Source organism: Rheinheimera mesophila (assembly GCF_000986865.1).
Classification (GTDB): Bacteria; Pseudomonadota; Gammaproteobacteria; order Enterobacterales; family Alteromonadaceae; genus Pararheinheimera; species Pararheinheimera mesophila.
Genome location: NZ_LAVS01000012.1, coordinates 1 through 57671, shown reverse-complemented (window position 1 = coordinate 57671; position 57671 = coordinate 1). Strand labels below are relative to the sequence as shown.

General features: G+C 48.0%; 51 protein-coding genes, 2 tRNA genes and 2 rRNA genes. 21 read left to right on the top strand and 34 right to left on the bottom strand.

The window, feature by feature from the left end; genetic code table 11:
- The first annotated feature begins 13 nt into the window (after positions 1 to 13).
- A complete protein-coding gene (locus SD53_RS06845; RefSeq protein WP_082101807.1) occupies positions 14 to 760 on the top strand; it encodes a substrate-binding periplasmic protein in 747 nt (248 codons plus the stop codon).
- Here SD53_RS06845 and SD53_RS06840 read toward each other — a convergent pair.
- The gene (locus tag SD53_RS06840) at positions 732 to 1376 is read right to left on the bottom strand and encodes a DUF2959 domain-containing protein (RefSeq protein WP_046519490.1); all 645 of its coding nucleotides are present in this window, start codon (positions 1374 to 1376) and stop codon (positions 732 to 734) included. The genes SD53_RS06845 and SD53_RS06840 overlap by 29 nt on opposite strands.
- A 341-nt stretch (positions 1377 to 1717) precedes the next feature.
- On the opposite strand from SD53_RS06840, the gene SD53_RS06835 reads away from it, so the two are divergent.
- Positions 1718 to 2380, top strand: coding sequence for an EF-hand domain-containing protein (locus SD53_RS06835; RefSeq protein WP_046519489.1), 663 nt, complete (start codon positions 1718 to 1720; stop codon positions 2378 to 2380).
- 164 nt (positions 2381 to 2544) lie between these two features.
- On the top strand, positions 2545 to 2814 hold the full coding sequence (locus SD53_RS06830) for a hypothetical protein (protein WP_046519488.1): 270 nt from the start codon (positions 2545 to 2547) through the stop codon (positions 2812 to 2814).
- On the opposite strand, the gene yjjG is transcribed toward SD53_RS06830, so the two are convergent.
- The 3 genes from yjjG to SD53_RS06815 form a co-directional block, all read right to left on the bottom strand.
- The gene (gene yjjG / locus SD53_RS06825) at positions 2811 to 3500 is read right to left on the bottom strand and encodes a pyrimidine 5'-nucleotidase (RefSeq protein ID WP_046519487.1); all 690 of its coding nucleotides are present in this window, start codon (positions 3498 to 3500) and stop codon (positions 2811 to 2813) included. The genes SD53_RS06830 and yjjG overlap by 4 nt on opposite strands.
- Positions 3501 to 3575: 75 nt before the next feature.
- Complete coding sequence (locus SD53_RS06820) at positions 3576 to 5966, bottom strand: Lon protease family protein (RefSeq protein WP_046519486.1); 2391 nt, start codon at positions 5964 to 5966, stop codon at positions 3576 to 3578.
- 77 nt (positions 5967 to 6043) lie between these two features.
- Complete coding sequence (locus SD53_RS06815) at positions 6044 to 6499, bottom strand: zinc ribbon-containing protein (RefSeq protein ID WP_046519485.1); 456 nt, start codon at positions 6497 to 6499, stop codon at positions 6044 to 6046.
- A 135-nt stretch (positions 6500 to 6634) separates the two neighbouring features.
- Here SD53_RS06815 and SD53_RS06810 point away from each other — a divergent pair, with 135 nt between their 5' ends.
- Complete coding sequence (locus SD53_RS06810) at positions 6635 to 7792, top strand: serine hydrolase domain-containing protein (protein ID WP_046519484.1); 1158 nt, start codon at positions 6635 to 6637, stop codon at positions 7790 to 7792.
- A gap of 150 nt (positions 7793 to 7942) precedes the next feature.
- Here SD53_RS06810 and SD53_RS18805 read toward each other — a convergent pair whose 3' ends face one another.
- On the bottom strand, positions 7943 to 8125 hold the full coding sequence (locus SD53_RS18805) for a LysE family transporter (RefSeq protein ID WP_206539908.1): 183 nt from the start codon (positions 8123 to 8125) through the stop codon (positions 7943 to 7945).
- A gap of 175 nt (positions 8126 to 8300) precedes the next feature.
- Between SD53_RS18805 and leuS the strand changes: the two genes are divergently transcribed.
- The 14 genes from leuS (at position 8301) to SD53_RS06735 (ending at position 21919) form a co-directional block, all read left to right on the top strand.
- A complete protein-coding gene (leuS, locus tag SD53_RS06800; RefSeq protein WP_046519483.1) occupies positions 8301 to 10889 on the top strand; it encodes a leucine--tRNA ligase in 2589 nt (862 codons plus the stop codon).
- Position 10890: 1 nt separating this feature from the next.
- Positions 10891 to 11376: an LPS-assembly lipoprotein LptE gene (locus SD53_RS06795; protein WP_046519482.1), complete on the top strand. Its 486-nt coding sequence runs from the start codon at positions 10891 to 10893 to the stop codon at positions 11374 to 11376.
- A complete protein-coding gene (holA, locus tag SD53_RS06790) occupies positions 11376 to 12428 on the top strand; it encodes a DNA polymerase III subunit delta (protein ID WP_046519481.1) in 1053 nt (350 codons plus the stop codon). Before SD53_RS06795 ends, holA begins: the two co-directional genes overlap by 1 nt.
- Positions 12409 to 13071: a nicotinate-nucleotide adenylyltransferase gene (nadD, locus tag SD53_RS06785; RefSeq protein WP_046519480.1), complete on the top strand. Its 663-nt coding sequence runs from the start codon at positions 12409 to 12411 to the stop codon at positions 13069 to 13071. Before holA ends, nadD begins: the two co-directional genes overlap by 20 nt.
- Before the next feature lie 52 nt (positions 13072 to 13123).
- Positions 13124 to 13444 carry a ribosome silencing factor gene (gene rsfS / locus SD53_RS06780; RefSeq protein ID WP_046519479.1) on the top strand — a complete coding sequence of 107 codons (321 nt, stop codon included), beginning with the start codon at positions 13124 to 13126 and terminating at the stop codon, positions 13442 to 13444.
- A gap of 4 nt (positions 13445 to 13448) precedes the next feature.
- Positions 13449 to 13919, top strand: coding sequence for a 23S rRNA (pseudouridine(1915)-N(3))-methyltransferase RlmH (gene rlmH / locus SD53_RS06775; RefSeq protein ID WP_046519478.1), 471 nt, complete (start codon positions 13449 to 13451; stop codon positions 13917 to 13919).
- A gap of 150 nt (positions 13920 to 14069) precedes the next feature.
- Positions 14070 to 15944 (top strand): penicillin-binding protein 2, encoded by a 1875-nt coding sequence (gene mrdA / locus SD53_RS06770; protein WP_046519477.1) that lies wholly within the window; start codon positions 14070 to 14072, stop codon positions 15942 to 15944.
- Entirely contained in the window at positions 15941 to 17056 is a 1116-nt protein-coding gene (rodA, locus tag SD53_RS06765; RefSeq protein WP_046519476.1) for a rod shape-determining protein RodA, read from the top strand. Before mrdA ends, rodA begins: the two co-directional genes overlap by 4 nt.
- Before the next feature lie 9 nt (positions 17057 to 17065).
- On the top strand, positions 17066 to 18049 hold the full coding sequence (locus SD53_RS18935; protein WP_046519475.1) for a septal ring lytic transglycosylase RlpA family protein: 984 nt from the start codon (positions 17066 to 17068) through the stop codon (positions 18047 to 18049).
- 149 nt (positions 18050 to 18198) lie between these two features.
- On the top strand, positions 18199 to 19278 hold the full coding sequence (locus tag SD53_RS06755; RefSeq protein ID WP_241481763.1) for a D-alanyl-D-alanine carboxypeptidase family protein: 1080 nt from the start codon (positions 18199 to 18201) through the stop codon (positions 19276 to 19278).
- Positions 19279 to 19492: 214 nt separating this feature from the next.
- Positions 19493 to 19774 (top strand): DUF493 family protein YbeD, encoded by a 282-nt coding sequence (gene ybeD / locus SD53_RS06750; protein ID WP_046519474.1) that lies wholly within the window; start codon positions 19493 to 19495, stop codon positions 19772 to 19774.
- 38 nt (positions 19775 to 19812) lie between these two features.
- Positions 19813 to 20499, top strand: a complete 687-nt coding sequence (lipB, locus tag SD53_RS06745) for a lipoyl(octanoyl) transferase LipB (protein WP_046519473.1) — start codon at positions 19813 to 19815, stop codon at positions 20497 to 20499.
- Position 20500: 1 nt separating this feature from the next.
- Entirely contained in the window at positions 20501 to 21469 is a 969-nt protein-coding gene (lipA, locus tag SD53_RS06740; protein WP_046519472.1) for a lipoyl synthase, read from the top strand.
- Positions 21470 to 21565: 96 nt separating this feature from the next.
- Positions 21566 to 21919 carry a PilZ domain-containing protein gene (locus tag SD53_RS06735; RefSeq protein WP_046519471.1) on the top strand — a complete coding sequence of 118 codons (354 nt, stop codon included), beginning with the start codon at positions 21566 to 21568 and terminating at the stop codon, positions 21917 to 21919.
- Here SD53_RS06735 and SD53_RS06730 read toward each other — a convergent pair.
- From SD53_RS06730 to rlmE, 17 genes are all read right to left on the bottom strand, one after another.
- Positions 21900 to 23060 (bottom strand): hypothetical protein, encoded by a 1161-nt coding sequence (locus SD53_RS06730; RefSeq protein ID WP_125060966.1) that lies wholly within the window; start codon positions 23058 to 23060, stop codon positions 21900 to 21902. The two genes, SD53_RS06735 and SD53_RS06730, sit on opposite strands and share 20 nt — an antisense overlap.
- Before the next feature lie 67 nt (positions 23061 to 23127).
- Entirely contained in the window at positions 23128 to 24045 is a 918-nt protein-coding gene (gene nlpI / locus SD53_RS06725) for a lipoprotein NlpI (RefSeq protein ID WP_046519469.1), read from the bottom strand.
- Positions 24026 to 26158: a polyribonucleotide nucleotidyltransferase gene (pnp, locus tag SD53_RS06720; RefSeq protein WP_046519468.1), complete on the bottom strand. Its 2133-nt coding sequence runs from the start codon at positions 26156 to 26158 to the stop codon at positions 24026 to 24028. The genes nlpI and pnp overlap by 20 nt, the downstream gene beginning before the upstream one ends.
- Positions 26159 to 26635: 477 nt before the next feature.
- A complete protein-coding gene (gene rpsO, locus SD53_RS06715) occupies positions 26636 to 26905 on the bottom strand; it encodes a 30S ribosomal protein S15 (protein ID WP_046519467.1) in 270 nt (89 codons plus the stop codon).
- 98 nt (positions 26906 to 27003) lie between these two features.
- Positions 27004 to 27942 carry a tRNA pseudouridine(55) synthase TruB gene (gene truB / locus SD53_RS06710; RefSeq protein WP_046519466.1) on the bottom strand — a complete coding sequence of 313 codons (939 nt, stop codon included), beginning with the start codon at positions 27940 to 27942 and terminating at the stop codon, positions 27004 to 27006.
- Positions 27942 to 28370, bottom strand: a complete 429-nt coding sequence (rbfA, locus tag SD53_RS06705; RefSeq protein WP_046519465.1) for a 30S ribosome-binding factor RbfA — start codon at positions 28368 to 28370, stop codon at positions 27942 to 27944. Before rbfA ends, truB begins: the two co-directional genes overlap by 1 nt.
- A gap of 89 nt (positions 28371 to 28459) precedes the next feature.
- Positions 28460 to 31138, bottom strand: a complete 2679-nt coding sequence (infB, locus tag SD53_RS06700; RefSeq protein ID WP_046519464.1) for a translation initiation factor IF-2 — start codon at positions 31136 to 31138, stop codon at positions 28460 to 28462.
- A gap of 26 nt (positions 31139 to 31164) precedes the next feature.
- Complete coding sequence (gene nusA, locus SD53_RS06695; RefSeq protein WP_046519463.1) at positions 31165 to 32661, bottom strand: transcription termination factor NusA; 1497 nt, start codon at positions 32659 to 32661, stop codon at positions 31165 to 31167.
- Between the two features lie 28 nt (positions 32662 to 32689).
- Positions 32690 to 33145, bottom strand: coding sequence for a ribosome maturation factor RimP (gene rimP / locus SD53_RS06690; RefSeq protein ID WP_046519462.1), 456 nt, complete (start codon positions 33143 to 33145; stop codon positions 32690 to 32692).
- A 358-nt stretch (positions 33146 to 33503) separates the two neighbouring features.
- Positions 33504 to 33580: transfer RNA gene (locus SD53_RS06680), tRNA-Met, on the bottom strand.
- Between the two features lie 70 nt (positions 33581 to 33650).
- Positions 33651 to 33735, bottom strand: a tRNA-Leu gene (locus SD53_RS06675).
- Between the two features lie 18 nt (positions 33736 to 33753).
- On the bottom strand, positions 33754 to 34092 hold the full coding sequence (secG, locus tag SD53_RS06670) for a preprotein translocase subunit SecG (RefSeq protein WP_046519460.1): 339 nt from the start codon (positions 34090 to 34092) through the stop codon (positions 33754 to 33756).
- Complete coding sequence (gene tpiA / locus SD53_RS06665; RefSeq protein WP_046519459.1) at positions 34092 to 34838, bottom strand: triose-phosphate isomerase; 747 nt, start codon at positions 34836 to 34838, stop codon at positions 34092 to 34094. Before tpiA ends, secG begins: the two co-directional genes overlap by 1 nt.
- A gap of 83 nt (positions 34839 to 34921) precedes the next feature.
- A complete protein-coding gene (gene glmM / locus SD53_RS06660) occupies positions 34922 to 36256 on the bottom strand; it encodes a phosphoglucosamine mutase (protein ID WP_046519458.1) in 1335 nt (444 codons plus the stop codon).
- Positions 36249 to 37091 (bottom strand): dihydropteroate synthase, encoded by an 843-nt coding sequence (folP, locus tag SD53_RS06655; protein WP_046519457.1) that lies wholly within the window; start codon positions 37089 to 37091, stop codon positions 36249 to 36251. The genes glmM and folP overlap by 8 nt, the downstream gene beginning before the upstream one ends.
- A 122-nt stretch (positions 37092 to 37213) precedes the next feature.
- Positions 37214 to 39124: an ATP-dependent zinc metalloprotease FtsH gene (gene ftsH / locus SD53_RS06650; RefSeq protein ID WP_046519456.1), complete on the bottom strand. Its 1911-nt coding sequence runs from the start codon at positions 39122 to 39124 to the stop codon at positions 37214 to 37216.
- An 80-nt stretch (positions 39125 to 39204) separates the two neighbouring features.
- Positions 39205 to 39834 (bottom strand): 23S rRNA (uridine(2552)-2'-O)-methyltransferase RlmE, encoded by a 630-nt coding sequence (gene rlmE / locus SD53_RS06645; protein ID WP_046519455.1) that lies wholly within the window; start codon positions 39832 to 39834, stop codon positions 39205 to 39207.
- 84 nt (positions 39835 to 39918) lie between these two features.
- Between rlmE and yhbY the strand changes: the two genes are divergently transcribed.
- Entirely contained in the window at positions 39919 to 40215 is a 297-nt protein-coding gene (yhbY, locus tag SD53_RS06640) for a ribosome assembly RNA-binding protein YhbY (RefSeq protein WP_046519454.1), read from the top strand.
- Here the strand turns inward: yhbY and SD53_RS06635 are convergent.
- The 6 genes from SD53_RS06635 to SD53_RS06610 all read right to left on the bottom strand — a co-directional run bounded on the left by SD53_RS06635 (position 40212) and on the right by SD53_RS06610 (position 47790).
- The gene (locus SD53_RS06635) at positions 40212 to 40622 is read right to left on the bottom strand and encodes a hypothetical protein (RefSeq protein ID WP_046519453.1); all 411 of its coding nucleotides are present in this window, start codon (positions 40620 to 40622) and stop codon (positions 40212 to 40214) included. The two genes, yhbY and SD53_RS06635, sit on opposite strands and share 4 nt — an antisense overlap.
- A 67-nt stretch (positions 40623 to 40689) precedes the next feature.
- Positions 40690 to 41166, bottom strand: coding sequence for a transcription elongation factor GreA (gene greA, locus SD53_RS06630; protein WP_046519452.1), 477 nt, complete (start codon positions 41164 to 41166; stop codon positions 40690 to 40692).
- On the bottom strand, positions 41163 to 44384 hold the full coding sequence (gene carB, locus SD53_RS06625) for a carbamoyl-phosphate synthase large subunit (RefSeq protein WP_046519451.1): 3222 nt from the start codon (positions 44382 to 44384) through the stop codon (positions 41163 to 41165). Before carB ends, greA begins: the two co-directional genes overlap by 4 nt.
- 27 nt (positions 44385 to 44411) lie before the next feature.
- Complete coding sequence (carA, locus tag SD53_RS06620; RefSeq protein ID WP_046519450.1) at positions 44412 to 45542, bottom strand: glutamine-hydrolyzing carbamoyl-phosphate synthase small subunit; 1131 nt, start codon at positions 45540 to 45542, stop codon at positions 44412 to 44414.
- Positions 45543 to 45738: 196 nt separating this feature from the next.
- Positions 45739 to 46548 carry a 4-hydroxy-tetrahydrodipicolinate reductase gene (gene dapB, locus SD53_RS06615; protein ID WP_046519449.1) on the bottom strand — a complete coding sequence of 270 codons (810 nt, stop codon included), beginning with the start codon at positions 46546 to 46548 and terminating at the stop codon, positions 45739 to 45741.
- A gap of 87 nt (positions 46549 to 46635) precedes the next feature.
- Positions 46636 to 47790, bottom strand: coding sequence for an iron-containing alcohol dehydrogenase (locus SD53_RS06610; RefSeq protein ID WP_046519448.1), 1155 nt, complete (start codon positions 47788 to 47790; stop codon positions 46636 to 46638).
- Between the two features lie 284 nt (positions 47791 to 48074).
- On the opposite strand from SD53_RS06610, the gene SD53_RS06605 reads away from it, so the two are divergent.
- Positions 48075 to 49391 (top strand): Na+/H+ antiporter NhaC family protein, encoded by a 1317-nt coding sequence (locus tag SD53_RS06605; protein WP_046519447.1) that lies wholly within the window; start codon positions 48075 to 48077, stop codon positions 49389 to 49391.
- A gap of 92 nt (positions 49392 to 49483) precedes the next feature.
- On the opposite strand, the gene SD53_RS06600 is transcribed toward SD53_RS06605, so the two are convergent.
- From SD53_RS06600 to dnaK, 3 genes are all read right to left on the bottom strand, one after another.
- Positions 49484 to 50290, bottom strand: coding sequence for a M48 family metallopeptidase (locus SD53_RS06600; RefSeq protein ID WP_046519446.1), 807 nt, complete (start codon positions 50288 to 50290; stop codon positions 49484 to 49486).
- A gap of 126 nt (positions 50291 to 50416) precedes the next feature.
- On the bottom strand, positions 50417 to 51541 hold the full coding sequence (dnaJ, locus tag SD53_RS06595) for a molecular chaperone DnaJ (RefSeq protein ID WP_046519445.1): 1125 nt from the start codon (positions 51539 to 51541) through the stop codon (positions 50417 to 50419).
- A gap of 100 nt (positions 51542 to 51641) precedes the next feature.
- On the bottom strand, positions 51642 to 53549 hold the full coding sequence (gene dnaK / locus SD53_RS06590) for a molecular chaperone DnaK (protein ID WP_046519444.1): 1908 nt from the start codon (positions 53547 to 53549) through the stop codon (positions 51642 to 51644).
- 255 nt (positions 53550 to 53804) lie between these two features.
- Between dnaK and luxS the strand changes: the two genes are divergently transcribed.
- Positions 53805 to 54311, top strand: a complete 507-nt coding sequence (gene luxS, locus SD53_RS06585) for an S-ribosylhomocysteine lyase (RefSeq protein WP_046519443.1) — start codon at positions 53805 to 53807, stop codon at positions 54309 to 54311.
- A 58-nt stretch (positions 54312 to 54369) separates the two neighbouring features.
- Here the strand turns inward: luxS and SD53_RS06580 are convergent, their stop codons facing one another.
- From SD53_RS06580 to SD53_RS06570, 3 genes are all read right to left on the bottom strand, one after another.
- Complete coding sequence (locus SD53_RS06580) at positions 54370 to 56409, bottom strand: methyl-accepting chemotaxis protein (protein WP_046519442.1); 2040 nt, start codon at positions 56407 to 56409, stop codon at positions 54370 to 54372.
- A gap of 407 nt (positions 56410 to 56816) precedes the next feature.
- Positions 56817 to 56931: ribosomal RNA gene (gene rrf, locus SD53_RS06575) — 5S ribosomal RNA — on the bottom strand.
- Between the two features lie 80 nt (positions 56932 to 57011).
- Positions 57012 to 57671: ribosomal RNA gene (locus SD53_RS06570) — 23S ribosomal RNA — on the bottom strand; the annotation flags it as partial.

The following is a 57671-nucleotide window of genomic DNA, read 5'->3' as shown; positions in this document are numbered from 1 at the left end:
AGAGATTTAGTCAATGAAGTATCTGTTATCAGGCCTCGTCCTTATCAGCATGCAGGCCTATGCCGCTTGTCCCTCACCGCTACGAATGGCCTATAACAATGACTGGTTGCCTTACGTGCAGCTTGTCGATGACATTGTTACCGGTACAGATATTGAGCTGATCAGAACTCTGGCGGTTCAGCTTGGCAGTTCTTTGCAATTGATCAAAATGTCAGAGCAACGGGCTTTGCAACAACTTCAACAAGGTGAACTGGACCTGATATTTGCAGCCTCCTACACCGAAGAACGTGCAGCCTACGCCTACTTTTCCCTGCCATACCGGCAAGAAAACATCACTGCAGTGCTCAACGAAGACTTACTGACACAGCAGCCAGAGTTAACAAGCAAAGCAGATTTTTATCAGTTGGCCGCCAAACAATGGTCGGGAGCTGTCAATACAGCAGGCTACTACGGTGAGGATTTTGAACAGTTTAAACAGAACAAAGGCAAAAGCCGGTTGTTTCATGTGGCTGAGGAGTTCAGACGCTTACAGATGGTGGCTCAGGGCCGTGCTCAATTTTCGATCGTGGATCACAAAGTGGCCCTGTTCCATATTCATCAACACAAAGAACTCTCCAGCCTCAGAGTGTTGCCTTTCTTATTGCATCAAAGCAGCATACATCTGATGCTCAGCAAAAAAACCATCTCCCAAAGCTGCGTACAGCAGTTTGATCTGTTGCTGAAAAAGCGACTCAGGCGTCCGACTGCATCTGAGCAATAAACTTATTCGAATCGGCGATGGCTTTGTTCATTTCACTGATCAGGCTGCTGACATCCTGCTGTAAACCGGCAAAATCTGTCTGAATGGAGCCTATGGCTTTGGCATTTAAGTTATGCTTTAAAAACAGTACGTTATCGTGCATGATGTTCAGTACTGGTTGCATTTTCTTCTCAGCAGATCGCATCTTTTTCAACAGCAGGTCAAACTGCTTTTCTGTCGTGATCAGTTTCTGTTTACTTTGCGCTTTTAAACTGGCGCTTTGGTACTGATCTAATTCATCACGCCATTCACTGAATAAGGCATCCGCTACGGATTCCACTTTGTTAATACGACTGCTCACCAGTTGTGCGGCTTTGACGCTTTGCTGATACTCAGCGTCCAGCTCTTCGTATTTCTGCTGTAAATCGCCGCCATGAAACTTCAGCAGTTGACTGAGTTCATCCAAAGCATCTTTAAACTGCTGTTGCCCCTCAACCTGGGCATCACGGGCATCTTTGACTCTGTCGACCAATATTTCCCGTTTTTCTACACCAAATTTTTCCATGGTGGCGTAATACGCCTGCTGGCAAGCCGCCAGACTCAGACTCATCAGCAGTGCTACAGAGATTTGACGCATGAGTTACTCCATTCTTTCGCCGCCACAACGCACCTGTTGTTGCGATTCAATTTTAGACTTAACAACCGATAGTACAGAGCTTAGCCGCAAATTGCACTCAGGCTTGCAGAGCGGCGAAAACACAGGCAAAACTTTGCCTCCTGTCTGATGGATGACAAAAAACTGTCGTGCTCAGCCAGATTTTCACCACTTTTATCAAAACATCAGGCCTGTTTACCCGGTTCGATTCACTGTTCCTTACTCAACTTTACCAGCAAAACACAAATCTAAACCTGTTTTGGTCGGCCCTTTGCAGCCGTATTGGGGCGATCAATCCCGGTCGTGTTTGATGGAGAACAACAATGAATATTCAATTCTCAACCCCAAGTGCATACAGCACGGGGTACGCCACCAGGCCGCAACTCAGTAAGGAACAACTGACTGAAGCTGCAGGTCATTTATTCGGTAAATTAGACAGTGAAAACAAAGGCTATTTAGAACAAAGCGATTTCTCAAGCTTATTAACTGGCCTGCAAAACGACGATGCCAGCACCAAAAGCCAAGAGCTGTTTAGCGCTTTGGATTCGGATGGTGATGGTCAACTGACCAGTACAGAGTTCAGCGATAACTTTAGCAATCTGCTGTACAGCGCTCAGGGCACTATTGGAAAAAGGCCAGCGCCACCAGAGGACAGTGGCCTGTCTAAAGACGAGCTGACCGCTATGCTGCAGGGGGTAGAACAGGAAGAGCAAAAGTCCACTGCAGGCCTGCAATCTTTATTGGACAACTTTGACAGTGCTGACAGCGATGGAGATGGCAAAGTGACGATGCAGGAGGCCAGAAGTTTCAGAGAGAGTCAACGTACTGACTCTTCGTCTTTAACCGGTCAGGTCAGCACCAGCTCAGACAGCAATGAAAGCATCAGTAAGTTACTCAGCCGCACTATGCAGCAGTTGATGGAAACTTATGGTGGCATGGCCAAAGTAACTTCTCAGTCCGGCTCAGCCGTACATATTACGGCCTGAAAAGCAGCATTGGGTATAAGAGTATAACATTCAGGAGTTTCGGGGCGTCTGGCAGGGATGCTGCCCCATTTTGAAAATTATTTAAAAAACTTTGTCACAGTTTGAGCTGTTGTAGTGTCTTTGTTTTAACGCAAGTTAGTGCAACAAAAACCAAGGACTCAGATATGAAATCAATAACAGCTTCAACCCAATGGCATCTGGCCACCACTATAGCTGCAACTCTTGCCTTTACCATGGCTTGCAGTTATAGCAAGGGCTGGTTTTTGCCACTGGCCTGTTACCTGCTGGCGCTGGTTAGTCTTTTTACACTGATCCAGCGTTTTGGCCCACTGAATAAAGCACAAAAAGCTGGGCTCTGGCTGCTGCAACTGGTAGCAACACCGGCATTTGTTGCGGCTTTATGGTTCAGCGATAAACTCAGATCTATGTTCTAATCAGCCAAACAAGCACAAAGTGCAGCTTCCAACTGGGCCAAGGACTGCACTTCCAAATCCGCTGTAATACCTGTGGGCAAAGTCGCACCAAAACGATTCAGCCAGCAGGTATAAAAACCAGCCTCTTTGCCACCTTTGATGTCCGCTATCGGGTTATCGCCCACCATCAGTACAGTGTCTGGATCAGGGTTTGCCATCAGCGCTTTGGCGTGAGCAAAAATTTGCGGATGAGGTTTCGCCACCCCAACCTGTTCAGAAATCACCAGAATATCAAAGTGGTTATGTAAGCCGGTACGCTCTAACCGGATTTGCTGTAAGTCAGTAAAACCATTGGTGATAATGCCTAATTTAACTTTACCCTGAAGTGCATTAAGTAAACTGACAGCACCAGGCAAAGGGGTACAAACTTCGGCCATCGCCTGCAAAAAACCAGCATTGAGTACTGCAGGCGCGACATTTAATTGTTCACCCCAATAACTAAAGCGTTGTTCCTGCAAGTGTTTTGCACTGATTTCACCACTTTGATACTGCAGCCAGAGTGGCTGATTGAGCGCCTGATAGTCTTGAAAATGCTGCTCCGTAAAATCGACGCCGTAGCCTTTAAACAGCAACTGCAAACCTGCATAAGCATCAAAATGAAACAAGGTTTCGTCGGCGTCGAATAAAATCCAGTTAAAAGCTTTCACGTTTTTTCTCTTCAAATGTGGAGTAGAGGAAACCTAAGATTTGCGGATCAGCGCTGATAGCTCTGACCCGGCAGGTTAGCTGTCAGATGAACCGTTGACTATCTCGGCGATTTCTTCCAGACGGCGCAGCGCCAGATAATTGATGGTACGTTTTGGATACTGGCCTTTGCTGTTGCGCTCACCAGCCGGCATATCCATCAACAGTTCCAGCGCTTCATCCACCCCTTTGACCACATAAATATGGAATTGGCCCTGCTCTACCGCTTTGATCACTTCGTCATTCAGCACCAGATTGAGCTGATTACTGGCCGGAATAATACAGCCTTGTTTGCCGGTTAAACCACGGGACTGACACAAACGGAAGAAGCCTTCAATTTTTTCGTTGACGCCACCTATAGCCTGTACCTGACCATGCTGGTTAATAGAACCTGTCACCGCCAGACTTTGGGTAATAGGAATGTCCGCAATAGCCGAAATCAGCGCACAGACCTCAGCCAAAGAGGCGCTATCGCCATCTATTAAGCCGTAGGATTGCTCCATGGCAATATTGGCTGACAGGGTCAGCGGAAAATGCTGCGCATATTTAGCACCCAAATAGCCGGTTAACAGCATCACCCCTTTGGAGTGAATGGATTTACCCAGCTCGACTTCGCGTTCAATATCCACTACACCAGTGGATCCAGCGAACACTGTGGTACTGATGCGGGCTGGCGTACCAAAAGCTGTATCACCAATCTCCAGTACGGTTAAGCCGTTAATTTTGCCCACCGCCCAGTCGTCTGTGTCGATTAAAATCTGGCCTTCCTGAATATCTTCCAAAAAGGACTCGCTGATGCGGCCTGTGCGGTATTGTTTGCCTTCCAGCGCCATTTGCACATGTTCGGCACGCAGTTCGGTTGAGTCATGCTGAGCCGCGTAAAAACAGGCCTCACGCACCAGCTCCAGCACCTCGGCAAAACGGGCTGAGAGTTTGCGCTGATGTTCAGCCTGACGGAAGCTGAAGTTCAGCAACTGCTTTAAACCGCAGGCGGACAAGGTTTCCATCTCCATTTGCTGAATTTGATCCTGAATTTGCAGCGACATATACCGCACTGTCTGCTCGTTAAACGGCAAATAATGCTCAAAGTCGGCTAACACCCGGAACAGCTCGTTAAATTCATCATCCACGTCCTGCACCAGATAATACAAATCCCGCGAGCCCAAAAGCACCACTTTGACACTCAGCGGTATCGCCTTGGGCGTAATAATGGTCGAGTTGGTGACGGCATGATCGCTTAAGGTGTCGATCACTATTTCGCCGGTTTTCAGTGCCAGCTTGAGTGCATCCCAAACGCCGGGCTGTGACAATAACCGGTCAGCATCCAACACCAGATAACCACCATTGGCTTTATGCAAAGCACCGGGGCGGATCATCCGATAGTTGGTGTACAAAGAGCCTTGCATCGAGCTGTATTCCACCCGGCCAAATAAATTGCCATAGCTTGGGTTGGGCTCAAAAATAATAGGCGCGCCATCCATCAATTCGTGATGCATCAGTACATTAGGTACAAAATCGCCGACAAAAATGCTGCGGATATCCAGCTCTTCCAGCTTGTCACTTTCCGCTTCTTCCGGCAGCAACTCCAGCATGGCTTTGACTAAAGCTGGCTTCATTTCACGCAGATAACGTAATACACCGAGTTCGCCTGAATAGTCATGTTCCAGTTGCTTCAGCAACGGCTTAATGGCTTGTTCTATGGTGTCACGGCGTAATGCGCGTAGGTTTTCAGACAGTTCACGTTTCCACTGCGGGAGTTCCAGCAATTGCTCGTTCAGTATGGTTTCCAGCTCTGAGACTAAATCATAGAAAAACTGGCGTTTTTCTTCCGACAAATTAGCAAACTCACTATCGTCCAGTGCTTTACCATCCACCACAGGCGAAAAGCTGACGGCGCCGTTTTCTTCGTACAGCACCACTTGCTGCTCTAAAGCTTTACGCTCTACCAAGGCAATAGCGGCTTCGTATTTGTCGTCAAAGGCCTGATGAATGGCTTTTTTCTTGCGCTGATAACCCGGGTTATCAAAAGCAGCCGGGAAGGTATCTAAAAGCTCATCGATTAAGGCTTCGACCTTTTTCACCAGCACTTTGCCTTCGCCTGGCACTAAACGTAAGGTGCCCGGAATACGTTCATCGTCAAAGTTATTGATATAACACCAGTCATCCGGCGTGGCTTTTTCGCTGGCGGCTTGCTGCAGAATATCCTGCACTAAGGTGTAACGGCCTAACGCCGGTTCGCCCATCACATAAAGGTTATAGCCCGGCATATCCATGCCGATGGCAAAATTTAATGCCGCTTTGGCTCTGTCCTGGCCAATAAAAGTGCTGGATAAACCTGTCACGTCCAGCGCTTGCTGGATCAGGTTTTTATCCAATTGTGGGCCTAAGTGTTCGGCGCTTAAAGCATACTTCTGGCTGTTGTGCGTCATGCAACCTGCTCTGTCTGAGAAAATGAAAGAAGAGTAATGGCCGTCATCTTAACAAATCATTGAATAAAATGAAGGTTTTAAAAAGGTAGGCCCTGACGGCTAAAGTGGCTGCCACCACAATACACACAAGCGCCTAATTCGCCCGGATGGTAAAAAGCCTGCTGTTGCTGACACTGCTGGCATTGGTACAAGCCCATGCCGACTTCTTCGCCTTGTTGATAGGTGCCCTGATGCTCCAAATCCTGCAGCAATTCCTGCCATTCAATTTGAGTTTTGTCGGTAATAAGCGAAAGCTCATACCATAGAGTTTCAGGCCAGAGCGAGGGAGCCTGCTCTGCTTCAGTGGCCTGACGTTTAAAGGTTTCGATAAAAAGTTGAGTTTCGTAAGCCGTCAGCTCTTTGCCCGCTTTGACATAAGCTTTGACTGTGTCAGCAAAACTGACCAACTCCTCCAGTTGCTGCTGCCGCCCTTGTTTGAACATAGTGGCTAACTCATTGAGCCAGTTCTGATATTTGTCTTTAAATTCGGACATACATCCTCCTTACTACTTTTCTTTAGTATAGACGGGCAATTTTAAACCTGTGCTCGGGTTATTTAATCGCAAAGACTATTGCGGCTTTTAACGCCGACGCTCAGTCTGCGGACAGACCTATTAAAGGACAACGACATGAAACTTTATTTTGCCGCTACGGCTTTGACACTGATAGTAAGCACCAGCAGCGCCGCGGATTATTTTCCACCAGCAGGCCAGTGGCAGCAAAAACCTGCAGCCGAATTAAAAGTCGATGCGGTTTTGCTGCAACGGGCGGTGGATTACGCCATAGCCGCAGAAAACAAAGCGGACCCGGATCAGGCGATAGTACAGGCCACTACTTTTGGTGCCAAAGAGCCTTATGATCAGATTATTGGCCCAATGAAAACCCGCGCCCCAGCCAACGGCCTTATTATTTACAAAGGCATGGTGATAGCCCAGTGGGGCGATACCCAGGCTGTGGATATGACGCACAGCATCAGCAAAACCTTTTTAACTACAGTCACAGGCCTTGCCTGGCAACAGGGCTTAATCCACAACCTGCAGGATAAAGTCGGCAGCTACATGCCGCATGGCGTGGATTTATATCAGGGCGCGCACAACAGCCAAATTCGCTGGGATCATTTGCTGCGCCAAACCAGTGACTGGCAAGGCAGCTTGTGGGGCAAACCCGACTGGGCCGACCGGCCTGAAGGCAAAACGCCAGCCGACTGGCCAAAGCGGCCATTACGCACACCGGGCAGCCATTACAAATACAACGATGTACGGGTGAACCTGCTGGCGTTATCTACTTTGTATGTCTGGCGTAAACCTTTACCTCAAGTGCTGAACGAGCAGATCATGACCCCTATTGGCGCTTCGTCGACCTGGCGCTGGTATGGTTACGACAATAGCTGGATTGAGCTGGATGGTCAGAAGATACAGTCTGTGTCAGGAGGCGGCCATTGGGGCGGTGGCATGTTTATCAACGCCTGGGACTTAGCCCGTTTTGGGTATCTGTTTTTACGGGATGGAAAGTGGCAGGACAAACAACTGGTCAGTAAAGAATGGATCAAACTGGCCAGCACTGGCGGCTCAGCCAACCCTGAATACGGTTTTGCCAACTGGTTTTTAAACCCCGGCCGTAAAGCGTTGCCAAGCGCTCCTGCATCAGCCATCACGTTTCAGGGGGCAGGCCGCAATATTATTTACATCGACAAAGATAACGATCTGCTGATGGTGGCACGCTGGATTGGCAATGGTGATGAATTAAACCAACTGGTGGGCAAAGTGTTAGCCGCCTTACCCGATTAAACTCAGCAGTTAGCGTTGGTCCACCAGCGCTAACTTCATCCCCAAAGCAACAAATAAAACACCAATACTTTTATTCAGCCACTGTGCAACCAGCGGGCTTACTTTCATTTTTTGTCCGGCCAAACCGGCGCTGACGGCTAAACACACACATCAAAGCATACCGTTGAGGTTAAAAATAAAACCCAGAATGATAAAAGCCAAAGCTTTATTGGCGGCATCCACCGCAATAAATTGCGGTACAAAAGCGAGGAAAAACAGCGCTACTTTAGGGTTCAATACATTGGTAATAAATCCCTGCAGAAAAATACGACCAAAGGAAGCTGTAGCAACCAGAGCACTACTTTAGGTAGCCATCAGCACTGGGACAAGGGGGGGTTAACAAAATAAAACAAAGCAAGCTTTGTCCTTCTTGGCTGTTGTTGCCGACCCCCTGCTTGCGGTATGCTAACGGCAATTTTTTCCGCCGGTTTTATCGGTCTGATTTTGACTCCACGCTGGAAGGTTTTTAATGCACGAACAATATAATCCGCAGTTGATTGAACAGCAGCTGCAACAGGAATGGGAACAAACCAACGCCTTTAAAGTAGTAGAAGACGCTTCGAAAGAAAAATACTACTGTCTCTCCATGTTCCCCTACCCAAGTGGCCGTTTGCATATGGGCCATGTTCGTAACTACACCATAGGTGATGTGATCAGCCGTTTCCAGCGGATGCAAGGCAAAAACGTATTACAGCCTATGGGTTGGGATGCCTTTGGTTTACCGGCAGAAAACGCTGCTATTGCCAATAAAACCGCACCAGCCAAATGGACCTATGCCAATATCGACTATATGAAAGGCCAACTGAAACGTTTAGGTTTTGGTTACGACTGGGACCGTGAAGTGGCCACCTGTAAGCCTGAATACTACAAGTGGGAACAGTGGTTCTTTACCAAGCTGTTTGAAAAAGGTCTGGTCTACAAAAAAATGGCGACGGTAAACTGGGACCCGGTCGATCAGTGTGTTCTGGCCAACGAGCAAGTGATTGATGGTCGCGGCTGGCGTTCAGGTGCTTTGGTTGAGCAGCGCGAGCTGGCGCAGTGGTTTATTAAAATCACAGATTACGCTGAAGAATTGTTACAAGACTTAGATCAGTTAGACGACTGGCCTGAGCAAGTCAAAACCATGCAGAAAAACTGGATCGGCCGCTCAGAAGGCGTGGAGATCGAGTTTAAAGTGGCTGGTTCTGACCAAAGCATGACGGTTTATACCACCCGCCCAGATACTTTGTATGGCGTGACTTATGTGGCTGTGGCCGCTCAGCACCCATTAGCCCAACAAGCTGCCGTGAATAACCCTGAATTACAGGCTTTTATTGACGAGTGCAAAGCCGGTAAAACGGCCGAAGCCGACATGGCGACCATGGAGAAAAAAGGCTCGCCAACAGGTTTATTTGCCATTCACCCGTTAACAGGTGAACAGGTACCGGTCTGGGTGGCCAACTTTGTACTGATGCATTACGGCTCAGGTGCGGTGATGGCGGTGCCTGGTCATGACCAGCGCGACTTTGAATTTGCCACAAAATACGGTCTGGCGATCAAACAAGTGGTTGCACCGGAAGCAGGCAGCGCCGCTGTTTGTGATTTAACCACTGCCGCCTTTACTGAAAAAGGTGTGCTGATCAATTCCGGTGAGTTTAACGGTTTAGATTTTGCCGCTGCTTTTAAAGCTATCTCCGATAAACTGGCTGCTATAGGTGTGGGTCAGGTCAAAGTGAATTACCGCTTGCGAGACTGGGGTGTATCCCGTCAGCGCTACTGGGGTTCTCCTATTCCGATGCTAACGCTGGAAGATGGCAGCCAGGTGCCGGTGCCAGAAGATATGCTGCCGGTGCGTTTACCTGAAGATGTGGTGATGAATGGCGTGACTTCGCCTATCAAAGCCGACCCGGACTGGGCAAAAACAACATATAACGGCCAGGCTGCTTTGCATGAAACCGATACCTTCGACACCTTTATGGAGTCGAGCTGGTACTATGCCCGTTACTGTAGCCCCGACCATGACAAAGCTATGCTGGATCCGGCCAAAGCCAACTACTGGCTGCCGGTGGATCAGTACATTGGTGGTATTGAACACGCTATTTTGCACTTATTGTATTCGCGTTTTTTCCACAAACTGTTACGCGACGTAGGTTTAGTGCAGTGTGATGAGCCTTTCAAACGTTTATTGTGTCAGGGCATGGTGTTGGCAGATACCTTCTACCGTGAGACGGAAAACGGTGGCAAAGAATGGTTCTCTCCAGCCGACGTGGTGACAGAACGCGACGAAAAAGGCCGTATTACTGCTTCAATTTTAAAGACGGACGGTAAGCCGGTATTGTCGGCGGGCATGAGCAAAATGTCCAAGTCGAAAAACAACGGTATAGACCCGCAACTGGTAATCGACCAATATGGTGCGGATACAGTGCGCTTATTTATGATGTTTACCGCGCCACCAGAGCAAACCCTGGAATGGCAGGATTCTGCGGTCGAAGGCGCTAACCGTTTCTTACGTCGTATCTGGACTTTAGCGGTAGAGCACAAAGAGCTGTTCAGCACCGCAGTGACCGGTTTGGAACTAAACGGCGACCAAAAAGCTTTGCGCCGTGATATTCATAAAACCATCGCCAAAGTGTCAGACGATATAGGTCGTCGTAACGTATTTAATACTGCGGTGGCGGCCATTATGGAACTGGCGAACAAGGTGCAAAAAGCGCCGGTAGCAACAGACGCCGACAAGCAAGTGAAACGTGAAGGTATTCAGACCTTAATCCAGTTACTGAACCCCATCACGCCGCACTTGTCGCAGTATCTGTGGAAAGAGTTAGGTTTTACCACAGCACTGGAACAAAGCCCATGGCCAGTGGCTGATGCTGCTGCTATGGTGGAAGATGAGAAACTGGTGGTGGTGCAAGTGAACGGCAAAGTCCGGGCTAAAGTGACAGTGGCCGCCGATGCGACTGAAGCTCAGGTGCTGGAGCTGGCCCATGCTGAAGAAAACGTACAGCGTTTCCTGGAAGGGGTCACTATCCGTAAAGTGATTTATGTGCCGGGGAAACTGCTGAGTCTGGCTGTAGGATAACATGAAAAAACACTCCGTTTGGACAGGGCTGTTGCTTGCCAGCAGCCTGCTGCTAACCAGTTGTGGCTTCCATTTGCGTGGTAGCTTGCCGCTGGAGCGTTATCCGGCAATTTTTGTTGATGCCAAAAAACATTCTGAACTGGCCAGCCTGTTGTCGGAACAGCTAAAAAGTAACGAAGTGAAACTACTGACAGAGTTGGATCCTAAAGCTCCGGCTCTGATGCTGCAGCAAGATAGCCTGGAGCGACGCACCTTGTCGCTGTTCCCTAATGGTCAGGTGGCTGAGTACGAGCTGATTTATCGGGTGAAGTATCAGTTACTGCTGCCGGAGCAGGATATTCAGGAGTTTCAGTTTGAACTGACCCGTGACTATCAGGACGACCCGAATCTGGCACTGGCCAAAGCTAAAGAGCTGGATTTGCTGTTGCAGGAACTGAGAAATCAGGCCGCCAGCCGCATTATCCGCCAGCTAAACCGGATCCGCTGATGCTAAAACTGTATAGCAATCAGCTTGCTGCACAGTTACAAAAAAGCCTGGCACCTGTTTATCTGGTGTTTGGTGAAGAACCCTTGCAAAAACAGGAAAGCCTGGATTTAATCCGGGCTGCAGCGAAGAAACAAGGCTTTGAAGAACGGCAAAGTTATAGCTGGGACAATAGTTTCAGTTGGAACGACTTCCTGATGGAACTGAATAACTTATCTTTGTTTTCGCCCCGCCGGCTCTTTGAGTTGGAACTACCGGCCAAGTTAGCAACAGGTGCTGGCGATTTATTGAAACAACTGCCCTCTTTGTTGCATCCCGATTTAGTTCTGGTAGTGCATGCCGCCAAAAATGCCAATGATTATGCCAAATCCGCCTGGTTTAAAACCTTAGCGGAACAAGCAGTGCAGGTGCAGTTTTATCCGCTGGATGATCAGCAATTTCAGCGCTGGTTACAACAACGTGCATCACAACTTAAACTGCATTTAACACCTGATGCCATTACCTTAATGCAGCATCACTGTGCCGGTAATTTACTCGCAGCAGCGCAGGAGCTGGAAAAGCTGGGTTTAAGTCTGGTCAGTGGCACTATAGATGCTGAACTTTTAGAACAACATTTGGCCGATCAGTCGCATTTTTCGGTGTTTCAGTTAGTGGATGCCTTGCTGTCCGGTCAGGGCAATGAGGCTTTGCACCGGCTTGATCGCTTATTACAGCAGGATACCGAGCCTGTGATTATTGCCTGGCAATTGCAAAAAGAGGTCACCACCTTGATGCAAATGCATCTGGCCCAGCAACAAGGCAAGCCGCTGGCCGATTTTTTCAAAAAAAATGCGATTTGGCCTAAACGTCAGCCGCTGTATCAAACTGCGGTGTCACGTTTGCCCGCTAAATGGCTCGGCTATGTGCAACAGGAATTAGCCGCTTTTGACCGGGCTTTTAAATCAGGTGCATTACATAATGCAGAACTGGCGCTGGCGCATTTAGTCAGTTTATTGGTCAGCCCTGTGTCTAAAGTATTTTCATTGCAGCAGCGTTATGCCGACTTCACGCCCTGATCGGGCTTTTGCCGTGTTCGGCGGCACTTTTGACCCTATCCATAATGCGCATTTAGCCTGTGCCCAGTACGTGTTAAGCCATTGCGCTGTGCGGGAAGTGCAACTGATGCCCTGCCACCTGCCAGCGCATCGCGCCAGCCCTGGCGTTAGCGCTGAGCACAGAGCCGCCATGGTGCAAATTGCTATTCAAGACATGCCGGGGTTGCAGCTACAGCCACTGGAATTAAATAAACACAGCCCTTCGTACACAGTGGATAGTTTGCGTTTACTGCGTGAACAGTATCCACGGGGCGGTTTGTTATTTGTGATGGGGATGGACTCACTGGCGTACTTTAAACAGTGGCATCAGTGGCAAAGTATTTTGCAACTGGCGCATCTGGTCGTTTGCCAAAGACCCGGCAGTTCAGCCACGCAGGGGGATTGCCCCGCCCTGCTGGAACAGTTTGGTACAAATTCTCTGCAAGACTTGCATTTGCTGGACGCAGGCAAAATTATGCTGCTGGATAATCCGCCGCAGGAGCTAAGTGCAACCCGGATCAGAACATTGTTAGAAAAAAACCAGCCGGACAACGAACTAAATCAGTTGCTGCCAGCCGAAGTGCTGCAGTATATAAAAACACAAAGGCTGTACAGCGGCATATAAGATCACAACAAAAAGTGTTAACATGTCGCGTTTTTAGACCCCGGAGTTAAAAGTGCAAGCACAAGAGTTATTAGCCTTCGTCCTCGACAAGCTGGACGACATGAAAGCCAAGGATATCGTCAGCCTGGATGTCAGAGAAAAATCCAATGTGACAGATTCGATGGTGATCTGCTCAGGCACCTCAAACCGTCATACCCGCTCTATCGCGGATCATCTGATCAAGGAAGCCAAAAAAGCTGGCATCACTGTGCTAGGTATTGAAGGCGAAGGGTCAGGTGAATGGGTATTGATTGATTTGGGTGAAGTGATTGCCCATGTGATGCAGGAAGAAAGCCGTAGTTTTTATCAGTTAGAGAAACTCTGGAGCGTTTAACGGCATGAAGTTAATGCTGATTGCAGTCGGCACCAAAATGCCTGAGTGGGTTACTACCGCCTATGAAGAATATGCCCGTCGTTTTCCGCGTGATTTACCACTGGAGCTGATAGAAATTCCGGCGGGTAAACGCGGTAAAAATGCCGACATTAAACGTATTCTCGAAGCTGAAGGCGAAAAAATGCTGGCGGCAATCCCAAAAGGCGCCCGCATTATTACGCTGGAAGTGGAAGGTGCCAACTGGAGCAGCCCGCAATTGGCGCAAAAACTGACGCAATGGCAAATGGACGGCCGTGATGTATGTTTATTGGTGGGTGGCCCTGAAGGGTTAGCGCCCGCCTGTATTGCTGCCAGTGAAGGCAAATGGTCGCTCTCTGCATTGACTATGCCCCACCCTATGGTGCGGGTCGTACTGGCAGAAAGTCTGTACCGGGCCTGGAGCATCAGCACCAACCACCCGTATCATCGCGAATAACAATGATGATGAAAGCATGCGCATCTACTCAGCATTGTACAGCCCAACGCCAGGTATTGCTGCCAATGCTTTTGCTTACTAGCGCTAACGTACTGATGTATGAGAGTATTTATGCTCGTTCACTGTTTTTGCAGCTAATCACGACTCACCATGATTAAGAAACGCCCATCGATTCAGGACCCCGCAGCCGAAAGCCAGATGTTTAATCAAAGGGCTTTGTTTGGTTTTGCTGTGGTACTGCTTTGTTTTTGTGTGGTGGTGTTTAATCAGTACAAATTACAGGTGGTGATGCACGAGCACTACATGACCCGTGCAGACGGTAACCGTATTAAGCTAATTCCTCAGCCGCCGAATCGTGGTTTAATTTACGATCGTAACGGTATTCTGCTCGCAGAAAACCGGCCCATTCACTCAGTGGAGTTGGTTCCGGAGCAAGTGAAAAATATTCCTGAAACCCTTGCTGAAATTGCCCGCCTGATAGAAATAACACCTGAGCGTCAGCAAGAGTTTTTAAAGGAAGTCAAATACCACAGACGTTTTGTCAGCATAGCGGTCAAGGAGCATCTGACAGAGCAGGAAGTGGCTATTATTGCGGTCAATCAGCATAGATTGCCCGGTGTGACTTTAGAAGCCCGTTTAACCCGACATTACCCTTTTGGCGAACTCTTCACTCATGCTTTGGGTTACATCGGCAAAATCAACGCGAAAGAACTGGCTAAGCTCGAAGAAGAAGGCGTCAGCGCAAACTACGCAGCCAGCCGTGATATAGGTAAAGTGGGTCTTGAACGTTTTTACGAAAGCCAGTTGCATGGTCAGGTCGGGTTTGAGCAGGTGGAGGTGAACAACAGAGGACGGGTGATCCGGATCCTGGACTCCAAACCAGCCACCTCAGGCGATGATTTGATTCTATCCATCGATATGAATCTGCAACAAAAAGCCAAGGAGTTGCTGGGGGATAACCGCGGCGCGGTCGTAGCCATGGACCCGCGCGATGGTGCTGTACTAGCGTTCTACAGTAACCCAAGCTATGACCCGAATTTATTTGTACATGGCATCAGTGGCAAAAACTACCGTGAACTATTGAATTCTCCCGATCGCCCTCTGGTCAACAGGGTGACCCAGGGAGTATACCCACCGGCTTCAACCATCAAACCTCATATGGCCGTATTGGGACTGGAAAACGGCACTGTCACAGAACAAACCCGTATTCCGGACCCTGGCTTTTATAAGCTGCCGAACTACAGCCGTGCTTATCGGGACCACGTAAAATGGGGGCATGGCTGGGTTGATGTTTATACCGCGATCACGAAAAGCTGCGATACCTACTTTTATGATTTAGCGGTAAAACTGGGGATCGACCGGATTTCTGACTATATGAAAAAATTTGGTTTTGGCTCGCGCACTGGCATAGATGTGATGGAAGAAAGCGCTGGCCTGATGCCATCGAAAGAATGGAAAAGAGCCAGACATAAACAAAGTTGGTTCCCAGGCGATACCGTTTCTTTAGGTATAGGACAAAGTTACTGGAGCGTAACCCCGATGCAATTGGCGTTATCCACCGCTATTCTGATTAATGACGGTCAAAAACCCACGCCTCATATGGGCCGTTATTTCCGTAGTCAGACCAAGGACACCAGTCTGATCGCCCCGCTACAAACAGCGATAGAAGTCAAAGATCATAACAACTGGCGTATCGCCAAAGAAGCGATGCGCCAGACCGTGATGGTGCAAGGAGGAACTGGTTTTAATGCCTTCAAAGGCATTAGCTATAGTGCAGGCGGAAAAACGGGGACAGCTCAGGTGATCAACATGGCTGCAAACCAGAAATATGATGCCAACGCCATTAAAGAAATCCATCGTGATAATGCCATGTTTATTGGCTATGCACCTGCGGAAAATCCAACTATTTTGCTGACAGTGACAGTAGAAAACGCTGGTGGTGGCGGTTCCAATGCAGCACCTATAGCCCGTAAAATGATGGATTATTATTTTACCCGGCAAAGCGCTGCGGGAGCACAACCATGACAGTACTGAAAGAGCCTGGCCACAAAGGAATTCTGGCGAAGTTGCATTTAGACGGCCCTTTACTGGCAGGGTTAGTGGTGTTGTGCTGCACTGGGTTATTTATACTCTACAGTGCCAGCGGCCAACATTGGGACATGATGGCCGCACATAGTACAAGGCTGCTTATTGCCTTCGGTGCCATGCTATTGCTGGCCCAGGTGAAACCTCAAACCTTTAGTTTTTGGGCTATCCCTTTATTTTTAGCCGGCACAGCGATGCTGGTGATGGTATTGGCATTTGGCCACATAGGCAAAGGAGCACAGCGCTGGCTGGATTTAGGTTTTATGAAATTTCAGCCATCTGAAGTAATGAAACTGGCCGTGCCTATGGCTGTAGCCTGGTATGTATCCTCTCACCCTTTGCCACTAAAATTTAAGCATCTGATAGTCGGCTTTGTTATGTGCGCTATTCCCACTGTGCTGATCCAGCAACAACCCGACTTAGGCACCTCCATTCTGATTTTTGTTGCCGGAGTTTTTGTGTTGTTTTTAGGTGGTATGAGCTGGCGCATCATCGCGGGTATCGCCATGATCATCCCCGTCGCGTCTTACACCATGTGGCTGTTTTTTATGCATGACTACCAAAAACGCCGGGTACTGACGTTTTTAAATCCGGAAAGCGACCCATTGGGTTCGGGTTATCATATTATTCAATCAAAAATTGCGATAGGTTCGGGCGGTTTTGAAGGCAAAGGTTGGATGCATGGCACTCAATCGCAATTGGAGTTTTTACCAGAGCGTCATACCGACTTCATCTTTTCTGTGTTCAGCGAAGAGTTAGGAATGATAGGAGTGCTGCTATTGTTAGCTTTGTATGCTTTTATCATTGCCCGGGGTTTGATCATCGCAAGTCGTGCTCAGGATAATTTCAGTAAGCTGCTCGCAGGCAGCATCACTCTGACCTTCTTTGTTTATGTATTCGTCAATATAGGTATGGTATCAGGGCTGTTGCCGGTCGTAGGTGTCCCTCTGCCTTTGATTAGCTATGGCGGGACATCCATGGTTACACTGATGGCTGGTTTTGGTATTCTAATGTCGATCAGCACCCATAAACGACTTTTAGCTCAGCAGTAGAACGAACTCATGATAAAAAAGATAAGCGCTTTATGCTGTACCCTGATGCTGGCCTCTTGTTCGCAAACACCAGACTCCACATCAGCACAGACTGAACCCAGTCGAAGCTGGGAAGAACCCAACAAAGGCCGCTACTCACAAGCCACCGACAGCCATCCCAGTCGTCTGCCGACCTTACTGGAAATGACGGACCCGGAACCCCGTGCTGAGGCGTTAAGCCGCGGTGGCAACAAGCCTTATAATATTTATGGGGTAGACTACTCACCCCGAACAGACCTGATGGAATACAAAGAGATAGGCATTGCCTCCTGGTACGGCCATAAGTTTCATGGGCATTTAACCTCCAATGGCGAAACCTACAACGTATTTGCCATGTCGGCGGCACATAAAACTTTACCTCTGCCCTCTTATGTCAGAGTAACTAATCTGGATAACGGAAAATCCGCCATAGTCAGAGTCAACGATCGGGGCCCTTTCCATCAGGACAGAGTGATCGACCTGTCTTATTCAGCCGCCTACAAAATTGGCATGATGGGCAAAGGTACAGCCCGGGTTCAGGTCGAACTGTTAGCCTCTCCCGCTATGCTGACTCAGGAGAGTTACGCCATGGGTCTGGGCAGCAGAAACAATCAGTTTGAAGAAACCACCCTAGCGTCCAATCCGGCTGGACCAAGGCCTGGTAGTGTTGCCGCTCCTGCGGCTTTGCCAGTCTCAGCAGTTCCGGCTGCCGTGGCTGCAGCATCAGCAGGATCAAAAGTAGCCGGCTGTTTTATTCAACTGGTGGCCAGTGGTAACAAAGAGAAACTTCAAAAGTTAGGCGCTGATTTACAACAACAGTGGTCGGTTTCAACACAAATTAATGATGGTAATGGAATTTTCCGCTTACTGGCGGGTCCAATGCCATCAGCGGCCGAGGCGAATAGCTGGCTGGAAAGATTTAAAAGTGCCGAGTATCCATCGGCTTATATCACAGATAAGAAAAGCTGTGGTTAATCCCCGGCTTATTTCGTTTACGAATGAACACAGCTCAACAACATAAGAAAGGTCTCATGAATACGTACTCCAGAATTTTTATTGCTTGCTCCTTTGGTGTTGCCAGTTTTTTAGCAGCCGGACAAACAGCCCCACTGACAGCGGCACAAATGACGCCGCAACCACCTGAAGTCAATGCGAAGGGTTATATTCTGATTGATTACCATACTGGTGCTGTGTTGGCCGAAGGTAATGCGGATGAGCCTCTGGCTCCAGCCAGTCTGACCAAAATGATGACCAGCTACATCATTGGTACTGAGATTAAAAACGGTACCATTAAACCATCCGATCCAGTGACAATCACGGAAAATGCCTGGGCCAAACAGTATTCAGACTCCTCAAAAATGTTTATTGAAGTGGGTGAAACCATCAGTGTCGAAGAATTAAACCGTGGCATTATTATTCAATCTGGTAACGATGCTTGTGTGGCCATGGCTGAACATATTGCCGGTACTGAAGGTGCTTTCGTCGAGCTGATGAACGCTCATGCCGTGCGTTTGGGTATGGACAATACTAATTTTGCTAACAGCCATGGTTTACCGGATGAGACTCAGCGCACAACGGCGCGTGATATGGCCAAACTCTCTGTTGCGTTAATTCGTGACACGCCGGAAGAGTACAAAATATATGCGGAAAAAGAGTATGTCTTTAATGGCATCAAACAATACAACCGCAACGGTTTGTTGTGGGATAAAAGTCTGAACGTGGATGGTATTAAAACAGGCCATACGTCTGAAGCAGGATACAGCCTGATCACCTCAGCCACTAAAGATGATATGCGGTTAATTTCTGTTGTCATGGGCACAGAAAGCGCCAAAATCCGCGAAGCAGAAAACAAAAAATTACTGACCTATGGCTTCCGCTTCTTTGAAACCTTCTCGCCTTACAAAGCCGGTGAAAAGTTTGCAGAACAACGTGTATGGCAAGGCACTAAAGAAATCATTACTTTAGGCGTATTGGCTGAAACCCCTATTACCTTGCAACGGAATCAACGTAAAGATTTAAAAGCCGACTTTAAATTGAATCAGGAGCTGATCGCCCCTATATCCAAGGGCCAGGTATTGGGCACTGTGTACCTGAAGTTAGGTGACAAAGACATCGCCGAATTTCCTTTAGTGGCACTGGAGGATATCGAGCAAGCAGGTTTATTCAGCCGCTTAGTCGATATGGTGAAGATGCGCTTCCAATAAGTATACCCTTCGTACTTGAAGCTGCAGCTTGGTTGACCGCGAGCTCTCGCCCCAGTCACATAGGACACTATGCCCTGGGGTTTGTTGCACTTGTCACCTCCCTGCAACTGCAATCACCTTGGGTATGGAAACATAGCCAGAGATAAAAACAGTCCCGGCAAGTCCGGGACTTTTTGTTAGAATAGAGCAAGATTATTTTTGTGAGCAGAACATCATGACAACTGAAGTAAAAGACACCCGCTTCGATGAATTTTTAGAGTTTCCATGCTCTGTTAACTTTAAAGTGTTAGGCGTTGCTGTGCCTGAACTGGTAGACCATATAATAGTTGTTCTACAACAACATGCTAAAGCCGACGACTACAATCCACAGGTACGGCCCAGCAGCAAAGGCAATTATCACTCTGTCAGTGTTGCTGTGACAGTGACCAGCAAAGAACACATGGAGCTGCTGTACACAGAACTTGGCCGTTTAGAACTGGTTCGTTATGTGATCTGACGAGTGGCACTGCCCTTTTTACTGACAGAGCAGGTATAATGCCGCCACTTTCAACTGAACCGGAGTTCGTTGTGGTTGATTCTCAAGGCTTAGTGATACGGGATTTAGGGCGTCAGCCTTATATTCAGGTATGGCAGGCCATGCAAAAATACACAGATGAGCGGACAGAACACAGTCCGGATGAGCTGTGGTTTGTTGAACATGACCCGGTTTTTACTCAGGGTCAGGCCGGTAAAGCAGAACATCTGCTGATGCCTGGTGATATCCCTGTAGTACAGGTCGATAGAGGCGGCCAGGTGACGTATCACGGCCCGGGCCAATTGGTGGCTTATGTATTGCTGGATATCAAAAGACGCAAGCTCGGGGTGCGTGAGCTGGTCACGTTAATTGAACAAGTGATTATTCAGGCTTTAGCCCCTTATGGCATTGCCGCTTATGCCAAAGCCGATGCGCCCGGTGTCTATGTGCAAGAACAAAAAGTCGCTTCGCTTGGATTGCGGGTGCGCAAAGGCTGTACCTTTCATGGTCTGGCTTTAAATGTGGATATGGATTTGTCACCTTTTTCCAGGATCAACCCATGTGGTTATGCCGGCATGCAGATGATCCAAACCAAAGATATTGCAGGTCCACAAAGTGTGGATGAAGCAAAACAGGCTTTGCAGTCACAATTTGTTGCCCTGCTGGCAGTCAGCCAGACTGAGCACAAAACAGGGTTAAGTGAGTAATATGACCATCAAAACAGCTCGTATGGAACCAGGCGTCAAATTACGTGATGCCGACAAAATGGCCCTGATCCCAGTCAAAGTGCTACCTACAGAACGTGATGAAATGTTACGTAAACCGGACTGGTTGAAAATCAAATTACCACGCAGTACTGACCGCATCGAACAAATCAAAGGGGCGATGCGTAAACACGGTTTGCATTCAGTCTGTGAAGAGGCCTCCTGCCCTAACCTGTCGGAATGCTTTAACCACGGTACGGCTACTTTTATGATCTTAGGCGCTATCTGCACCAGACGTTGCCCGTTTTGTGATGTAGCTCACGGTCGGCCTTTACCGCCAAATGCGGAAGAGCCGGAAAAACTGGCGCTGACGATCAAAGATATGGCGCTGAAATACGTAGTGATCACTTCAGTAGACCGTGATGATCTACGTGATGGCGGTGCCCAACATTTTGCCGACTGTATCAGCGCTATTCGTCGTGAAAGCCCGGCCATCAAAATTGAAGTACTGGTGCCGGATTTCCGTGGCCGTATGGACGCCGCGTTAGATATTCTGACACAAACTCCACCCGACGTGTTTAACCACAATCTGGAAACCGCGCCACGCTTATACAAACTGGCCCGTCCGGGTGCTGACTATAAATGGTCGCTCGAACTGCTGCGTCGCTATAAAGCAGCCCATCCTGAAGTCTCGACCAAATCAGGCCTGATGGTGGGTTTAGGTGAAACCACAGAAGAGATTATCGAGGTGATGCGTGACCTACGCGCCCACAATGTCGATATGCTGACCGTAGGCCAATACCTGCAACCCAGTAAACACCATTTGCCGGTTAAGCGGTACGTATCACCGGATGAGTTCGACGAAATAAAACGTATTGGTTATGAGTTAGGCTTTAAACACGTCGCTTCAGGCCCGTTCGTGCGGTCCAGCTATCATGCTGATCGCCAGGCGGCAGGTGAAGAAGTCAGTTAATATAACTCATTGTACGGGCAGTTAAATTTAACTGCCCGTTCTGTCTTTTCATTCCGAAAACAACTATGCTCAATGCAACGAACTGAAGGATTTGATATGGACAACAGACGTTTTAGCCGGGTGTTATTTTCTGGTCCGGTGCAACTGAAAAATACCGACAGATTATATACGGGTCAACTGCAGGACCTGTCGCTGAAAGGCGCCTTGCTACAACTGCAAGCTGCTTCTGAGTTAAAGCCTGGTCAAGAGTTCCAACTACAGTTTCAACTGAATGAGTCCGGTGTAGATGTTTTTATGGACGTGACCGTGGCTCATTTAAACGGCTCTTGTGTCGGTGTGCGTTGTGACAGGATAGACATAGATTCAGCCAGTCATTTACGTCGTTTGCTTGAGCTGAACTTAGGTGACGCTGATTTGTTAAGCCGTGAACTTACGGAGCTGTCGGAATAGTAACAGCCTTTCGTAGAGACTCTTGTGCATCCGGATATCCCTGCTTTGCGGCCTGTTCCATCAGTAACGCCCAGCTCCGCCAGTCTTGCTGCTGTCTTGCTAAATAAGCATAAAAATACTGCACCGGCATAATCAATTCGGGTCTGGTTAATACCTTCTGCATCAACTGAAAATACAAGTCCGGTACCTCTGCCTCATGGGAGCGCATAAAACTTAAAGCTCTGACCGGCGCATAAGCTTGTTTTCCAGCCTGGTTACAGCTATCGACCGGGTGTAACTGCACCTGATGCCGCTGCAGTTGCCAGTACTTCAGGTAAGACTCAAGTTGGCTTTTGTCAGTCAGCAGGTTGGGCCGGATCTTGTCACTATTGCATTCAGCTTGTGCAACCTGAGTCGTTAAACTGTATTCGTCGATAAAGCCAAGAATATGGGCAAATTCGTGCCGGAATACTTCAAATGAACTGCTTTGTGCAAGTTGCACTATGCCATTGTTGTAATTGGCGTTGCCTTCACCTGCAACCAGTAATAACTGACTAAAGCCTCCCTTAGCAACGAACGGCATCAGGACCTGATACTGACATTGAATGCGCTGCTTCACCTGGTGACTACATTGTAACTCTGTACTGTTCACTCTGATCTCAGGCAAAAAACACACAGACAAAGCTGACAATTGCGGATCCTGCTGCCACTGCTGCTGTAACAGTTGCAACTGACGACTACCTGCTCTGGACTGCACCACAGGTTGCAAAGTCAGACTACAGGACGCGTTGCTCCGCTGTGGGGGGGATTTTATCTGCTCTGTTACATGGTGCCAAAGGCCATATTCAGCAGCCAAATCGACTTCTGCTGCGTTTAGCGCTTGCTGTTGCTGTAAATACTGCTCCAAATAAGCTGCGGTCGCCAGAAAGCCATGCTGTTGCTGTTTTAACGCGATAAATGCGGCCAGCTCTGTTGTGATCCCGGCATCCAAGGCTTTTTGGTACCAGTTCAGTGCCGCACTAAAGTCAGCCTGTTGTTCGCGCTTTTTCGCAAGTCGAACTGCAGCAGCACCGTTACCTTGCAACGCTTGATCGATTAATTGCTGTTCAGGTAGCTGGTCTAATGTCGGTTTGCAGCCTGTTAAACAGCACAAAAGCAGCATTGTCAGCGTATATCTGAAGATAAAAAAGCCAGTAAACTGGCTTTTTTTATAGGGTCGCAGCGGGCTGTTACTGCACAGATTCTGCACTGGCATCTAAACCACGCAGTCTGTTCATCTCTATCCGGGCGTAACGGTGTTCAACAAACTCATACACATTAGTCGCCAACACTTTTTTGTAGTAATCCAGCGCCTTGCTCGGGTTTTGTTGCTCATGCCATTTGGCCAGATAAAAATAAACTTCGCATAAACGTTCAGCCAGTTGCTGTGGATCTGAATTCACATTTGCAGCCGTCTCCAGCAGTTTTTCCTCTGAAATTTTTCCCAGATAAAAAGCCACTATCGAACTTGCCCAATGCGTTTGATCCAGCTTACTCTGATTTTGAGCTAAACGCGTCTGAGCCTGAGCGATAGACAACTTAGCATCCGCAAAGTACAACCATAAAGAACGGTAAGGATCTTCAGGTTTGGCCTGGTGAAACAGTTCAAAGTCACCAACTGCCAAATCAGTTTTGCTGTCATACAGCAGGGCTATACCCCGGTTCAAGTAGGCATAGTCGTAATCTGGTGCCAGCTCTAAGGCGGCATCAAATGACTCGTAAGCTTCGGTGTAATTACCCACTAAGGTATGGTGAATACCAATAAAGTTATAGGCATCCGCCATATCAGGCTGTAAACGTAAAGCCCGCAGAAAATCAAAGCGTGCCAGAGAACGTAAGCCCACACTGTCGTACATCACACCACGGTCGTAAAATAACCGGGCGCGTTGTTCATCAGTGGTTTCAGCTTTGGTTAACAGCTCAGAAATACGCGCTATCGCAATTTCAGTGCGGTAGGAGACAGGCACTGACTCTGGTGTCAATGGATTCTCAACCAGCACAGCGGCTTCGTTTGATGGTTTCTGGGCGCAAGCGCCCAGAGCCAGCAGTGCTGCGAGCAGCACCGCTTTTTGGGTCAGGTTGGAAACCTTACTGAGCTTCAACAGCATCGGCAGACTCAACAGCAGCAGGTTTGTCCTGAGCTTCTTTAATGCTTAAACGCACGCGACCCTGCTTATCGACTTCCATTACTTTCACCGCCACTTTCTGACCTATAGCTAAATGATCAGCTACATTGCTCACACGCTCATCAGAAATCTGAGAAATGTGAACTAAACCATCTTTGCCTGGCAGCACGTTCACAAAAGCACCGAAGTCAACAATACGTACAACTTCGCCCTGATACACAGCACCCACTTCAATTTCCGCTGTGATAGCTTCAATCTTGTTGATGGCAATGTTGGCAGCTTGCGCATTAGTCGCCGCGATTTTCACTGTACCGTCATCTTCGATTTCGATAGTAGTACCAGATTCTTCAGTGATCTGACGAATGACAGCACCACCTTTACCAATCACATCACGGATTTTCTCCGGGTTGATTTTTAAGGTGTAAATACGTGGGGCATGTTCAGACAGCTCTTCACGGTGCGTGCTGATCGCCTGGTCCATCACATTCAGAATGTGAATACGGGCTGCTTTGGCTTGTTTCAGCGCGATCTGCATGATCTCTTTAGTGATGCCTTCAATTTTGATATCCATCTGCAGTGCAGTGATACCTTCAGTAGTACCGGCCACTTTAAAGTCCATGTCACCTAAGTGATCTTCATCACCTAAAATGTCCGACAGAACCACAAAATCGTCGCCTTCTTTTACCAGACCCATAGCGATACCGGCCACAGAAGCTTTGATAGGTACACCAGCATCCATCAGCGCCAGTGAAGAACCACAGACTGAAGCCATAGAGCTTGAACCGTTTGATTCAGTGATTTCAGACACCATACGTACTGTGTACGGGAAGTCATTAAAATCTGGCATTACTGCAGCAACACCACGTTTCGCTAACCGGCCGTGACCGATTTCACGACGCTTAGGCGAACCTACCATGCCCGTCTCACCGACTGAGAATGGAGGGAAGTTGTAGTGGAACAGGAAGTGGTCGGTTTTTTCGCTCAATAAATCGTCCACAGTTTGTGCATCACGGGCAGTACCTAAAGTACAGGTGACTAAGGCCTGAGTTTCACCACGGGTGAACAGGGCTGAACCGTGGGTACGTGGCAATAAACCTGTCATCACGCTTAACGCACGCACCATTTCATTGTCGCGGCCGTCGATACGTGGTTCGCCTTTGATGATACGGCTACGAACAATTTTACTTTCCAGGTTATGGAAAATTTCGTTCGCTTCAGTTTCGTCAAACGTTTCGCCTTCGGCTAATTCAGCTTTAATTTGGGCAAAGACGTCAGCTTTGATAGCGCCAATAGTTTCGTAACGTTTGGCTTTTTCAGTAATGCGATAGGCTTCGCCAACTGGAGCTGTCGCCAGAGCAGCAATTTTGTTGCTTAAGCTTTCGTTTTTAGCCGGAGCCACCCAGTTCCAGGCTGGCTTTGCAGCCACAGCGGCAAATTCATTGATGGCGTTGATCACAGTTTGCATCTGGTCGTGACCAAAGACTACTGCACCTAACATCACTTCTTCTGATAAAACACCAGCTTCAGATTCAACCATCAATACTGCATTGGCAGTACCAGCAACCACTAAATCCAGTTTGCTGTCTTTTAATTCAGCTTCAGATGGGTTTAACACGTACTGGTTGTTAACATAACCCACACGGGCCGCACCTAATGGACCACTGAACGGGATACCAGAGATAGCCAGTGCAGCAGAAGTACCAATGATAGAAATAATATCTGGCTGAATTTCAGGTTGTACTGAAACAACAGTAGCGATCACCTGAACTTCGTTGGTGAAGCCTTCAGGGAATAATGGGCGGATTGGACGGTCGATTAAACGTGAAATTAATGTCTCGCCTTCTGACGGACGGCCTTCACGCTTGAAGAAACCACCAGGGATGCGGCCTGCCGCGTAAGTTTTTTCCTGATAGTTTACAGTCAGAGGGAAAAAATCCTGACCAGGTTTAGGTTGTTTTTTACCTACCACTGTGACTAACACAGAGGTATCACCCATGCTGGCCAGAACAGCCGCGTCAGCTTGACGGGCGATAACGCCGGTTTCCAGAGTAATAGTGTGTTGGCCAAACTGGAATGATTTTACGATGGGGTTCACTGATTATTTCCTTTCTATTTTTCGCGTTTTTTCGCGGAGTCTTTTGGTCTGTTTTTCGCGGCACAGTATAGCCTGTAACACCGCTTAAAAGATAGCTGGCACCAGAGCTGAAGGGTATAAAATTTAAACATATCCGGGCGGTAAGAACATCATGCAGGCATTAAGTTGCATTGATATGAATTTTTTCTAAGTTTAAGAGAATAACAAAAAGGTCAGGAACCTTTTTTGCTCACATCATCCATGATGTTCACCTTTGGCAGCTAAAGCTGTGCAAAACGGCTATCCTGCTGTTTTGTGAACAACGCAGCAACTTTGGTCCGACAGGGCATTTTGCAGGACAGCAAAATGTAAAAAATCGTCTGGAGCGATTTTGAACATAGGAGCGAAGCGACGATGGCCCGACAGGGTGAGCGCCATGGATGGCGGCGAATAAAAAAGCCAGTCGGAGACTGGCTTTTTTCAGGCATAAGCTGCGAATTAACGACGCAGACCTAAACGCTCGATCAGAGTAGCGTAACGCTGAGCGTCTTTGCCTTTTAAGTAATCTAATAACTTACGACGTTGGCTAACCATGCGTAACAGGCCACGACGTGAGTGGTGGTCGTGCTTGTGGTCAGCAAAGTGTGGTTGTAACTTAGCAATAGTTGCAGTTAATAATGCAACTTGTACTTCTGGTGAACCGGTATCGCCTTGTTTAACTGCGAAATCAGCTAAGATTTGCGCTTTTTCTGCTGTAGTTAGTGACATAGAGCCTCCAATAGAGAGATGTGTTGTAGCCGGCCACTAATCCAGCCACAACGAAAATGAGCGCGCATTCTATGCGTTTTCACTCAAACAAACAAGCGTTAAATTTCGCTTTGCCATACACTGGTATTGAGCAAGCGGCGAACCGACAGCACACCAGAGTCTAACCCAGCCACGCCGATAAATTGTCCGGCCGAACCATATAATTTCACAGCCTCTGCCGAGGCTGAGCCAAAATCAGCCAATTCAGTATCATTTAGCTGCACCGTCTGGCCATGCACTAGACGTTTTTGCTGCACTTCATTCAGTTGCAACTCTGGTAAACCTGTTAAGGCTAAATCCATTGGCAACAACAGGGCATCTAAGCTAGCCCAATCCTGCTTGTCGTTAAAGGGCACCAGTTGTTCCTGTGTCAGCATCTGCGTTGCATCAAAAGGCCCGACCTGAATGCGGCGTAAAGCACTGACATAAGCGCCGCAACCCAAAGCTTCACCTAAATCGTCGATTAAGGTGCGGATATATGTGCCTTTGCTGCAATGCACCAGAAAGCTGGCGTATTCGCCGTCAAACTGCTGTAATTCAAAACGGAAGATAGTAATAGGCCTTGCTTCACGCGGTACTTCAATGCCCTGGCGGGCATATTTATAAAGCGGTTGCCCTTGATACTTTAAGGCCGAAAACATAGTCGGAATTTGCATCTGCGGACCACGGAACTGCTGCATTATCTGCTCCAGCATCCTTTGGTCAAAAGCCACAGGTTTACGGCTGATAACTTCACCCGCTGCATCGCTGGTGTCGGTGCGCAGACCAAAATGAGCTGTCACCAGGTAGGTTTTGTCTGTATCCAATAAAAACTGACAAAACTTGGTGGCTTCACCAAAACAAATCGGCAATAAACCACTGGCCAGCGGGTCTAAAGCACCGGTGTGGCCAGCCTTTTCAGCCTGATACAGCCAACGCACCCGCTGCAAAATACCATTGCTGGAAATGTCTAACGGCTTATCAAGCAACAGAATGCCGTGAACAGCACGACGTGCCATTACTCTTCCTCGTCCTTATCCACCTTCGCTTTACGCTCTGGTTCCTGACCTGCTTCAATACGACGCTTCTCATCGTCACGGCGAACCTGTTCCACCAGGTTGGCCATGCGGATGCCCTGATCCAACGACTGATCAAAGTAAAAACGTATCGTAGGTACAATTCTGGCCTGAATACGTTTGGCGATCAGACTGCGGATATAACCTACAGCATCATTTAAAATATCCAGGTTTGCTTTTACTTTTTCGGCTTCTAAACCTAAAAAAGTCACATAAATTTTGGCGTGTGATAAGTCACGCGACACATTCACGTCAGACACAGTAATCATGTTGTGTAAACGTGGGTCTTTGATTTCACGTTGTAAAATCACTGCGATTTCCTGCTGCATTTGCTGCGACAGACGGTCTACCCGGGAAAATTCTTTAGCCATAACTCTTTCCAACAGATGTGAGCAGAAAGAAACAGGGGCCTATGCCCCTGCCGATCTCTGTATCTATAATCTAAAAGCGTAGATGCTGGTTATAAAGTACGTTCAACCTGAACCACTTCAAACACTTCAATCTGGTCGCCTTCACGCACGTCGTTGTAGTTCTTCACGCCGATACCACACTCAAAACCGTTGCGTACTTCGGATACGTCATCTTTGAAGCGACGCAGGGATTCCAGCTCGCCTTCGAAAATAACCACGTTGTCACGCAGTACGCGAATTGGTGCGTTGCGCTTGATGATACCTTCGGTCACCATACAGCCGGCGATAGCACCAAACTTCGGAGAACGGAATACATCACGCACCTGAGCCAGACCTATGATCTGCTGTTTAAACTCAGGCGCTAACATACCTGTCATCGCTGCACGTACTTCGTCTAACAGTTCATAAATGATGCTGTAGTAACGTAAGTCCAGGTTCTCTTCTTCAATGATCTTACGTGCTGTGCCTTCGGCACGTACGTTGAAACCAATGATGATAGCTGAAGAAGCTGCGGCCAAAGTCGCATCAGTTTCAGTAATACCACCCACGCCACTACCGATGATTTTGATTTTCACTTCATCAGTCGACAGACGGCTTAAGGATTCACTGATGGCTTCAACAGAACCCTGAACGTCTGCTTTCAGCACTATGTTCAGTTCTGCCACATCGCCTTCTGACATGTTGGCAAACATGTTTTCCAGCTTAGATTTTTGCTGACGAGCCAGTTTAACGTCACGGAATTTACCCTGACGATATAAAGCGACTTCACGGGCTTTACGCTCGTCTTTTACCACAGTCACTTCATCACCAGCCTGAGGTACACCGGACAAACCTAAAATTTCGACCGGAATAGAAGGACCAGCAGTTTTGATCTCTTTACCGTTTTCGTCACGCATGGCCCGAACGCGGCCATATTCGAAACCACAAAGTACGATTTCACCTTGTTGCAGTGTACCTTCCTGAACCAGGATAGATGCGACAGGACCACGGCCTTTATCCAGACGGGATTCGATTACTACGCCTCGGGCCAGACCTTTTTTCACCGCTTTTAATTCAAGCAGTTCAGCCTGGTTCAGAATAGCTTCCAGCAGGTCGTCTATACCCATACCAGTTTTTGCAGAGATAGGCACGAACTGAGTATCACCGCCCCACTCTTCAGAAATAACGCCGTACTGAGATAATTCATTACGAACACGGTCCGGATCCGCATCTGGCTTATCCATTTTGTTGACCGCAACAACCAGTGGTACACCCGCAGCTTTCGCGTGCTGAATAGCTTCTTTGGTTTGTGGCATCACACCATCGTCCGCTGCAACCACCAGAACCACGATATCTGTCGCTTTTGCACCACGGGCACGCATAGACGTAAAGGCAGCGTGACCTGGTGTATCCAGGAACGTCACCATACCGCGCTCAGTCTCAACGTGGTACGCACCTATGTGCTGCGTAATACCACCGGCTTCGCCGGCTGCTACTTTGGCTTTACGGATGTAATCCAGTGTAGAGGTTTTACCATGGTCAACGTGACCCATCACAGTCACAACCGGCGCCCGAGGCTCTAACTCGCCCTGACCCTCGCGGTCAGACATCACCGCTTCTTCCAGCTCGTTTTCTTTGGTCAGAGTGAACTTGTGGCCCATCTCTTCACAGACAATAGCGGCTGTTTCCTGATCAATCACCTGGTTGATAGTCGCCATAGCGCCCATCTTCATCATGACCTTGATCACTTCCGATGCTTTCACCGCCATCTTCGATGCTAATTCAGCCACAGTGATGGTTTCACCAATCTTGACTTCACGCTCGACCGGCTGAGCTGGTTTGTTAAAACCATGCTGCATACTCGCAGGAGTTTTCTTTTTCTTGTGGCGATTGGCGCGGTTAAAGGCGTCTTTATCATCCACATCGTCTTTTTTCTTGGCTTTACCGGCAGGAGCTTTTTTCGCTGTACGACGACCACCACGTTCTTCACGGGCATCCACTTCGTCTTCAGCTTGCTTCGCATACACATTGCTGGTTAAGTGATAATCGGCTTCGTCCGCAGGTTTAGTTTCTTCTTTGGCCCAACGCTCAGCATTTTCTTCAGCCAGACGACGCGCAGCTTCGGCCTGTTGTTTGGCTTCCGCTTCTATTTTACGTAACAGTTCAGCTTCCTGTTGTGCTTTGATCCGCTCCGCTTCACGTTTGGCTTCTTCTTTTGCTGCCCGACGTGCTGCTTCTTCCGATCTATCTTTCATCAACTGAGCGTGTTTAGCTTCGTCACGCTTTTTCTGCTCTGCCGCTTTGCGCTCAGCTTCTTCTTTTGCTTTACGGTTGGCTTCTTCTTTGGCTTTTTGTTCTGCAGCTAAACGCTCTTGTTCACGTTTTGCAGCTTCGGCCGCCTGTTCAGCAGCAATACGCTCTTCTTCTGCAAGCTTGGCAGCTTCTTCGCCTGAAGGACGTTTAACAAAAGTCTTTTGCTTACGTACTTCCACCTGAATTTCACGGTTACGGCCAGCGCCACCCGCCACACTCAGCGTGGTTTTTTCTTTACGTACTAATGTCAGTTTGGACGGTTCAGCGGACTGACCGCCATGGGCCCGGCTTAAATGATCCAGAAGTGTCTTTTTCTCTTCTTCATTGACCATTTGGCCAGCTTGTTTCTTTATGCCTGCATCGGCAAACTGTTGGATTATACGATCAACAGTCGTATTGACGTCACTGGCCAGTTTTTCTATGGTTACATCTGCCATGTCAGTTTTTACCTCCGTTGACCCACTTATTTGTCTTCACTGAACCAAACAATATTACGGGCAGCCATAATCAGCTCTGCCGCTTTTTCTTCAGTCATTTTTTCGATTTCAATCAAATCATCTACCCCAAGCTCTGCCAGGTCATCAAGCGTGATGACGCCTTTGCTGGCCAACACGTAAGCTGTGTGGGTGCCAACACCAGGCAGATTAACTAATGCTTCACTCGGCGCTGAGCCTTCCAGTGATTCTTCGCTGGCCAGCGCACGTGTGGTTAATACGGCTTTGGCACGTTTACGTAACTCTTCGACTGTATCTTCGTCCAAGCCATCGATGGACAACAGTTCGCTAACCGGAACATAAGCAATCTCTTCTAAGGTAGAGAAACCTTCGTCCACTAACACGCCAGCAAAATCTTCGTCGATTTCAAGGGCGGTCATAAACAAGTCAAGCACCTTGGCATTTTCTTCCTGGTGTTTGGCTTTCATGGCCGACACTGTCATCACGTTGAGCTCCCAGCCGGTCAACTGACTGGCTAAACGCACGTTTTGACCTGCACGACCTATGGCCATCGCCAGATTGCTGTCTTCTACCGCAATATCCATCGAATGCTTGTCTTCATCAACAATGATGGACGCCACTTCGGCCGGAGACATGGCGTTGATCACAAACTGAGCCGGGTTGTCATCGTATAAAACGATGTCAACACGTTCACCTGTTAATTCACTGGACACAGCCTGCACACGAGAACCACGCATGCCGACGCACGCACCTACAGGGTCGATACGACGATCGTTAGTTTTCACTGCGATTTTGGCGCGTGAACCCGGATCGCGCGCGGCACCACGGATCTCAATCATTTCTTCGCCAATTTCCGGCACTTCGATGCGGAATAATTCAATCAGCATCTCAGGACGTGTACGGCTTAAAAATAGCTGAGCACCACGGGCTTCTGGTTTAACTTCGTATAACAAAGTGCGGATACGATCGCCCGGACGGAAAGTCTCACGTGGCAACATCTCTTCTTTCGCTAACATGGCTTCTGCATTGTTACCTAAATCGACGATGATGCTGTCACGGTTTACTTTTTTCACTACGCCTGTGACTAACTCACCGACCTGATCGACATAAGCTTCAACTACTTGTGAACGCTCTGCTTCACGTACTTTTTGTACTATGACCTGTTTCGCCATTTGTGTGGTGATCCGGTCAAAGGTAATGGATTCAATTTGTTCTTCCACATAATCACCCACCTTCAGATGCGGCTCTTCATATTGAGCGGCTGATAAAGTGATTTCGCGGTATGGATGTTCTTGTACCTGATCGTCCGGGATCACCAACCAGCGACGGAAGGTTTCATAAGCACCAGTTTTGCGATCAATAGCTACACGGACTTCGATGTCGCCTTCGTTTTTCTTTTTAGTGGCGGCCGCTAACGCGTACTCTAACGCCTGGAAAATTTTCTCGCGCGGTACTGACTTTTCATTCGAGACCGCATCTACTACTAATAAAATTTCTTTAGCCATATTATTTTGCCTCGCTTTGACCTGTGTATCAGAACACAGGCACTACGTTCGCTTTATCTACGTTATTCATCAGCAAACGGTAGAGTTTGCCATCCACTTCCACTACTAACATATCGTCTTCGATTTGTGTCAGCAGGCCTTTAAATTTGCGGCGTCCATCTTGAGGAATAGCCAGCTTTACTTCAATGATCTGACCAACAACTTTGGCAAAATGCGCTGGAGTAAAAAGTGGTCTGTCTAAACCAGGGGAAGACACTTCAAGGAAATATTCATTCGGAATAGGGTCTTCAACATCAAGCAACGCACTCACTTCACGGCTTACCGTGGCGCAATGATCCACCGTAATCCCATCCTGATGGTCAATATAAACCCGCAAAATAGAGTGACGTCCAGCACGAACGAACTCAATGCCGACCAGCTCAAAGCCTGCGGCTTCTACTGTTGGCGTTAACAGCTCAGTTAACTGCTGTTCTTGTTTAGTCAAAGAGACCTCCAGAAATAAAAAAAGGGCATAGAGCCCAGAATAGTAGTACAACCTTGTCGCCAGATATAAAAACGCCCCGAAATCTCGGGGCGACTTTAGGAGCTGACTGGGTTCTGATATCGCCAATCAAAACCCTGAATTCTGTAGGTTTAACAGCGAACTGTTTCACCTGGGCAAAGCCTCTGTCTGACAGAAGCATCTTACGGTTACAACTTTTCTGCTTAATGAAACTTGCGAAGTTTTATTTATCAGTAAAAGTTGGTTGCGGGAGCCGGATTTGAACCGACTACCTTCGCCCGGGGTTATAAAGAGGAGCCCGTGGGCTTTTTTCTTTATTTCCTTCGAACCTTGGCGAATTTGGTTGCGGGAGCCGGATTTGAACCGACGACCTTCGGGTTATGAGCCCGACGAGCTACCAGGCTGCTCCATCCCGCGTCCGTAAGCGACGCACATTATATAGTCCTGGTGTGACTATCGCAAGCATTGCTTGCCGTGCTTTTTGTATTGGTGCCGAGAGCGGGACTTGAACCCGCACGCCCGAAGGCACTACCACCTCAAGGTAGCGTGTATACCAATTTCACCATCTCGGCTAAAAATCAGAGGTGCAATCAGTTTCCTACAGGAATATCTGATGCTGGCTTTTTCTCTTCTGCTGCGTCAGCTGCTTTTGTTTCAACCGGAACAGATAAATCCTGCCATTCGTCTACCGCTTTCACGCGGTCTGTGCTCAGGTTACCCAGCAACAGACTTAAAGCGAAAAACAAAGTAGCTAACACTGTGGTGGTACGAGTTAAAAAGTTACCTGTACCTGAAGAGCCGAAAATAGTGGCTGAACCACCGGCACCAAAAGAGGCGCCCATATCAGCACCTTTACCATGCTGGATTAACACCAGAACGATCAGCGCTAATGCAACCAACAGATACAATACAATAAACAGTTCGTACATTATGAATCCTTTGCCATTGTGCAAATCGCAGAAAAATCTGCCACTTTTAAACTGGCGCCACCAATTAGGGCACCGTCTATGTCCGCCTCTGCAAACAAGGCTTCACAATTAGCGGCAGTGACACTACCACCATAAATAATTCTTAACTCATTGGCAGCCTGAGCATCGTACTGCGCCAGATGCTGGCGGATAAACTGATGCACTTGCTGAGCTTGTTCTGGTGTCGCGGTGCGACCTGTGCCTATAGCCCAAATCGGTTCGTAACTTACCACAGAATGCGCCAGTAAATGAGGCTGCGCAGCATACACCGCATCCAATTGCCGTGCAAGAACCTGCAAAGTTTTTTCTTCTTCTCTTTGCACCAGCGACTCGCCTACACAAAGTATAGGGGTCAGACCTGAATCTATCGCCACTTTTACTTTCTGACTGATCACAGCATCCTGTTCACCGTACAAAGTACGACGTTCTGAATGACCAACGATCACATAAGACGCAGCAGCGGCACGTAGCATATCTGCAGAGATTTCACCGGTAAAGGCCCCTGCCAACTGTTCGCTCACATTCTGAGCACCCAACAAATAATTCGGATGTTTTGGAAAGTGAGGCAGAAGAATTACCGGAGGACAGATCAAAATATCAGGCAGAGGTTGTGTTAACACAGACAAGGCGGCTGACATCTGTTGAACCAGATCGAAGCTGCCATTCATTTTCCAGTTAGCGACCACTAACGGCTTGCGTTGTCTCATGTTATTGCCTCTGAATTAAAACGGGCGAGATAGTAACTAACCTCGCCCGCTCAAACAAGACTTGATGGTTAAATTAGCCGTTTTTAGCTGGCAACCCTGACCGCATCGGCTATTTTTTGCGCATATTGTTGTACTTCGTCTTGTATCCTTCCTTCCACCATTACACGAATAAGTGGCTCAGTGCCGGATTTTCTGATCAATACCCTACCCTGACCATTCAGCTCCTGCTCAACCTGCTGTATCACTTTCTTGACGTGTAGATTTTCTAAAGGAGCAGTACCTTTTTCAAACTTCACGTTTACCAGTACCTGTGGCAATTTGGTCATTCCCTGCGCCAGTTCAGCCAACGACAACTTGGCTTCCAGCATAGCGGTTAATACCTGGATAGAAGCAATAATGCCGTCGCCTGTGCCCGCATGATCTAGATTCAGCACATGGCCTGAATTCTCACCACCGATACGCCAGTTTTTCTGTGCCAGCATTTCAACCACATAGCGGTCACCCACATTAGAGCGGGCAAAAGGAATGCCCAGCTCCGCCAGAGCCAGCTCGAGTCCCATATTGCTCATCAGAGTGCCAACAACACCACCTTGCAATTTATTCAGCTTTTGTGCGTTGCGGGCAATGATATAGACGATTTCGTCACCATCAATGACACGACCTGTGTGGTCCACCATCATCACGCGATCGCCATCACCATCGTAGGCGATACCTAAATCAGCACCTGTCTCCACCACTGTCTGCTGTAACAATTCAGTGTGGGTGGCACCGCAGTGGTCGTTAATATTTAAGCCATTCGGACTGATGCCTATAGCCTGAACCTCAGCCCCCAGCTCACGGAATACATTCGGAGCTATGTGATAGGTCGCGCCGTGAGCACAATCGAGCACTACTTTTAAACCACTTAAGGATAAATGGTTAGGCATATGACTTTTACAGAATTCAATGTAACGGCCAGCGGCATCATCAATACGCATCGCCTTACCTAAACGCTCTGACGATTCACAGACCATAGGTTGTTCCATCGCCGCTTCAATAGCCAGCTCCACATCGTCCGGTAACTTGGTGCCGTCCGCGGAGAAAAACTTGATGCCGTTATCGTAATAAGGATTGTGTGATGCGCTGATGACAATACCAGCTTCAGCACGGAAAGTACGGGTCAAGTAAGACACTGCAGGTGTAGGCATAGGACCTAATAAACGCACATCCACCCCTGCGGCCACTAAACCGGCTTCTAGTGCGGTTTCTAACAAATAACCCGAAATACGGGTGTCTTTACCAATTAATACTTTTTTGGTACCGCGCTGCGATAACACCCGGCCAGCAGCCCAACCTAACTTCATTGCAAATTCAGGGGTAATGGGAAACTCACCCACTTTGCCACGCACACCATCAGTGCCAAAATACTTCCTAGACATGCTCTACTCCAAATAAAGTGGCAGTGGCAACGGCCACAGCCTGCACAGTTTCTTTTACATCATGCACGCGGATAATGCGGGCACCTTTCATAACAGCTATTGTGGCACAGGCCAAACTACCTGCCAAACGTTCCTCAGTCGGAACATTAACTAACTGACCAATCATAGACTTACGCGACATCCCAGCCAGAACAGGATAATTTAATGACAGTAATTCTGAAAGCTGACTTAACAACTGGTAGTTATGCTGCAAGCTTTTACCAAAACCAAAGCCAGGATCAAGGATGATTTGGCTGCGAGAGATCCCGGCGGCAACACAAACTGCTGCCCTGTGTTGTAAAAAGTCGCTGACTTCCTTCACTACATTCTGATAGACGGGCGATTGCTGCATGGTTCTGGGTTGACCTTGCATATGCATCAGACAAACCGGTACCTGCGCCGAGGCGGCAAAGTCGACAGCTCCGGTGTCGAGTAAAGCTTTAATATCATTGATGATATCGGCTCCGGCAGCCACAGCGGCTTTCATCACGGCAGTTTTACAGGTATCGATAGAAATAATACAGTCCAGCTCAGACCGAATAGCCTCAATCACTGGCAAAACCCGGTCAAGCTCCTGTTGTACTGAGACTTCTTCAGCCCCTGGCCGGGTCGATTCTCCCCCTATATCTAAAATAGCAGCACCCGCAGCAAGCATGGCCCGAGCCTGAGAGATAGCTGCGTCTTTACCAATAAAGCGGCCGCCATCAGAAAACGAATCCGGGGTGATATTTAAAATACCCATGACTTTAGGGCGGGATAAATCCAACTGCCGCTGACGGGGTAACTGCAATAACATCGAAATACTCCTTCATCCTCTGGATAGTCGCAACAGGGCCTGGTCGCCAACAACAGCGACACAGAATGCCTCCTGCAGATAGCAAAACCCCGGGAGTTCCCGGGGTTTGGTTGGTCAGTGGTTTACAGAGGGTTGTCTGTGGATGGCTCTGACGGTGTTACAGTACCCGCCGGTTTCGCATCGTCACTGTTGGACCCCTTGTTTTTGTCTTTAGGTTCCCAGTTCTCAGGCTGGCGTACAGGACGACGGGCCATCAAATCTTCAATCTGTCTGGAATCAATAGTTTCATACAACATCAGCGCATCTTTCATGGCATGCAAAATATCCATGTTTTCCTCAATCATGGTTTTTGCTCTGTTGTAGTTCCGGTCGATGATAGCTTTGATCTCAGCATCGATAATACCGGCTGTTTCATCCGACATGTTCTTGGCTTTGCCCATACTGCGGCCTAAGAAGACTTCACCTTCCTCTTCGGCATACAGCAGAGGACCGAGTTTTTCTGAGAAGCCCCACTGCGTCACCATATTACGTGCAATAGAAGTTGCGTATTTGATGTCCTGCGAAGCACCTGTAGATACCGCATCACCACCGTAAATCAGCTCTTCCGCCAGACGACCACCGTAAGCCACTGAAATTTTACTTTCCAGTTTACGGCGGCTGATACTGATGGCATCAGCTTCAGGTAAAAAGAAGGTGACACCTAAAGCACGGCCCCGGGGAATAATAGTGACTTTGTGCACCGGGTCATGCTCCGGCACCAGACATCCGACTATAGCGTGCCCGGCTTCGTGATAAGCCGTCATTTCTTTTTCAGCTTCCGACATCACCATAGAACGGCGCTCTGCACCCATCATGATTTTATCTTTGGCTTTTTCAAACTCTTCCATACCAACCACTCGGCTGTTGCCACGGGCAGCAAACAATGCAGCCTCGTTCACCAGGTTGGCTAAATCCGCACCAGAGAAACCCGGAGTACCACGGGCAATCACGCTGGCTTTGACGTCGTCACCTAACGGCACTTTGCGCATATGCACTTTCAGAATTTGCTCACGGCCCCGCACATCTGGTAAACCCACCACGACCTGACGGTCAAAACGACCCGGTCTTAACAACGCAGCATCTAATACGTCTGGTCTGTTGGTGGCAGCAATAATGATGATGCCTTCGTTGCCATCAAAACCATCCATTTCTACCAGCATTTGGTTTAAGGTTTGTTCACGTTCATCATGACCACCACCTAAACCTGCGCCACGCTGACGGCCGACGGCGTCGATTTCGTCGATAAAGATAATGCAAGGAGCCGCTTTTTTCGCCTGCTCAAACATGTCACGTACGCGGCTGGCACCCACGCCCACAAACATTTCTACGAAGTCAGAGCCTGAGATAGCAAAAAACGGTACTTTAGCTTCACCGGCAATCGCCTTCGCCAACAGGGTTTTACCTGTACCTGGAGGGCCGACCATTAAAATACCTTTTGGTATTTTGCCGCCCAGCTTCTGGAAACGTGATGGGTCTTTTAAATAGTCCACCAGTTCTGTGACTTCTTCTTTGGCTTCGTCACAACCTGCAACGTCAGCAAAGGTGGTTTTGATTTGATCTTCGCCCATTAAACGGGCACGGCTCTTGCCAAAGGACATAGCGCCTTTGCCACCCCCACCTTGCATCTGGCGCATAAAGAAAATCCAGACACCGATAAGCAGCAGCATTGGGAACCAGGAAATAAAAATTTGGCCCAGCATGCTTGGACTCTCAGGTGCAGTACCAGAGAAGGTGATGTCATTTTTGTACATGTCATCAATCAGCTTCGGATCGTAGCCAGTTGGGATCACAGTTTCAAAACGGTCGCCTGAACGTTTTATACCCGTGATCACACCGTTCTGTTCCTTCACCTCGCGGATCTGGCCCTGATTGGCTTCTTTTAGAAACTGGGTATAACTCATTTGCTTATCTGCTTTATCAGCAGGACCAAAACTATTAAATACCGACATCAATACAACGGCGATCACCAGCCATACGATGAGATTTTTTGCCATGTCACTCAAGGTGAGAACCTCTCAGTTACGAAAATAGTTACAAAAACCGGTTACGATACAGTGAACCTGTCGCTACTTTACTAGACTTTAAAGCCTGTAGCTACGATATATGTCTCACTGGACCGTGCCCGGGACGAATCCGGTTTACGAATTCGTACCGTGGTAAATACACTGCGAACCTGCTGCACAAAGGCCTCAAAGCCTTCGCCATGAAATACTTTGACCACAAAACTGCCGTTTTTCTTCAATACGTTGTTACACATTTCCAGCGCCAGTTCAACCAGGTACATACTTCTGGATTGATCCACTGTGCTATTGCCACTCATATTGGGCGCCATATCCGACAAAACCACATCGACATTGCGACCGCCGATGCGTTCCAGTAGCGCATTTAGTACCGCTTCCTCACGAAAATCACCCTGTAAAAAAGCTACACCAGCCAAAGGGTCCATCGGCAAAATGTCACAAGCCACCACACAACCAGACTGACCCACTAGCTCAGCGGCCCGGGCCGACCAGCTACCAGGGGCCGACCCCAGATCTACGACTGTCATGCCGGTTTTGATCAATTTATCTTTATCCTGGATCTCATCGAGCTTAAAGGCGGCTCGTGATCTCAGACCTAACTTCTGTGCTTTTTGTACAAAAGGGTCACTGACATGTTCCTGTAACCAGCGAGAAGAACTGGCAGAACGTTTTTTCTTTGTCATCTGAGTACTCTTAAATAGTCTTCATAGCAAGATGGCGGTACAATAGTGTAATTTCAAGCTTTCCAACACGGAAAATCTACACATATGAACCTTAGTAATAAACAAAAACAGTTTTTAAAAGCCAAAGCTCATGAGTTAAAGCCGATCATTTTGCTCGGTGGCAATGGACTCACCGAAGGAGTGATGGCCGAAATTGATCTGGCGTTAGAGCACCATGAGCTGATCAAAGTCAAAGTTCCAAGTATCGACCGCGACGAAAAAGTAGCCATCATGGATGCGATAGTACGCGAAGCCAAAGCACAAAAGGTGCAGGTAATTGGACATATTTTAGTGCTTTACCGCGCCGCCAAAGAGAAAAAGTTACATATTCCAAAGGGTTAATCAGCACCTTTTAAGTAACCAGCGGCCTGCAGAAACTGGCGGGCCGATGCTTCATCTTCTGCAATATGCCGCGTCAGATATGCAGGTTTCTGCACTTCAGTGGCTTTTAGGTACTGCCAGGTCAGTAGCTCATCAGTCGGTAGTAGCAACTCGACATGATGCAAATTGTTGGCGATAGCCCAGACAGAATTCTGTTTTAATAACTCCAGCGCTTGAGCCGGACTGGGTTGCCACTGCCTTATATCTAATACAACGGCCCAAGGTTTCGCAGTAGCTGGCGCAACCAAAGTTCTAAAGTCTCTGACGTATTCTTCAGTGCCTAATAATGTCGACACACCAAAAACCTGAACCCAAAGCACCTGGTCTATCTGTTGGATCTGATAAGCCTTTGTCTGGCGTTTTTGCATGGTGAGCAACTCTGAATGATTGAGAGTAAAAAGGCGGCCAAAGCCGCCTTTTATCTACAGATACAGCTTATAAGTACTGTACTTGAGTGATCTCAAACTCCACCATACCGGCTGGAGTGTTGATGGTGACCACGTCTTCTTCTGATTTACCAATCAAACCCCGGGCTATCGGCGAATTCACCGAAATCCGGAAGTTTTTAATATCCGCTTCATCATCCCCAACTATACGGTAAGTGACTTCCTCTTCCGTATCCAGATTCAGAATGGTCACAGTGGCACCAAAAATCACTTTGCCGTTATTCGGCAACTTAGTGATATCGATGATCTGTGCATTGGATAACTTGGCTTCGATATCCTGAATGCGGCCTTCACAAAAGCCCTGTTGCTCACGGGCAGCGTGGTACTCCGCATTCTCTTTTAAATCACCATGCTCACGCGCTTCAGCTATCGCTTGTATGATAGCTGGGCGTCTTACTGTTTTCAGCTCTTGCAGCTCATCACGCAAGCGTTGAGCGCCTTCAACAGTCATAGGGATTTGACTCATCCGTTTACTCTCTTATGTAGTTCCTGCACTGATGCAACTGTGGCAAACGCATTGGCCGCATTCGCTTTACAGGTTGCAAAAGCTGCATTTAAAGTTGTGGTGTAGTTGGCCTTATGTTGCAGCGCGCCACGACGTAACACTTTGGAGTCTTCAATCGCCTGACGACCCTCAGTGGTATTGACAATATAGCTGTACTCGCCGTTTTTGATCCGGTCCAAAATATGCGGACGGCCTTCAAATACTTTGCTGACAGTCCGGCATTCAATACCGGCATCTTGTAAAGCTTTAGCGGTACCGCCTGTGGCGTCGAGTTCGAAACCCAGCTCAATCATAGTTTTGGCTAATTCAACAACGCGCACTTTATCGCTGTCACGTACTGAAAGTAAAGCACGACCACCCGTTGGGATCACAGTGCCAGCACCTAATTGTGCTTTGGCAAAAGCTTCAGCGAAGCTATCGCCTACCCCCATCACTTCGCCTGTTGAACGCATTTCAGGGCCGAGAATTGGATCCACACCAGGGAATTTGTTGAACGGGATCACCACTTCTTTCACAGAGAAATAAGGTGGAATAATCTCTTTGGTAATGCCTTGTGATGCTAAAGACTGGCCAGCCATACAACGGGCGCCGACTTTAGCTACGGCCATACCTGTCGCTTTTGACACAAAAGGCACAGTGCGGGCAGCACGCGGATTGACTTCTATCAGATAAATTTCGTTGTCTTTGACCGCAAACTGAGTGTTCATTAAACCGACCACACCCAACTCCAGCGCCAGCTTTTTCACCTGCTCACGCATTCTGTCCTGTACATCAGCAGATAAGCTGTGTGGTGGTAAAGTACAGGCGGAGTCACCTGAGTGCACACCGGCTTGCTCAATGTGTTCCATAATGCCGCCGATGATCACTTCTTTGCCGTCACAAATGGCGTCGATATCTACTTCAATAGCGTCATCAAGGAAACGGTCCAGCAAGACCGGAGAGTCGTTTGATACACTCACAGCTTCGGTCATATAACGACGTAAATCCTGGTCGTCATAGACGATTTCCATAGCACGGCCACCCAATACATAAGATGGACGCACCACCATCGGATAACCTATGGTCGGCGCTTTGGCAATGGCTTCTTCCAGACTGGTGACTGTAGCGTTTTGTGGTTGTTTTAAACCTAAACGTTCGACGGCCTGCTGGAAACGCTCACGGTCTTCAGCACGGTCAATGGCATCTGGCGAAGTACCAATAATTGGCACTCCATTGGCTTCTAAAGCTCGGGCTAATTTTAATGGCGTCTGGCCACCGTATTGAACAATCACGCCTTTTGGCTGTTCTTTCCGTACTATTTCCAGCACGTCTTCCAGCGTAATAGATTCAAAGTACAGACGGTCAGAGGTGTCGTAGTCTGTGGATACGGTTTCAGGGTTACAGTTAACCATAATAGTCTCGTAACCATCTTCACGTAACGCCAGCGCAGCGTGTACACAGCAGTAGTCAAATTCGATACCCTGACCGATGCGGTTTGGACCACCACCGATGATCATGATTTTGTCACGATTGCTAGGTGCTGCTTCACATTCTTCATCGTAAGTGCTGTACATATAAGCCGTGTTGGATGAAAACTCCGCAGCGCAGGTATCGACCCTTTTATACACAGGGTGTAAACCAAAGCTGTGACGCTTTTTACGCACTTCGCTTTCAGCCACACCCAATAAGTCTGCTAAACGTTTATCGGCAAAACCTTTGCGCTTTAACACCTTCAGGCGACTTTCGTCCAGACCAGCAAAACCTGCAGCTTTGACTGCAGCTTCTTCTTTCAGTAAGTCTTCAATCTGAATCAGGAACCAGTGGTCAATTTTGGTCAGTGCATAGATTTCATCCATGCTCATGCCCATCCGGAACGCATCGGCAATGTACCAAATACGGTGCGAGCCAGGTTCACGCAGCTCACGAATGATTTTTTCCTTCGCTTCAGGTGCATGAATATCGATGATTGGGTCTAAACCGCAGACACCAATTTCCAGACCACGTAAAGCTTTTTGTAGCGATTCCTGCTGGTTACGACCAATGGCCATCACTTCACCCACAGACTTCATCTGGGTGGTTAAGCGATCGTTGGCACCAGCAAATTTTTCAAAGTTAAAACGAGGCACTTTAGTGACGACATAGTCGATGCTGGGTTCGAACGAAGCCGGTGTTTTACCGCCAGTAATATCGTTGGCCAGTTCGTCCAGGGTGTAACCACAAGCCAGTTTGGCCGCCACTTTAGCGATAGGGAAACCTGTGGCTTTGGAGGCCAAAGCAGAAGAGCGGGATACCCGCGGGTTCATCTCGATGATCACCATACGGCCATCTTCAGGATTGATACCAAACTGTACGTTGGAACCACCGGTTTCGACACCAATTTCACGCAGTACCGCCAAAGAGGCGTTACGCATGATTTGATATTCTTTATCCGTTAAGGTCTGAGCCGGTGCTACAGTGATCGAGTCGCCGGTATGCACCCCCATAGGGTCGAAGTTTTCGATAGAACAGACGATGATGCAGTTGTCGTTTTTATCACGCACCACTTCCATCTCGTATTCTTTCCAGCCGATCAGCGATTCGTCAATCAGCAGTTCTTTGGTGGGCGATAAATCCAGACCACGGGTACAGATTTCTTCAAATTCTTCGCGGTTGTAGGCGATACCACCACCTGAACCACCCATAGTAAAGGACGGACGAATAATGCAGGGAAAACCAATTTTTTCCAGCACTTCGTAGGCTTCTTCCATCGAATGCGCCAAACCTGCACGTGGGCAAGCCAGACCAATAGAACGCATGGCTTTATCAAAACGGCTGCGATCTTCGGCTTTGTCGATGGCATCGGCAGTGGCGCCAATCATTTCGACATTGTATTTTGCCAGTACACCATGGCGCTCTAAGTCCAGCGCACAGTTTAATGCGGTCTGACCGCCCATAGTCGGTAACACCGCACATGGACGTTCTTTTTCAATAATTTTTTCTACCACTTGCCAGTGGATAGGCTCGATGTAGGTTGCATCGGCCATTTCCGGGTCTGTCATGATAGTGGCCGGATTAGAGTTCACCAGAATAACACGGTAACCCTCTTCTTTTAACGCTTTACAGGCTTGAGCACCTGAATAATCGAACTCACAGGCCTGACCAATCACAATAGGGCCGGCGCCGAGGATAAGAATACTTTTAAGATCGGTACGTTTTGGCATAGCTGTTCTCTGTCTCTCTTATCTCAATTAAGCCTGACGCTGTTGCATCAATTCGATAAAGTGGTCAAACAATTCACTGGCTTCATGCGGGCCAGGACTGGCTTCAGGGTGGCCCTGGAAACTGAACGCAGCTTTGTCGGTGCGATGAATTCCCTGCAAGGTACCGTCGAATAACGACTTGTGCGTTGCACGCAAATGAGCAGGCAAACTGGCTTCATCGACGGCAAAACCATGGTTTTGCGCTGTGATTAATACTTTATTGGTGTCCAGATTTTTCACCGGATGATTACCGCCATGATGGCCTACTGTCATCTTCACAGTTTTGGCACCGCTGGCCAGCGCCAGTAACTGGTGACCTAAGCAAATACCAAACACAGGAATATCAGTGGTCAGGAAAGTTTCGATAGCTTTGATGGCATAATCACAAGGTGCCGGATCACCAGGACCATTGGATAAGAAAATACCATCAGGGTTCATTGCCAGAACTTGCTCTGCAGGAGTTTGAGCCGGAACTACAGTTAAACGACAACCGCGGTCAGCCAACATACGTAAAATATTACGTTTCACACCAAAATCGTAAGCAACGACATGAAAAGCAGAATTATCTGGTTTGGCAAAACCCTGACCTAAAGCCCAACTGCCTTCAGTCCACTGATACGGCTCTTTGACTGAGACTACTTTGGCTAAGTCCATGCCGGACAAGCCAGGGAAAGCACGGGCCAGTTCTAAAGCTTTGTTTTCATCTAAGTTGTCGCCCGCCATCAAGCAGCCGTTTTGTGCGCCTTTGTCACGCAAAATACGGGTCAGTTTACGGGTGTCTATATCGGCAATGCCTAAAATATTGCGGGAACTAAGGTAATGACTAAGAGAGGCTTGATTACGGAAATTGCTGGCTAATAAAGGAAGGTCACGGATAATCAGGCCCTTGGCCCAAATTTTGTCGGATTCCTCATCTTCATCGTTTGTGCCGGTATTTCCGATATGAGGATAGGTCAGAGTGACGATTTGTTCAGCATAGGAAGGATCCGTAAGGATTTCCTGATACCCGGTCATCGAGGTATTAAATACCACCTCTCCAACAGAAATACCTTCAGCGCCAATGGCTGTACCGCGAAATACGGTGCCGTCTTCCAGTACGAGCAGGGCGGACTTAGTCAAAATAACCTCCAAACAGCAGAAAACGGGGGAAAAACATTGCAGTTCACCACCCGTTTTGACCCAGAATTTTTGAATTCAAGTTTGCTTAGGCAAACCTGACTATTCTAGGCGATTTGAGCTATTTGGTCTAACTCTTTTTTGAAATTTTATAAAAATGACGCTTTGATCGCATTTTTATAACATATTGCTCAAAAAGTTAAGCTAAGTCAGCCAAACCCAGCACTTGTTGCATAGAATAAAGTCCTGGCTGTTTATTTTGCAACCAAAGTGCAGCTCGCCACGCACCCTGGGCAAAAGTGCTGCGGCTGGATGCTTTGTGGGTAATTTCCAGTCGTTCGCCCAGATCCGCAAAAAGCGCTGTGTGATCGCCAATGATATCGCCGCCGCGCACAGTCGCAAAACCAATGGTCTTTTGGTCCCGCTCGCCGGTGATGCCCTCGCGGCCATAGACAGCGACATCAGAGAGATTGCGGTCTAAGGCTTTGGCAATGTGATGACCAATTGCCATCGCAGTGCCTGAAGGCGCATCTTTTTTAAATCTGTGGTGTGCTTCAATAATTTCAATATCAGCGGTCTGCCCCATCACCTTAGCGGCGGTCTGCACCAGATGCAGCAATAAATTCACGCCCACACTCATATTCGGCGCCCAGACGATAGGGATATGCAAAGCGGCTTGTTGCACTGCAGCATATTGTGTGTCCGTTAATCCAGTCACACCAATCACCAACGCTTTTTTCGCCTGTACCGCCAGCTCCAGATGCTGCAACATAGCCTCTGGCATAGTGAAATCAATCCAGATATCGGCTAGAGCCAAAGCTTTAGCCGAAGTTTCAACAAAAGGCAGGTTTAATTTGCCACAACCTGCCAGTTCGCCAGCATCCATACCCGCCAGAGCAGAGCCATAACGTACAGTAGCTGCGGTAATAGGCAGATGATGCTCTTTTGCGATACTGACTAAAGCTCTGCCCATGCGGCCGTTAGCGCCTAAGATACCGACTGTACTCATCTGTGATTCCTGTGTCTGGCAAGGTTCATTCGCGCGCTATTAAACGGCAGTCCGGATGGATATGCAACCCCAAACTGCCGGTTTTTCTTAAACCGCTGCAGTATAAATAGCGCGACTGGCCTGATAATCGATATCGCCGTGTTCACCCAGTTTATTCATGCCCTGACTCATCAGTTTCGCCATCAGCTCATCAACAACAGACGCAGGTAAACCATAAGCAGTTAAACGGGTAGGCACTCCCATTTGCTCAAAAAAGGCCCGGGTATGATAGATGGCTTCGTCAATCTGACGCTCAGGGTCTTGCTGCTGCAACCCCCAGACTCTGCTGGCGTACTGTAATAATTTTTCGCGTTTAGTGGCTCGTTGCTGCTGCATCAAAGCGGGCAATACTATCGCCAGCGTCTGAGCGTGATCCAAACCATACAGGGCAGTGAGCTGATGGCCTAAACCGTGGGTGGCCCAATCCTGCGGCACACCGACCCCAATCAGACCATTTAGCGCCATAGTGGCTGCCCACATCACGTTCGCTCTGACATCGTAATTTTCAGGTTGATCTAAGGCTTTTGGCCCTTCTTCAATCAGCACCTGCAGCAGCGACTCCGCAAATCTGTCCTGCACTGCAGCATTCACCGGATAAGTCAGGTATTGCTCCATCACATGGACAAAAGCATCCACTACGCCATTAGCAATTTGTTTGGCTGGCAAGCTGTACGTCACTTTGGGATCCAAAATGGCGAACTGTGGATAGACAGATGGGTGCGAAAACGCCAGCTTTTGCTGCGTGCTTTGGCGGGTAATCACTGCATTGGCATTACTTTCAGTGCCGGTTGCAGGTAAGGTCAACACACAACCCAGGGGCAATGCCGCTTTGATGCGGGCTTTTTTCTCTAAAATAGCCCAGCCGTCCTGTTCCAGCAGTGCAGCAGCGGCGATGTATTTGCTGCCATCGACCACTGAACCGCCACCTACCGCCAGAATAAAATCGATTTTTTCAGCTTTTACCAAAGCCACAGCTTTACTTAAGGTTTCGTAGCTTGGGTTAGGTTCAATACCAGAAAACTCCAGATAACTATGGCCTTTTAAGGCATTGATCACTTGCTGATACACACCGTTTTGTTTAATAGAACCACCGCCATAGGTCAGTAACACTTTGCTGCCTGTTGGGATCAACTGGCTTAACTGACTGATTTGACCATCGCCAAATACAATACGAGTTGGGTTTTGATAGGAAAAATTAAACATAAAGGCTCCGGTGTCTGCAACGAGATTGAGCTTGTTATATGGGCCTGGCTCCATTTAAGTTCAAGCGGCTTGAGGCTTTTTCTTCGGTCATAGGCAAAATGCCAGAATTCAGTTAGGCTGGATTTAAGCGAATAAGACCTCAGGTGTGTTCTGCTACCAATGGCCTGAAGCAATGACTTTTATCATTTTGGCTATAGCTTAGTCAGCTTTACTATTTGACAGGACTTCCGGACGTCTCTATATTCCGAAAAATTTTAAAACCTATTAGGTTTAGAGGAAAATTCATGACGTTATCGCAAAAACAGCAGGCCCGTTTATCCTTGCTGCCATTAATGCTGTTTGTCGCTTTGTTCTTGGGCACAGGTTTGTATCTGCAATCCCAGGGCGTTGACTACGCTTTTTATCAGTTGCCTGGACCTGTGGCTATTATCCCGGCTTTAGTGCTGGCGATTTGGTTATACAAAGCGCCACTGGCAGAATCGATAGAGGTGTTGGTCAAAGGCGCCGGTAATAACAATATTATTACTATGTGTATCATCTACCTGCTGGCAGGCGCTTTTGCGACAGTCGCTCATGCGACCGGGGGTGTGGATGCGGTGGTTAATGCCGGTTTATCGCTTGTACCGGCGCAATTTTTATTGCCAGGTTTGTTTGTGATATCCGCTCTGGTCGCTACAGCGATGGGCACCTCCATGGGGACCATTGGCGCTTTAGCTCCTATAGCGGTAGGTTTAAGCACCCAAGCCCAGTTAGAACCGGCTTTAGTGGCTGGTGTATTGTTAAGCGGCGCCATTTTTGGCGATAACCTGTCGATTATCTCTGATACCACCATAGCATCCACCCGCACTCAGGGTGCACAGATGAAAGACAAATTCAGAGAAAACCTGAAAATTGCCCTGCCTGCAGCCCTGGTCACTTTGGTCTTATTCGCTGTATTAGCACAAAGCCAAACCGAAGTGACAGTGAAAGAGTTTGGCTGGACCGGTGTATTGCCTTATGCAGCGATCCTGATCCTGGCTGTGGCTGGTATGAATGTGTTTGCAGTGTTATTGCTGGGTTTGCTGCTGGCCGCCTTGCAAGGCGCGGTATTTGCCGATTACCAGTTGGCAAATCTGGGTAAAGATATTTACAAAGGGTTTGGCTCAATGCAGGAAATCTTCCTGTTATCAATGCTGGTTGGAGCATTAGGGGAATTTGTTAAACAACAGGGAGGCTTGCAGTACTTATCCAGCCATGTCACTGCTTTGGCATTAAAACTAAAATTGGCGGGTAATAAAGCTCAGCAACTGGCGATTGCCGCTCTGGCTTTTGTCAGCAATCTTTGTATTGCCAATAACACAGTCGCCATAGTCGTGACTGGCGATGTGAGTAAAGATATTGCACAACATCACCAGATCACGCCCAAACGCAGTGCCAGCTTACTGGATGTGTTTGCCTGTATAGCACAAGGCCTAGTGCCATATGGCGCTCAGGCGTTGTTATTAGGAGCGAGCTTTGGCTTATCCCCCTGGGACGTGGTCACCCAAAGCTACTACTGCTTTATCCTGGCCGCTTTTGCTGTAGGGCGTATCTTGTTGGAGAAAAACGCCCCGAAGGATTGAACCTGCTCAGGCCTGGAGCTTTGAACAGTTATCGGTGCAACAGTCTTATCTAAAAACCGGGCCTGCATGATGCAGGCCCGGTTTTTTGCATGTTAAGCTTTATTGCAGTTGGGGAGAGCGCCCTGACTGCGGCGCTGCTGATAATAACTTTCTGCCACAGCCATATGTTTATTCAACTCTTTAATTCTATTATCCGGCACCGGATGGCTGGATAACAACTGCGGTGTCGAGCCACTACCTTTGGCTGCCATGTTCTGCCATAACTTCACAGATTCAGCAGGTACAAAACCCGATTTAGCCATCAGCTCCAGCCCCATAATGTCAGCTTCGGTTTCATGGGCCCGGCTAAACGGCAGCGCAATCCCCACCTGAGCACCTAAACCAAAGGCACTGCGCATTTGCTCCTGATAAGGAGAACCTGCAACGGCCAAAGCGCCATCAGCCACCGTCAGAGCGGTAGAGATAAACTGATCACTAGATAAACGTTCATTGCTGTGTCCGGCCATCACATGAGCTATCTCATGGCCTATTACAGCAGCAAGTTGTGATTGGTTATCTGCTACTAACAACAGCCCCGTATACACCCCCATTTTGCCACCCGGCAAGGCAAAAGCATTGACCTGATCATCTTCAAACACCACGATTTCCCAAGGAGTTTGTTGCCACTTGGCATCGGTATGTTTAAGCAGATGGTTGGCCACACACTGCACGTACTGGTTTACTTTTTTATTTTTACTGATCGGAATTTCGGCCTTCATGCCTTCAAAGGTCTGAATGCCCATGGCACTGAGTTTCTTATCATCAAATAACATCAACTGACGACGACCTGTTGGCGACTGAGTGCAACTGACAACCAGCAGACTGGCTATTACCAATGGAAGAACAAATTTAGTACGCATCAAATAATCCTTCTTTTCGTACTGAAAACTGCAGCTTATAGAACGGTAAAAACTGAAATAAGTTCAGTTATTGTGGGGGATAAGAAAAAAGAAAACCACCCGCAGGTGGTTTTCATCAAAACAACATTAACCAGTTAAATCATCAAAGAATTTCTTCACACCATCAAAGAAACCTTTCGATTTAGGTCGGTGTTTGGCTTCACTGTCACCTGCCCAGCTTTCATCCAACTGGCGCAATAAGTCTTTTTGCTTATCGCTTAAGTTGACAGGCGTTTCTACCACTACCTTACAGACTAAATCACCAACGCCGCCGCCACGAACTGACTGCACGCCTTTGCCGCGCAGACGGAACATTTTATCGGTCTGAGTTTCTGCCGGGATCTTCAGCTTGACGCGACCATCTAAAGTCGGCACATCAATTTCACCACCTAAAGCGGCTGTACTGAAACTGATAGGCACATCACAATACAGGTTGTTGCCGTCACGCACGAAGATAGGGTGATCTTTGACATGCACCTGCACATACAAATCTCCGGCAGGCGCACCAAATTGTCCGGCTTCACCTTCACCCGCTAAACGGATACGGTCACCTGTATCCACACCAGCAGGGATTTTCACCGACAGGGTTTTGGTCTTTTCTACGCGACCATCGCCATGACATTTAGTGCAGGGGTCTGGAATAATTTTGCCACGGCCACTACAGGTAGGACAGGTTTGCTGTACCGCAAAAAAGCCCTGACGCATAGTCACCTGACCCGCACCATGACAGGTTGGACAGTTCTTGGCTTGCGTGCCTTTTTTCGCACCTGAACCATCACAGACATCACAGGACACCCAGGTGGGTACTTTAATTTCGACCGACTTACCCCGCACAGCATCCTCGAGATTTAACTCCAGGTTATAGCGTAAGTCTGAACCACGTTGAGCCCGGGATTGACCACCACGGCGACCGCCACCGAAGATGTCGCCAAACACATCACCAAAGATGTCGTTAAAATCGGCACCGCCACCGCCACCGCGGTTTGGATCCACACCAGCGTGACCATAATTATCATACGCAGCGCGCTTCTGGTCATCCGACAGGATCTCATAGGCTTCTTGCACTTCTTTAAACTTCTCTTCCATAGCCTTATCGCCCTGGGTTCTGTCCGGGTGATATTTCATGGCGAGCCGTTTATAGGCCTTCTTGATTTCTTTATCGTCAGCGCCTTTCTGGACGCCAAGCACTTCGTAATAATCACGCTTCGACATAACAACTCATCTTGATAGAGGAGCGACCGCACAGGGCGGTCGCTCAAATTAACTCTGGTATGGGGGGCATCTTAAAGATACACCCCCACAGACACAATGATTACTTGTTGTCTTTTACTTCTTCGAACTCAGCGTCCACTACATCATCAGCAGCGGCATTACGAGCTTGCGGTTCGGCGCCACCTTGTTGCGCTTTCGCTTGCGCTACTTCGGCCAGTTTCTGCGAGGCCTGAATAAGCGCCTGAGTTTTCGCTTCGATATCAGCTTTGTCATTGCCTTTGATCGCTGTTTCCAGCGCAGCAACAGCGGCTTCAATCTCTTGTTTATCGTTAGTGGCCAGGTCGTTACCGGCTTCTTCAATCTGCTTGCGGGTTGCATGCACTAAAGCGTCAGCCTGGTTGCGGGTTTGCACTAACTCTTCGAACTTCTTGTCTTCTTCAGCATTCAGTTCAGCATCACGTACCATACGTTCTACTTCTTCATCCGTTAAGCCTGAAGACGCTTTGATGGTGATCTTCTGCTCTTTCCCTGTGTCTTTATCTTTGGCAGACACATGTAAAATACCGTCAGCATCTAAATCGAAAGTCACTTCGATTTGTGGTTCGCCACGGCGGGCTGGACGAATACCTTCTAAGTTAAACTGACCCAGCGACTTGTTCGCAGACGCTTGTTTACGCTCGCCCTGCAATACATGGATAGTTACCGCAGACTGGTTATCATCTGCTGTAGAGAAGGTTTGTGACTTCTTGGTTGGGATCGTCGTGTTTTTCTCAATCAAGGCTGTCATCACGCTACCCATAGTCTCAATACCTAAAGACAGTGGCGTTACGTCCAGTAACAGAACATCTTTCACATCACCAGACAGTACAGCGCCTTGAATCGCAGCACCTACAGCCACAGCTTCATCCGGGTTCACGTCTTTACGTGGTTCTTTACCAAAGAAAGCTGTTACCGCTTCCTGCACTTTAGGCATACGAGTCTGACCACCGACCAGGATGATATCGTTGATATCGCTGACGGACAGGTCCGCATCTTTTAATGCTTGTTTCAGTGGCTCAATGGTGCGCTGAATTAAGTCGTCTACCAAAGATTCCAACTTGGCGCGGGTCACTTTAATGTTTAAGTGTTTAGGACCTGTGGCATCTGCAGTGATATACGGCAGGTTTACTTCGGTCTGTGACGCTGAAGATAATTCAATCTTGGCTTTTTCAGCAGACTCTTTTAAACGCTGCATGGCCAGAGGGTCGTTACGCAGGTCGATGCCCTGCTCTTTTTTGAACTCTTCAACCAGATAGTTGATTAAACGAGAGTCGAAGTCTTCACCACCTAAGTGCGTGTCACCGTTGGTTGCTAATACTTCAAAGGTTTGCTCGCCATCAACATCGTCGATTTCAATGATAGAGATATCGAAAGTACCACCACCTAAGTCATAAACTGCAACTTTGGTGTCGCCTTTTTTCTTATCCATACCATAAGCCAGAGCTGCTGCTGTTGGCTCGTTGATGATACGTTTCACTTCTAAACCAGCGATACGACCGGCATCTTTAGTCGCCTGACGCTGAGCATCGTTGAAGTAAGCAGGCACAGTGATCACCGCTTCAGTCACTGGTTCACCCAGATAATCTTCCGCAGTTTTCTTCATTTTTTTCAACACTTCAGCAGAAATCTGAGGTGCAGCTAATTTTTTGCCTTTAACTTCAACCCAAGCGTCACCATTATCAGCTTTAACGATTTGGTAAGGCATGATTTTGATGTCACGCTGAACTTCAGCGTCTTCAAAACGACGACCAATCAAACGCTTAATTGCAAACAAAGTATTTTTTGGGTTAGTCACAGCCTGACGTTTGGCTGGCTGGCCTACTAATACTTCGCCGTCTTCGGCATAAGCGATGATGGAAGGAGTGGTTCTGGTACCTTCAGCGTTTTCGAGAACGCGCGGCTGGTCACCATCTAAAATAGCCACACAGCTGTTTGTTGTACCTAAGTCAATACCAATAATTCTACCCATAACTACTCTCCGCTTATTAATCTGTACAATTAAAATTGTGTTGACCTGTTAATGGGGTTTATCCCTATTCGATTCAAGGTTATTTTTTTAAAAAAATTTATCGATTGTGCGATAAACCAGCAAAAAGCCAGGGCTAGCGGTTAAATAGCACTGAAACTGAGGCAATAGAACAGAAAAGCAGTTAACCCAAAAAGCAATTGCGGCGTATAATCCTGACTAATGACCAGACAATGAGCCTGAACTGAGAGAGAAATCATGCCTTTATTAGACAGCTTTACCGTTGACCACACCATCATGAAAGCGCCGGCTGTACGTGTGGCGAAAAAAATGAACACTCCGAAAGGGGACGCTATCACAGTGTTTGATTTACGTTTTTGTGTGCCTAACCAAGAAATCTTGTCGGAAAAAGGTATTCATACACTGGAGCATTTATTTGCTGGCTTTATGCGTGACCATTTAAATGGCAGTGATGTCGAAATCATCGATATTTCTCCTATGGGCTGCCGTACAGGCTTTTATATGAGCCTGATTGGTACACCAGATGAGCAACGTGTGGCAGCGGCATGGCAGGCGGCTATGGCAGATGTGCTGAAGGTACAAAATCAGTCTGAAATCCCAGAACTGAATATCTATCAATGTGGCACCGCGCAGATGCATTCTCTGGAAGAAGCCAAACAGATTGCCCAAAATGTGATCAGCCGGGGTGTAGGCGTGAATTTAAATGACGAGTTAAAACTCTCTGCTGAGTTTTTAAAGCAATAACTCAGCTACAGAGGAGAATAAAGGCCACAAGGTGAATAACGCTGTGGCCTTTATTGTTTTAGTGCAGTTTAAATTGCCCGGTAATGGTTTTCAGTTGCTGCGAGGCCTGATTCAACAATCTGGACTCATGATTCAACTCTGAAGTATGGGAGGCAGTACTATCCATCAAATGGGTAATACGGTGAAGATTCATATTAATATCCTCTGCCACTACGCCTTGCTGCTGGGTAGCCACCGCAATAGCCGCACTTTGCTGCTGTACTACTTCGATAGCCTGGCTTATCGCATCAAGCGAACTTTGCATGGCTGTCGCCCGCTCTGAACTTAGCTGAGTTTGCTCACGACCTTGTTGCATCTTCAGTTCTGCATCTTTGGCGATCGTCTGTAGTTTTTCAATCATGTTACGAATATGTCCAGTGCTTTCACTGGTGCGCCCCGCCAAAGAGCGGACTTCATCTGCAACCACAGCAAAACCACGGCCTTGCTCACCAGCTCTGGCTGCCTCAATCGCAGCGTTCAGGGCCAACAAATTAGTTTGATCTGCAATAGCTTTGATCACATCGACTACAGCACCAATATTTTCGGACTCTTTTGCTAAACCAATCACAACCTCTACCGCTTCGCTCATCGTATCAGCTAACAGACTCATATCCCGTACAGCGGCTTGTGACAACAAAGCCCCCTCGCTTCCCCGTTGCTGTGCTTGCAACGCTGCAGAACTGGTTTGCTGGGCGTTATGGCTGATTTCCTGCACTGTAGCAGACATTTCGGTGACCGCTGCCGAAACCGCATCGATTTGTAGTTTGTTGCTCTGGATTTCGTTATCCGTCTGACCAGCGACTTGATTTAAGTGCTGACTGGACTGGTGCACCAAGGAAGATTGCGCTGAAGTCTGTTGTAAAGAATCCCTGAGTTTACGGATAAAGGTATTAAAATGCTGAGCCAATACACCCACTTCATCCGAACTATGAATCGCCAGAGTACGGGTTAAATCTCCTTCACCGCTGGCTATATCTTTCATTGCTACGGTTAGATCAGACAAAGGCCGGATAATACGTTGCGTGGTAACTATCACCACCAGCGTAATCACAGCCAGCATTAACAATGTTGCTAACAACGCCCAGCCAGTAGCCTTCTGCACAGGGGCTTCAATTAACTCAGCAGGGATCAACAACCCCACCAGCCAGTTCATTTTCGGAAAATCCAGACGAACAGGCTGATAGGATACGTAATAACTTTGCCCTGACAAACTAACTTTGGTAAAGCCTGACTTTTGCTCTTTAGCAGCTTGTGCCAGAGTGCTAAAACCTTCGGTGTCTGCGACATTTTTATCTAACAATTCCAGCGGGTCATTGGCCTTAATATCAAGACCAGCCGCTTTAGAAAAATGTACCACCTGCCCCACGCTATCGAGCAAAAATGGCAGGCCTTCGCCCTGATAACGGATCCGTTCTACTTGTTCACCCAGCTTATCCAAATGCAAATCCAGACCGCCAACCCCCAATAAAGTGCCATCAGGTAAATACACTGGTCCTTCGACTACCGCAGACACAATTCCTGTAGTGAAATCAGCCGAAGGGGAGCCGACAAAAAACTTATTATGTTCAAGGCTTAATTTGTACCAGGGGCGTTGGGTTGCAAAATAGCCTTTATTGACATTCCCGGCATCAGGACCTTCTTTATCCACACCTGTTCTGGAATTCTCTCTGAAATATTCGGCACTGCGGTCCAGCGCAAAAAAAGCGGACAAGATGTTTGGATCCCGCTCACTGATCTTGATAAAACTTTGATTAATGTCCTGATAGCCGGGCACTAAACTCAAATCGGCGTTCCTGCCCGGGTAAGCCTGAAACCAGGCCTGAAACTGTGGAGCTTCAAGAAAAGTACGGGCAACCTGAGCGTACTCGGCAAAAAATTTACCTATATTCACCGATTCAGTCGTAACTAATGAATCAACTTCAGCCTGAACTTGCTGGCGCGTCAGTTGGCTTAAATGCCTCACGGTAAATAGTGCCGACACAACTAAAAGTACAGCGACTGAGCCACCTACTGCGAGTAATAGTTTTTGTTTTATTGATAGATTTTTAATATAAGACATAACAGCCCCCAAAAGGATACTGACTTATAGAAACATAAAGTAGTTGATTTGACTACTGAATTTACTTTGCTAAATAAGTGAATTTTATCAATGGCTTAGATGTATCAAATTGGTGCATTTAATGACTTATTTTGGGGCGGATGAGTTTAGGGAGGAGTGATTAGCACATGTAGGGCGCAATAGCCGGAGGCATTACGTCGGTGGGTAGAAGCTGAGCTAGATTGGTTCTGAATTTGAGCGGTCAGGTGACAGCGGAACCTCTTGTCCGGCCGCTTGCAGAGCGCGCGGCGTGAAACAGGCGTGACGCAAAACTGTTTGCGTCCCGTTTTTCCTGTTTCACCCTGGCGACCGCCTGTGGCAACGCAAATAAAAAACCCCGCTCAGTGAGCGGGGTTGTTTATTTGGGAGCCTGGCGGTGAACTACTCTCGCATGGCATCTGCCACACTACCATCGTCGCGGCTGCGTTTCACTTCTGAGTTCGGAATGGATTCAGGTGGTTCCACAGCGCTATTGCCACCAGGCAAAAACTGTTTTTATGTCTTTAACAAGCAAGCTCGATAGAATTCTGTATCACACCACACACAAACACCTTGGGCGTTGTATGGTTAAGCCTCTCGGGCAATTAGTATGAGTTAGCTTAACGTGTCACCACGCTTCCACACCTCACCTATCAACGTTGTGGTCTCCAACGACCCTTATGTGTACTCAAGGTACAAGGGATGACTCATCTTTTGGCCGGCTTCCCGCTTAGATGCTTTCAGCGGTTATCCGTTCCGAACATAGCTACCGGGCAGTGCCATTGGCATGACAACCCGAACACCAGCGGTTCGTTCACTCCGGTCCTCTCGTACTAGGAGCAACTCCAATCAATCATCCAACGCCCACGGCAGATAGGGACCGAACTGTCTCACGACGTTCTAAACCCAGCTCGCGTACCACTTTAAATGGCGAACAGCCATACCCTTGGGACCGACTTCAGCCCCAGGATGTGATGAGCCGACATCGAGGTGCCAAACACCGCCGTCGATATGAACTCTTGGGCGGTATCAGCCTGTTATCCCCGGAGTACCTTTTATCCGTTGAGCGATGGCCCTTCCATACAGAACCACCGGATCACTAAGACCTACTTTCGTACCTGCTCGACGTGTCTGTCTCGCAGTTAAGCTGGCTTCTGCCTTTGCACTAACCGTACGATGTCCGACCGTACTTAGCCAACCTTCGTGCTCCTCCGTTACTCTTTAGGAGGAGACCGCCCCAGTCA

Bases quoted from the DNA above. Each gene is read 5' to 3' on its own strand.
- SD53_RS06845 (WP_082101807.1), top strand. From the start codon at position 14: ATGAAGTATCTGTTATCAGGCCTCGTCCTTATCAGCATGCAGGCCTAT.
- SD53_RS06840 (WP_046519490.1), bottom strand. From the start codon at position 1,376: ATGCGTCAAATCTCTGTAGCACTGCTGATGAGTCTGAGTCTGGCGGCT.
- SD53_RS06835 (WP_046519489.1), top strand. From the start codon at position 1,718: ATGAATATTCAATTCTCAACCCCAAGTGCATACAGCACGGGGTACGCC.
- SD53_RS06830 (WP_046519488.1), top strand. From the start codon at position 2,545: ATGAAATCAATAACAGCTTCAACCCAATGGCATCTGGCCACCACTATA.
- SD53_RS06820 (WP_046519486.1), bottom strand. From the start codon at position 5,966: ATGACGCACAACAGCCAGAAGTATGCTTTAAGCGCCGAACACTTAGGC.
- SD53_RS06815 (WP_046519485.1), bottom strand. From the start codon at position 6,499: ATGTCCGAATTTAAAGACAAATATCAGAACTGGCTCAATGAGTTAGCC.
- SD53_RS06810 (WP_046519484.1), top strand. From the start codon at position 6,635: ATGAAACTTTATTTTGCCGCTACGGCTTTGACACTGATAGTAAGCACC.
- leuS (WP_046519483.1), top strand. From the start codon at position 8,301: ATGCACGAACAATATAATCCGCAGTTGATTGAACAGCAGCTGCAACAG.
- SD53_RS06795 (WP_046519482.1), top strand. From the start codon at position 10,891: ATGAAAAAACACTCCGTTTGGACAGGGCTGTTGCTTGCCAGCAGCCTG.
- holA (WP_046519481.1), top strand. From the start codon at position 11,376: ATGCTAAAACTGTATAGCAATCAGCTTGCTGCACAGTTACAAAAAAGC.
- nadD (WP_046519480.1), top strand. From the start codon at position 12,409: ATGCCGACTTCACGCCCTGATCGGGCTTTTGCCGTGTTCGGCGGCACT.
- rlmH (WP_046519478.1), top strand. From the start codon at position 13,449: ATGAAGTTAATGCTGATTGCAGTCGGCACCAAAATGCCTGAGTGGGTT.
- mrdA (WP_046519477.1), top strand. From the start codon at position 14,070: ATGATTAAGAAACGCCCATCGATTCAGGACCCCGCAGCCGAAAGCCAG.
- rodA (WP_046519476.1), top strand. From the start codon at position 15,941: ATGACAGTACTGAAAGAGCCTGGCCACAAAGGAATTCTGGCGAAGTTG.
- SD53_RS18935 (WP_046519475.1), top strand. From the start codon at position 17,066: ATGATAAAAAAGATAAGCGCTTTATGCTGTACCCTGATGCTGGCCTCT.
- SD53_RS06755 (WP_241481763.1), top strand. From the start codon at position 18,199: ATGACGCCGCAACCACCTGAAGTCAATGCGAAGGGTTATATTCTGATT.
- ybeD (WP_046519474.1), top strand. From the start codon at position 19,493: ATGACAACTGAAGTAAAAGACACCCGCTTCGATGAATTTTTAGAGTTT.
- lipB (WP_046519473.1), top strand. From the start codon at position 19,813: ATGCCGCCACTTTCAACTGAACCGGAGTTCGTTGTGGTTGATTCTCAA.
- lipA (WP_046519472.1), top strand. From the start codon at position 20,501: ATGACCATCAAAACAGCTCGTATGGAACCAGGCGTCAAATTACGTGAT.
- SD53_RS06735 (WP_046519471.1), top strand. From the start codon at position 21,566: ATGGACAACAGACGTTTTAGCCGGGTGTTATTTTCTGGTCCGGTGCAA.
- SD53_RS06730 (WP_125060966.1), bottom strand. From the start codon at position 23,060: ATGCTGCTTTTGTGCTGTTTAACAGGCTGCAAACCGACATTAGACCAG.
- nlpI (WP_046519469.1), bottom strand. From the start codon at position 24,045: ATGCTGTTGAAGCTCAGTAAGGTTTCCAACCTGACCCAAAAAGCGGTG.
- rpsO (WP_046519467.1), bottom strand. From the start codon at position 26,905: ATGTCACTAACTACAGCAGAAAAAGCGCAAATCTTAGCTGATTTCGCA.
- truB (WP_046519466.1), bottom strand. From the start codon at position 27,942: ATGGCACGTCGTGCTGTTCACGGCATTCTGTTGCTTGATAAGCCGTTA.
- rbfA (WP_046519465.1), bottom strand. From the start codon at position 28,370: ATGGCTAAAGAATTTTCCCGGGTAGACCGTCTGTCGCAGCAAATGCAG.
- infB (WP_046519464.1), bottom strand. From the start codon at position 31,138: ATGGCAGATGTAACCATAGAAAAACTGGCCAGTGACGTCAATACGACT.
- nusA (WP_046519463.1), bottom strand. From the start codon at position 32,661: ATGGCTAAAGAAATTTTATTAGTAGTAGATGCGGTCTCGAATGAAAAG.
- secG (WP_046519460.1), bottom strand. From the start codon at position 34,092: ATGTACGAACTGTTTATTGTATTGTATCTGTTGGTTGCATTAGCGCTG.
- tpiA (WP_046519459.1), bottom strand. From the start codon at position 34,838: ATGAGACAACGCAAGCCGTTAGTGGTCGCTAACTGGAAAATGAATGGC.
- glmM (WP_046519458.1), bottom strand. From the start codon at position 36,256: ATGTCTAGGAAGTATTTTGGCACTGATGGTGTGCGTGGCAAAGTGGGT.
- folP (WP_046519457.1), bottom strand. From the start codon at position 37,091: ATGTTATTGCAGTTACCCCGTCAGCGGCAGTTGGATTTATCCCGCCCT.
- ftsH (WP_046519456.1), bottom strand. From the start codon at position 39,124: ATGGCAAAAAATCTCATCGTATGGCTGGTGATCGCCGTTGTATTGATG.
- rlmE (WP_046519455.1), bottom strand. From the start codon at position 39,834: ATGACAAAGAAAAAACGTTCTGCCAGTTCTTCTCGCTGGTTACAGGAA.
- yhbY (WP_046519454.1), top strand. From the start codon at position 39,919: ATGAACCTTAGTAATAAACAAAAACAGTTTTTAAAAGCCAAAGCTCAT.
- SD53_RS06635 (WP_046519453.1), bottom strand. From the start codon at position 40,622: ATGCAAAAACGCCAGACAAAGGCTTATCAGATCCAACAGATAGACCAG.
- greA (WP_046519452.1), bottom strand. From the start codon at position 41,166: ATGAGTCAAATCCCTATGACTGTTGAAGGCGCTCAACGCTTGCGTGAT.
- carB (WP_046519451.1), bottom strand. From the start codon at position 44,384: ATGCCAAAACGTACCGATCTTAAAAGTATTCTTATCCTCGGCGCCGGC.
- dapB (WP_046519449.1), bottom strand. From the start codon at position 46,548: ATGAGTACAGTCGGTATCTTAGGCGCTAACGGCCGCATGGGCAGAGCT.
- SD53_RS06610 (WP_046519448.1), bottom strand. From the start codon at position 47,790: ATGTTTAATTTTTCCTATCAAAACCCAACTCGTATTGTATTTGGCGAT.
- SD53_RS06605 (WP_046519447.1), top strand. From the start codon at position 48,075: ATGACGTTATCGCAAAAACAGCAGGCCCGTTTATCCTTGCTGCCATTA.
- SD53_RS06600 (WP_046519446.1), bottom strand. From the start codon at position 50,290: ATGCGTACTAAATTTGTTCTTCCATTGGTAATAGCCAGTCTGCTGGTT.
- dnaJ (WP_046519445.1), bottom strand. From the start codon at position 51,541: ATGTCGAAGCGTGATTATTACGAAGTGCTTGGCGTCCAGAAAGGCGCT.
- dnaK (WP_046519444.1), bottom strand. From the start codon at position 53,549: ATGGGTAGAATTATTGGTATTGACTTAGGTACAACAAACAGCTGTGTG.
- luxS (WP_046519443.1), top strand. From the start codon at position 53,805: ATGCCTTTATTAGACAGCTTTACCGTTGACCACACCATCATGAAAGCG.
- SD53_RS06580 (WP_046519442.1), bottom strand. From the start codon at position 56,409: ATGTCTTATATTAAAAATCTATCAATAAAACAAAAACTATTACTCGCA.